The organism is Dokdonia sp. Hel_I_63, assembly GCF_007827285.1.
Lineage (GTDB): Bacteria > Bacteroidota > Bacteroidia > Flavobacteriales > Flavobacteriaceae > Dokdonia.
On record NZ_VISD01000001.1, the window covers coordinates 3,416,543 to 3,460,000 of the forward strand.

Sequence of the window (43,458 nt, forward strand, 5' to 3'; positions counted from 1 at the left end):
TGCACTTGCATCATCTAAGAAATTTACATCACCAGAAACTGGTGCAATACCTAATAATCGGTACTTAAGTTCTCCTTGACGCTTATCGATATACCAGTATCCACGTATGTGGTATGCGTTGATATCATAAGCAGTGATCTCTGTGCGCTCGATGTTATAATCAGAAATTGACTCTCCAGCATTTAATTGATCATATCCAGCATCAGAAGTATCAATTTTTACCATTGCGGCAGAAAGATCTCCTAGTTGGATTTTTTCTGTGAAGTATGAATCTCTGTAAATAGCATCAATCTTTCCATTTTTAATATTCTTTACTAGAACATCAAAAAGTGAACGACGATCTGATCCCATATTGATAGTATCAATAGGGTAGTAGAGCGGGAAATTTACGCGTTCATCAAGATCAATAACCTCCCATGTGTTTTTTGCCCACAACACGTCACGTTTTTCTACGTAACCGTATGGCAATGGATTGTCATTGTCCTTTGCTTTTTGCTCTTCGGTAACTTCAAACATTTCATCTGGCGTTTTTGCATTAAGGATATTTCCTTGTGCAAATGCTGGAACTGCCATCAATAGACCGAGTGCAACAAAAATTAAACGTTTAAGACTCATAATTACTTTTATTTTAGTTTGCTAACTCAATGATGATTGGAGAAACTGTTTTCAATCTATATCCTGAGTTACCTTGTATACTTGCTTTAATATCAAAAATCTGTACTGTAGATCCTCTTTTTGCACGCTTTAATGCAGATTGTGCAGCTCCGTTAAGTTTATTGCCTTGTACAGAAACTGTAGCCGCATCTCCTGCTCTAAATTTGAAGCTATTTACGTTTAGATTAAGATCAAAGTCAAAATCTGGAAGGCTTGCTCCTATTGGTGCTGCTGCAACTGTGTTTCTAGGCTTCTTTAAATTACCGCCATCATCACCTCCTAAAGTTCCCACTGGACGTGGAATATCTTTAATACGGAAAACAGCTTTATCTGAAGCACTACCTCCATCAGGAAGCTTTGCAGTCACATTAATCGTTACTTCACGTCCTTGACCAGGAGTCATTGAATAGCTAGTTCCAGATCTTTTAGAAAGACCTGCTCCAGATGCAGAAACTGCATTATCAGATACCCCAGCAAATGATATCGTCATTGGGTTTGCAACTCCACGATAAACAACATTCATCTTATCTGCCGCGATAGTAGCAGAGTTAGGCTTGTTAATGGTCGTAAAAGATTGCTCAACTGGAACTTCGATTTCCTTACCATCTTGAGGGTAAAATAATGATCCCGTAATTTTGTGATCACCTACACCTCCAGTGTTTACTCCTAAAACAAGTTTACCACCATCGAAAGAAACTTTATCTGCAGGGATTGCACGTCCATCTAATTTTAATTCTACTCTAGAAGGCTTAGTAGAAGAATCTACACGACCTAAAGAAAGAACTCCATCAAATGTTGATCCTGTGTAATAAGCACCTTTTGAAGTTGTCATTACAGTTTCGTAGTTGTTTAAAGAAGCAAGTTCTTTAAGATTACCAGAAAGTAATTTTGACAATAATTCATTCTCAACAACTTTAATGTCATTTTGTAATTGAGACATTTTAGTTAAAGAAGATACTGATGGAAATCCTACGTAGTTATAAGATAAATAATCCTGAGTAATTTTTGCTCCATCTCCTTCTCCGCCTGTGACGATAGGAGCTGTACTAAAATCACTTTGAATTTGCGCCGCAAGCGCTTCATTATCTCCTGCAAGTTTCAACATTCCTTCTCGGTAAGCATCCATCTTTGCAAGAAATTCTTGTCCAGTTGGCGATACTTTACCTCCCTTATAATAACGCTCATCGATAAAGTTAGACTTATCCATAGCTTCATAATCCTTAGGGTCTTTTACTTCAGCCAAAAGTGCTGCTTTTTCAGAAGCTAAGTATGCGAAATATTCATCTCCAAGAGCTTTAGCAGATTTTGCTGTTGCAGCAGCTGCTTTAAACTCTTCGTTTTCATTTGCTTTTTTAGAAATATCTGCTAATGCAAGATCATTCTTTGCTTCAAACGTCGCATTAGAACGATCAAATTTTTCGTTTATTGAACCAAAAGCAGATAATACCTCTTTAGACATATTTAGTGCTAGCATTGCTATAAACACTAAATACATTAGATTAATCATCTTTTGCCTTGGGCTTTGTTTTCCTCCTGCCATTTTTTAAATTTTAGTTGTTAGTTTATTAATTGTGTAAACAACTAAAATTAGTTTTTGTTCATTGCAGAAAGCATTCCACCATATACTCCGTTTAAAGAAGAAAGGTTTGTTGCAAGACTCTCCATTTGATCTTTAAGCTTTCCGGCATTTTGAGTTACTTGCTCGTTGATTTCTGCTTGACGGCTAGAAGACTCTACCTGTACTTTGTAAAGGCTATTTAAAGACTCCATTTGAGCTGCAGCAAGTGCCATCTCTTCAGAATATTTTTTAGTAGATGTCATAGCATCTGCCGTAGGTGCAATTCCTTTTGCTGCCCCCTCAAAGCTACGGATACTTGTCCCTAGGCTTGTCATAAGCTCAGAATCAATTTTTGCTTCTTTAAGCATGTTATCTAATTTTTTAGATAATTGAGCTTCTGCTTCAACAGGAGCTACTGCTTTTTTCTTTGATCCACTTGCACCACCTGCAAGTTCTGGGTACACTAATGCCCAATCAAGCTCATTATCCACAGGTTCAAATGCAGAAATAGCAAATACTACCGCCTCCGTAATTAGACCAACAATAAGCATCTCGTTACCGAAAGGCCAGTGCATTATTTTGAATAAAGCACCAATAATTACTACTGCTGCTCCTAGTCCGTAGACCATATTCATTAATTTCTTTCCAGTTTTTGATTTAGCCATGTTAAATAGGTTTTTTAGTTTAGTTAAGTAAGTTAATTAGATTAAGTAATTGTTATAATTTGGGAATTATTCAATTCGTTATTTCTTCGGCTTTCTAAGGTTGATTTTCTCATCAACACCCATAAAGTCCTGCACGGTTCTAAAACCGATATAACTACGAGCAGAGTCTTGATACTCATAGTCACGTGAGCTTACCTGTAGGAAGTAAGCAACGTCTTTCCATGAACCACCACGTATCACTTTGCGACGATTGTCTTTGTCATTTACGTTAGGGTTAATGGTAGACATATATTCATAAGAAGCTGGATCGTAAGAAGAAGCTACCCACTCTGATACATTTCCTGCCATATTGTACAGGTTGTAATCATTAGGTTCGTAAGCATCTGCTTCTACTGTATACAACGCTTGATCTGCGCCATAATCCCCTCTTAAAGGTTTAAAGTTTGCAAGGAAGCAACCTCTATCATTCTTTGCATATGGACCACCCCAAGGGTAATCACCACTTTCTAGTCCGCCACGAGCGGCATACTCCCACTCTGCTTCACCAGGAAGTCTAAAACGGTTTACAAATTGTCTCTTCTTAGATTTTTGATGAGCGTTCTTGTACATCGTTCTCCACTCACAAAAAGCTTTTGCTTGCATCCATGTAACTCCAACAACTGGATACTCTCCGTATGCATCATGCCAGAAATAGTCATTATGCATAGGTTCATTGTATGAGTACGCAAAATCTTTAATCCACACCGTTGTGTCTGGATAAATATTTACAATTTCTGTTTTGATATGATCTTTACGACGACCGCCGTTTTTCTTTGCTGCTTCTTGAATATCAAGGTACGTATAACGGAAATCTAACTTATCTACATCGATAGTGCGCTGCCCATTATAAGCTTCTTCCATTGGAATATACATTGTATCCATAACCTCAGCATAATACTCATCTGGGTATTCTGCAGTATCCGTAAAAAGCTCTACGTCCTTATTTAACTTCCTTCCTTCAAAGCCAGTCTCACCTAGTCCGAAATAGTTATCATACATGTATTGCTCGTAAGGGGTCATGTTATCAGGATCTGCATCGCTAAATGCAAACTCGCCTATACCACCATTACCAGGAGTCTCTCCAAGCTCATCAGCTAAGATTGCAAGTTTCGTACGTATAGTAGAATCTTGAACCCACTCTACAAACTGTCTATATTCTGAGTTAGTGATTTCTGTTTCGTCCATGTAGAAAGAGCGCACAGTCACCGTTTTAGTAGGAGCGTCATTTACGGCAGCAAAGTCATCATCACTCTTACCCATTATGTAAGCACCTCCAGAAACGAGGGTCATTCCATAAGGTTTTTCAGGGTTCCATCGCTTGCCTTTGGCACCGACGAGTTCCCCTCGATCGCCTTTGCCACAACTAGACAGCAAAGCTACTATCGCAATAAATGCAATATACTTTTTCATAGGATATTAGGTTAAGTATTCTAAAGTTAAGGGCGTAAACCTATTTATTTTATTTGTAATAAACAATTTATTCGCCAAAAATAATCATTTCATCGTTGAAACACATAGTCAAATTTCGTTTTTCTTCCTTGCTTTGAACCAACGTTCAGGGATATTTTGATTACAAGCATCCAGATAATCTTGGTACGTGCAAGGTAATAACGTGTGCCTTTTTAATTTATTATTCAAGCCCATAATAAATGGAATCTCGATCCACCATCTGGCTGTTTTTTCACTTTTGTAAAATGTTAACACTTCATCTTCTATTGGAACTTGATACGTAAGAAAATTTCCTTTCTCAATATCCATGTTTTCGCTTGCGCGAAAATTTACCCCCTCAATAAAGTACCACATCATTTGAGCAACGAGCATCGCTGCTTTTTCCTCATGAGCATCATTCTTATATTCAAAAACTCCAAAAGAAGTTACCTTGTCACTTATACCTGCATATCGAGCAATAGTACATATCTCCTTTCCATCAAACCCATTAGGCATTTTATTATACCTAGTACTTAGCTCACTACTGCGCACAGCATTTAAGTCTATCGCAACAAGATCTGCATCTCTCATTACAGGCTCCACAATACTCATCATAGCCGAAACATTTCCTAATCGGTAACTATCAAAGTATAACTTATCCATCAGATCTATTTCCTCCTGAGGATTAAAATAAGTTTGATACCCTATATTTGAGTAGTTGAAAAGGTTGTATGGTTTTTCAACAATAATCTTCCCTACGTACGATTTATTATGGATAGGCTGGCTCGCATCTCCTAAGTCAAAACGACTATCTACATTCACCACATTTACCATTTGATCCAATTTATCATACGATCTGTAAATAGGATACACCAAATCTTGACTTCCTCCTATATACATAGGTACAATTCCCTTCTTAAAAAGAGCTTCGTTAACAGTTCTGATGGCAAAATAGGTGTCATCTACACTTTCTCCTCCATGAATGTCACCCAAATCGGCAATTGTTGTGTGCCAGTTACCAGGGAAAAGTTCGTAAAAAGTGGTCCTAAGTTCTGTAAATGATAATGATTCTCCGAGGTTATTTTGATCACGCCTGTTTTCGCGCAAGCAAATAATAGCAACTTGCACACCCTCTAGATCTGGCATTCCCAATTCCTCACTGTGTAATCTAATGTTATTACCTAGTGATTGATGATGTTGCAATTGTATATGCGCAAGCGCAATTTCTGGTATAGGGCTTAGCACCTCAAAGGCCATATATTACTTCTTTTTTGCAGTCGTTTTCTTCTTTACAGGCGCCTTTTTCTTTGCTGGAGCTTTCTTTTTGGCCGGAGCTTTCTTTTTTGCTGCTGCTTTTTTCTTAGGTGCTTTTTTCTCTATGTAGGCCTTGATTTCATCTAAGGTTAACGCTGCTGCGTCTATATCCTTACTTAGCTCAATTTTAGTCTTTCCTTTAATAATATTAGAACGACCCCATCTTGCTTTTTCTACACGTATACCTTCTTCTGGGAAGTCTTGAAGTACTTTATCTATTTCCTTCTGCTTCTTCACTTCAATAAGCTCTACGATGTCATCGTCAGAAAGGTTATCAAAGTCGTACTTCTTATTGACATTAATAAACATCCCGTTCCATTTTATAAATGGCCCGAAACGTCCTGTTCCTTTTTGAACTGGAAGGTCTTCATAGGTATAAATAGGAGCATCTGCCTTTTGCTTCTCTTTAATATACACAATAGCTTCATCAAGATCTACATCCATAGGGTCACGGCCTTTAGGCAATGAAACAAAGGTTGCCCCAAACTTCACATAAGGACCAAAACGACCATTATTTACAGATACTTCTTCTTCCTCAAAAGTCCCTAAAACTTTAGGCAACTTAAACAAGTCCATCGCTTGCTCATAAGTCAGGTTTGCCAGCGTTTGATCTGGACCTAAACTTGCAAAACGCGGTTTCTCTTCATCTTCTACAGAACCTATTTGAACCATAGGTCCAAATTTCCCTAAACGAACACTTACCGGTTTACCGCTTTCTGGATCTTTACCTAAAATACGCTCACCTACTTCACGCTCTGCATTTTTCTCTACATCTTTTACATGAGGATGAAAATCTGTGTAAAAGTCTTTCATCATCTTTGTCCACTCCTGCTTACCTTCTGCAATATCATCAAAGTCTGCTTCGACTTTTGCTGTAAAGTTGTAATCAAGAATATTTTCAAAATGCTGTACCAAGAAATCATTTACTACCATTCCCACATCTGTAGGAACTAGCTTTCCTTTGTCTGAACCTACCATCTCTGTTAAGGTTCTATCTTTTATCTCGTTGTTTTCAAGACTTAACACATCATAAGATCGCTCTTTACCATCTACAGTACCCTTCTCAACATACTTACGATTTTGTATCGTAGTAATAGTAGGCGCATATGTAGACGGACGACCGATACCAAGCTCCTCTAATTTCTTTACTAAAGATGCTTCCGTATATCTATACGGTGGTCTTGTAAAACGTTCTGTTGCGGTAATGTAAGAATTGAATAATGTTTCTCCTGTTTTAAGATCTGGAAGTAATCCAGTCTCTTCTTCATCCTCATCATCATGACCTTCAAGGTATACCTTTAAGAATCCTTCAAATTTCAAGATCTCTCCGTTTGCAGTAAAGTTATCTGTTCCTGCGCTTGAAGCTATCTGCACATTAGTACGCTCTAGTTGCGCCTCACTCATTTGTGATGCAATAGCTCGTTTCCATATTAATTCATACAGACGCATTTGATCGCGATCCATATTAACTGAATGCTTAGAAAAATCTGTTGGACGTATCGCTTCGTGAGCTTCTTGTGCTCCTTTTGACTTCCCTTTATAGTTACGTTCTTTATGAAATTCTTTACCGTAAGCAGCTAGTATTTCTGCTTGCGCACCAGCTTTTGCATCTTTAGATAGGTTTACACTATCTGTTCTCATATAGGTAATGTGCCCAGCCTCATAGAGACGCTGCGCCATATTCATCGTTTTACTAACAGAGAAGTATAACTTTCTACTTGCTTCTTGTTGTAGTGTAGAAGTTGTAAATGGTGGTGCTGGTGATTTTTTGGCGGGCTTTTTTGTAAGCGCATCTACTTTAAAAGTAGCCTTCAAGTTTTTCTCAAGAAATTCTTGTGCTTTTTTCTTAGTAGTAATGTTTTTAGGAAGTTTTGCCCTAAAAGATTTTCCATCTTCTGTAGTAAACTCTGCATCTACTCTGTATGATGCTTGTGGCTCAAAGTTTAACACCTCGCGCTCACGCTCTACAATAAGTCTCACAGAAACAGATTGCACTCGCCCTGCCGAAAGCCCTCCTTTTACCTTTCTCCATAACACTGGCGAAAGTTCGTAACCTACGAGTCTATCTAAAACTCTACGCGCTTGTTGCGCATTTACAAGATCATAATCAATCTGGCGCGGATTATCGATTGCTCTTAAGATTGCAGTTTTAGTAATCTCATGAAAAACAATACGCTTAGTACGGTCTGGTGTTAAGCCGAGCTCTTGCTCGAGGTGCCATGCAATGGCCTCACCCTCGCGATCCTCATCACTTGCTAGCCAAACCATATCGGCTTTTGCGGCTAGTGATTTTAGATTTTTTACTACCTTTTTCTTATCGTCAGAGACTTTATATTTAGGAGTAAAATCTCCATCTACATCAACACCTAACTCTTTAGAGGGAAGGTCTGCTATGTGTCCAAAACTACTCTCAACTTTATAGTCAGAGCCTAGAAATTTTTCTATTGTTTTAGCCTTTGCAGGTGACTCCACAATGACGAGATTCTTTGCCATACATCTTATTTTTCAGGGTACAAAAGTAGATGTTTTATTTATATCGTAATCCGCAAGGGCATTATTTCTGTGATATTTCACTTTTTGAAGCATCGCAAATCACTGTTTTATGGAGTTATTACGCTTTCGCGAAAGCGTAACAAAGAAAAGTAGAAAATAAAGGAAACCCTTTAAATACTAATCTAATAATTACCTAGTTTGGCTACTGCAGTTTAACTTTTATATTATGCTCATTTATTTTATCAATCAATTTTCAACCAAAAAAATATCAACCTATTTCTTCCTAATAGTTATAATTCTACTCTCATCACAGAAAAACTTAACAGCCCAAATTAGTAATGGAGAATTGGCTGCATACAATATTGGTTTAGGCGGTATAGGTGCAGGGATAGGCGCTATGATCAATAAAAAGCCAAATGAAAAAACTGGAAACGTATTTTTGAAAGGTCTTTGGCGTGGAAGCCTAGGCGGAGGACTCATTTTTGGAAGTAAAAAAATCATCAATGAAATAGAAATTAATAAACGCCTAGAATATAGCTGGCCAGCAAAGTTTGTCAACGCTGCTGGAGTTTCTATCATAGAAGATGCCGCTGCAAATAGACCCTTTGGATCTCAATGGAATTTACACATTGGATTTAATAGAGTAGAATTTCACACAAGAGATAAATTTAGAGTTCGCTACAAAGTTCTCCCAGCATCACTTGGATTCACTATTGCTGCTGTTTATAACACAACTCCAGAATGGGGAATGATGCTAAAATCTGGAGAAATCTTTTTTTCAACCAAGTCTAGAGATGGTGTTCCAAATCGCGGAGCGGTCGCTTTAGGAAACATAATAATACTGAGTAAAGACTTGGACCTCAAATATATAGTGATTGCCCACGAAATCATTCATACTTATCAGTACAATGATTATAATTTTACCTCCACCTACTTCAATAAATCATTGAAAGAATGGAGCGATAACTCTAAAACTTATAATAAAATTAACAAGTGGGTACATTGGGACACACAAGCCCCTATTCTCAGAGGTTTATATCTAATTGAAGAAATAAATGCTAATTCAAAATTTAATAATTTCTTTGAATATGAGGCGCAATACTTTGCAAATAAATCAAGGCTTTAGTAAAAATAAAAAAACTACACACCTATCTGAGCAATCATATCTTCATCTTCCGTAAAACCAACCACATCTTTATATATTAGGTAAGCCGGCAAATAGACAACTGAAACGGTTGCATAAACACCAATAAAACAAGCCATAACCCCAACAACAATAGCTAGAAAACCAATAACAAGACAAGTTCCGAAGGTAATTCCCCACTTTTTATTCCCTAGTGCAAAAGCTGCTTTGTAGATGTCGTTTACGGACCAATCAGGATTAAAAGCAAATATCACAATGGCAAATTGTAACGGCACCAACACATAAAACAATGGAATTATAAAAAACAGGGCGGCCAGCACAGCAATCCCCACCTGCATCATTGAAAGCACTAGCACCTTCTTGAGAAACTTTTTCTTGATAAACATCCCGAAGCCCACTCCGCTTTCACCACTTCGGTTGCGGTCTTTCATACGTATGATTCTGTAAAAAGCTGCTTGAAGTGCAAAGTTGACTACAGACATAACCACTAGAATCACTAAGTACATCACCATCATAAAAATTAAAGCAATGACACCTACCTCATCATCATTATAGGAGACATCACCATATTCTATAAAAGCACCACCTAAGCTCATAGGCAACATTACGGCCATAGACACTCCCCAAGAAACAGCAATCGTCAATACTTGCATAAGCAAACCTTGAAGCCATACCTTTTGAAACAAATCAATCGCTCGGCCAAATAATCCTCCAAAATCAATATGCGGTGCTTGTCTAATTTTGACAAGCATATCTGATAATATCATTTTTTATCTTTTATTGAGGTCGTAAAAATATAAGATTAATCGACAGCCAGATTAAAATCTTCTAGCAAATTGCAAGGCAACGTACTGGCTTCGACCTTCTCGCTTAGTCTCTCTTGTTCTAAAATTGTAAACGATACTATAAAGATTATTTTCTCCACGGTACGTAATTCCAGATTTAAAAGACAAGATGGTTGTGACTATAGGTAATGTAAAGGGAGAATCATCTCCAAAGGGATGACCTTCTATAAGTGCGTTGAGGAATACATACTCTGCTCCCACTCCTGCAAAGCCATAGAACTCATGCTTTTCCCCCAATCTCCCAAAAGCCGAAGAGCTAGCTACCACATTTCGATTCCCTATATAAAGAAGCGCTTCTTGTCTTGCAAAAACTCTTCGTGTACCTAGCGCAACCGTAGACTGAAGTGCAACATTTTTAAATAAATTAGAATTTTCTAACCGATAGTCTTTAACAAAAGTTCCAAAGCCGTTAAAATGCACACTATTACCTATCTCACCCTCCCAAACGGGTATAAATTCATTGATAAGTTCATGATAAGCAACTTGTATATCGCCTGCCTTAGACTGCTCTCCCGCAAGTCCTAGCTCTGCGTCAATTTTAAAAAGCACATCCTCTTGCGCTTTTGAAACGGAGCCTTTTACAAAAAGGTACCCTGCATAAGGACGTTCAAAAAAATCGAAATTAGTTTCAAAGAGTTCTCTAGGCGTGTAAGTTTCCTGACCTAACATAAGATCTAACTGCAGCGGATACCCTTGCTTTTTAAAAATAAAGTCTCCTTGTAATTGCCTACTATAACTTAAGAATGTACCCGCTGTATAATAACGATCTATCGCAAAAACAAAGTCGTTATCATGCTGTATAGCGATTTGCTGTAAGAATCGTGGTGTTTTAGTCTCCTCAACAGATTGAGAATAACCAGTCTGAATGACTAGTAACAGCAATAAGATAAATAGTTTATGTAGCAATCTTCGGGTTTTAAAAAAGCAAATAACGAGAATTTTATGTAATTCTTGGCGTCTGCCACTTTGTCACAACTCTACATTAGACGTATCTTTGCATAATCCTTGACAAAGATTTTGGACGAATAAGCAGATGGAAAAAATAATAGAAGAACACAAACAAGGGGAAGCGCTTACACTAGAGCGCAAACTTGAGAATACAAAAAAGCTTTTTATAGAAAGTTACGGTTGCCAGATGAACTTTGCAGATAGTGAGGTGGTGGCTTCCATTCTTGCAAATGAAGGGTATAATACTACTCAAATTCTTGAAGAAGCAGATCTTGTGCTAGTAAACACTTGTTCTATACGTGAGAAGGCAGAGGTAACTGTACGTAAACGTTTAGAAAAATATCAAGCCGTAAAGCGCAAGCAAAATCCTAATATGAAAGTAGGAGTACTAGGCTGTATGGCAGAGCGTCTTAAAAGCAAATTTCTTGAAGAAGAAAAAATAGTTGATCTCGTAGTAGGTCCAGATGCTTATAAAGATATTCCTAACTTACTTAGCGAGGTAGAAGAAGGTAGAAATGCAGTAAACGTAATCTTATCTAAAGAAGAAACTTACGGAGATATCTCACCAGTACGTTTATTAACTAATGGTGTTACTGCTTTTGTATCAATCACTCGTGGTTGTGATAATATGTGTACGTTTTGTGTCGTTCCTTTTACAAGAGGTCGCGAGCGTAGCCGTGATCCTCAGTCTATACTAGAAGAAGTACAAGATCTTGCTGAAAAAGGTTTTAAAGAAATTACACTACTTGGTCAAAACGTGGATTCATACTTATGGTATGGCGGCGGCCTCAAGAAAGATTTTGACAAGGCTAGTGAAATGGCAAAAGCTACTGCGGTAAATTTTGCGCAGCTCATGGACACCGTTGCAAAGGCACAACCTAAAATGCGCATACGTTTCTCTACCTCAAACCCTCAAGATATGACGCTTGACGTGATAGAGGTGATGGCAAAACATAAGAATGTATGTAATTACATTCACCTGCCTGTGCAGTCAGGAAGCGATAGGATTTTACAATTAATGAATCGCCAGCATACGGTTGCGGAGTATAAAACGCTCATTGATAATATTAAAAATCTAATCCCTCATATTGGGATTAGTCAAGATATGATTACTGGTTTCCCTACAGAAACCGAAGAAGATCATCAAGGAACACTTGACCTTATCAACTATGTAAAATATGATTTTGGTTTTATGTTCTACTATTCTGAGCGTCCAGGTACTATGGCAGAACGCAAGATGGAAGATGACATCCCGCTAGCGATAAAAAAGAGACGTTTACAAGATGTGATTGACCTACAAAGAGCAATCTCTAGAGACAATTTACTTCGCTACCAAGATCAAACGGTAGAGATTCTTATAGAAAAGGAATCAAAAAAGAATAAAGATGAGTGGAGCGGTCGTAATGATCAGAATGTCGTTGCCGTTTTCCCTAAAGGAGATTACAAAGTAGGCGATTTCGTTAATGTAAAAATTAATGAATGTACTACAGGGACACTTATAGGTGAGGCAACAGGCTATGCAGCGTACTGGCAATAGAAACACAAAGTACTGTGCTTACAATAGTTTTTTGAGAATAACGCTTTCGCGAAAGCGTAACATATTTTATACTAATCAAATAGATACCCACTGTAATGGGCGTTTACTATGGAAGGAATACAAACCACAAAACAACGATTTGGTATTATAGGAGATAATCCTGCACTAAATCGCGCTATCGAAAAAGCTATACAAGTGGCTCCTACAGATATTTCTGTACTAGTGACAGGAGAATCTGGAGTAGGTAAAGAGAGTGTCCCACGCATTATACACTCACTTTCTCATAGAAAACACAATAAATATATTGCTGTAAACTGTGGAGCAATCCCAGAGGGAACGATAGACAGTGAGCTTTTTGGACACGAGAAAGGTGCATTTACAGGTGCAACTTCTACAAGAAGTGGATACTTTGAAGAGGCAGATGGTGGGACGATATTTCTAGATGAAGTGGGAGAGTTACCATTACCAACGCAGGTACGTCTATTAAGAGTGTTAGAAAACGGAGAGTTTTTAAAAGTAGGTTCGTCAAAAACACAGAAAACAGATGTTCGTATTGTTGCAGCTACTAATGTATCGATGTTTGAGGCTATCCAAGAAGGAAAGTTTCGAGAGGATTTATTTTATAGACTGAGTACCGTAGATATCCCGCTTCCTCCGCTGAGAGAGCGTAAAGGAGACATTCATTTATTGTTTAGGAAATTTGCATCAGACTTTGCTATGAAGTATAAGATGCCAACGATACGACTGTCTGAAGAAGCAGTACAACTTCTAGTTTCATATCGCTGGAATGGAAACATACGCCAGCTACGTAACGTAGCCGAGCAAGTATCTGTATTAGAAACTAACCGCGAAGTATCGGCTGCAACTATAAGCAACTATCTTCCCGACACAGGATCTAGACTTCCCGCCATTGTAAAGTCACAAGAGAAGTCTGACTTCTCAAACGAGCGTGAGATTCTTTACAAAGTTCTTTTTGACATGAAAGCCGACTTGAATGACCTCAAGAAGCTGACGCTAGAGTTAATGAAAAATGGCAATACCTCAGATGTACGTGAGGAGAATGAGAGCCTCATTAAAAAGATTTATGATGATGACGATGACTCTTATGAGACCGTAGAAGAAGTAATGGACGTACTACAGATACCTCATAAATCACAAGCACAAGCTCCTACTCCACCTCAACCAGAACCTACTGCAGACCCATATCATTTTGCAGAAGAAATTGAGGAAGAAGAAACATTATCGCTACACGACAAAGAGCTTGAACTTATAAAGAAATCACTAGAGCGTCATAAAGGCAAACGGAAAGTAGCCGCTCAAGAACTAGGTATAAGCGAGCGCACGTTATACAGAAAAATCAAACAGTTTGATTTGTAAGTCATAATCGTAAGAGTATTTTTAGCTCAAATAAATTTCATCAATCATCAATCAAAAAACTTTATTAAATGAACAAAACACTATTATTCTTATTTCTTTCATGTATTGGCATAAATAGCGTTGCACAAACAGAATACGTAAAGGGATATTTTATTGAAAATAACAACAATAAAATTGAATGCTTAATTAAGGACAATGACTGGAATAATAATCCAGAAAATTTTCAATATAAATTATCTAAAGACTCCAAGTCTTTAACGGGTGATATCAGTACAGTAAAGGAGTTCATGATTTTAAACTCTTCTAAGTATGTTAGGGCTACAGTAAAAATTGATATGTCAAGTGCTAGTGCTGATTTTTTAGATAAAAGTAGAGCTCCTATTTTTGAAACAAAAACATTATTCCTGAATATTTTAGTTGAAGGAAACACTAGCTTATACTCTTACAAAAATGGAACTATAACCAGATATTTTTATAGTAAATCTGGGGCTGAAATCAAGCAACTTGTGTATAAGAAATTCTTGACTACAACTGGCAAGATCAGCACAAATACGCAATATAAACAGCAATTAAAAACAGAGATATCGTGTCCTGAAAACGCTACAAGCAGCCCAGAGAATGTTAGTTACAACAAGAGTAGTTTAATTGGCTACTTTATTGAACACAACGAATGCAATAATTATAGTTTTAAAAATTATAATACAGAGACAAAAGGCAAGGTCATTAACCTTTCTATAAGACCTAGAATAAACAACTCTTCCTTCTCAATTAGTAATCCAGGCGCCACAGTTAAAAAAGCTGACTTAGGTAGTAAGACAAACTTTGGTATTGGATTAGAACTTGAATTAATCTTACCAACTAATAATAATAAATGGGCTTTCGTTATTGAACCTTCATACCAAAGTTTTAAGTCTGAAATAACTCAGGAAGCTGGATCTCTATTTGGCGATGCTATTACTACATCAATTGACTATTCATCTATAGAAATACCATTAGGTCTAAGACATTATTTCTTTCTAAATGACAAATCTAAACTTTTTGTAAACGCATCATTTATTGTAGATATATCTTCAGAGACGGCTGTAGAATTTGACCCTGCAAATAATTCTTCAATCGCTCCGTTAGAAGTACGGGCAGGAAGTAATATTGCTTTTGGAGTAGGCTACAAACTCAATAACAAGTATAGTGCTGAAATTAGATATCAAACAGACAGAAATTTACTTAGCGATTTTATTGAGTGGGATTCGAATTACCAAACTACTTCATTTATTATAGGATACACGATTTTCTAATTTCACAAGCAATTCAATATATTTTATAGATCAAGTCACATGAAATCATTTAACAACTTCATCATTTTAATTACAACAGTCTTTTTAATCCAAGGCTGTAGCGTGTATTCATTAAGTGGCGTGTCTATAGATAAAGAAGAGACGTTTGAAGTTCGCTTTTTTCAAAACGAGGCTGCAATTGTTGAGCCCGGAATAGATAGAGAGTTTACAGAACAGCTGAGAGATATTATCCAGAACCAATCACCACTAGTACTTACAAACAGCAATGCAGATGTAGTGTACGAAGGTGAGATAATAGAATATTACATTGCTCCGCAAGCTTCTACTTCAGAAAATCTAGCAGCACAAAACCGACTTACCATTACAGTAAATGTTCGTTTTTTTAATAATACTCGGGAAGATGGTGAGTATGATTTTGAACGTAGGTTTTCATTTTTCTCAGATGTTCCTGGTGAAACACAATTAGTAGGTAGCGCTCTAGATAGTGCTCTGGATGAAATTTATGAGCGTATTACTCAAGATGTATTTAACGCATCACTAGCTCGCTGGTAATGACTACAGAACAATACACATATTTACTAGAACATCCTGACCAGATTAATACTGAGCAGACAAGCCATTTGCGCACTATTATTGACGCATTTCCTTTCTTTCAAAGTGCTCATGCGCTGTATCTAAAAGGGTTAAAAAACCAAGAGAGCTTTGCTTATAACAAAGCATTAAAGCGCACAGCTAGCCACACAGCAGATAGAGCCGTACTATTTGACTATATCACGTCAGAGCATTTCTTACAGACAGCGGTAAGTACTCAAATAAAAGATCAAGAAAAACAACTACGGTCTCTAGAAGTCACAGATGCACAAGATGTATCTATTCTAGTCGAGCAAGAAGAACAAGCAAAAGCATCGCAAATTCTTGATCCAGATTTATTTGTAGAAAAGAAAGACTCTATTATGACTAGAGCAAAGGCAGAGCATACGCTTCAAGTAGGCAAGCCACTACCTTTTACAAAATCTGAAGCGCATTCTTTTTCTGAGTGGTTACAGCTTTCTTCTTTTCAACCCATAGATCGCTCATCTACATCTGATGACAAAGAGGTTCCTGCTCCTACTTCTACAAAAGAAGTAGTAATTAAAAAGGAAACTACAACCGCATCAAAATCTGATAATGAGGAAACTACAACTAAAGTTTCGCGAAAGCGAAAACAACAAATTATAGATTCCTTTATAGAAACAAATCCGAAAATTGGAAATATAAAGTCAATACCGGCAGATAAAAAGAAAACAAAAAAAGAATTTCTATTTTCTTCTGACGCCTTGATGACAGAGACTTTAGCACGAGTTTATGTCGAGCAAAAAAACTTTCCAAAAGCAAAACAAGCATACCGAATTTTAAGTTTGAAATATCCAGAAAAAAGTGGTTTCTTTGCAGACCAAATTCGAGCAGTAGAACAACTTGAAGAACAAAAAGATTAAAATATTATGAGTACTACGTTTTATATATTTTTAGGATTGATCATTATAGTAGCTTTCCTTCTTATTGTCGTTATTATGGTTCAAAACCCTAAAGGAGGCGGATTATCTTCTTCTTTTGGCGGTGGTGGTACACAGCAAATGGGTGGCGTTCAGAAAACAACAGATTTTCTTGACAAAGCAACATGGGCACTAGCGACTATCTTATTAGTACTTATTCTTGCTAGTAACCTAAGTATTTTTGACGGTACTATAAGAAGCGAGTCTCAAGTTTTTGATGCAGATGCTGTAGAACAAACTACTCCTGCTCCAGAGCCAGTAAGTCTTCCAGAAAATGGAGGAGATCAATAGACTCTCACAACATAACATATTAAAGAGCCAGCTATTTTAGCTGGCTCTTTTTTGTTATGCAAATTTGTCAGTGCATGGTGAGTGGCATAATTTCTGTCTTTTACGCTCGCGTAACCAGTTAAGGGTTACAATAACAATTCAACTCAATAATTAAATCTATAACAATGGCAATTAAAATCAAACCATTAGCAGACCGCGTTGTAATCGAGCCTGTTGCGGCAGAAACTCAAACAGCATCTGGTTTATATATCCCAGATAGCGCACAAGAAAAACAACAAAAAGGCAAAGTAGTAGCTGTAGGATCTGGAACTAAAGATCACGAAATGACAGTAGTCGTAGGTGATACAGTTATTTATGGAAAATACTCAGGTAGCGAACTCAAATTTGACGGAGTAGATTATATGATCATGAAAGAGGATGATATCCTTGCGATAGTATAAATAGATATTCGCTTTCGCGAAAGCGTACCAAGAGTAATTAAAATATTTTAAACATAGCGCTTAAAGCTTATTGCATAACGCATAAAGCTTTTTGTAAAACAAAACAAAATGGCAAAAGACATAACATTTAATATAGAAGCACGCGACGGTTTAAAACGCGGCGTAGATAAACTAGCAAACGCAGTAAAAGTTACTTTAGGACCTAAAGGTCGTAACGTGATTATTTCAAAATCATTTGGCGCACCACAGGTGACTAAAGATGGTGTAACAGTTGCAAAAGAAATTGAACTGGAAGACGCTCTAGAAAACATGGGAGCTCAAATGGTAAAAGAAGTAGCTTCTAAGACTAACGATCTTGCTGGAGATGGAACAACTACCGCTACAGTTCTTGCTCAGGCAATCGTTACTGAAGGACTTAAAAACGTTGCTGCAGGAGCAAACCCAATGGATCTTAAGCGCGGTATCGATAAAGCTGTAGAAGCTATCGTTGCAGATCTTGAGAAGCAAACTACTAAAGTGGGTAACTCTTCTGATAAAATCAAACAAGTAGCATCTATTTCTGCAAACAATGACGACGTAATAGGTGATCTTATTGCTCAAGCATTTGGAAAAGTAGGAAAAGAAGGTGTTATTACTGTAGAAGAAGCAAAAGGAACAGAAACTTATGTCGACGTTGTAGAAGGTATGCAGTTTGACCGTGGATTCCTTTCTCCTTACTTTGTTACTAATAGTGAGAAAATGAGTGCAGAACTTGAGCAGCCATATATCTTACTTTTTGACAAGAAGATTTCAAACATGAAAGATTTGCTACCTGTACTTGAGCCTGTAGCTCAAACAGGAAAGCCACTTCTTATCATTGCAGAGGATGTAGACGGAGAAGCACTAGCAACATTAGTAGTAAACAAATTACGTGGAGCTCTTAAAATTGCTGCTGTAAAAGCACCAGGTTTTGGAGATCGTCGTAAAGCTATGTTAGAAGACATCGCAATTCTTACTGGAGGAACTGTAATCTCAGAAGAGAGAGGTTTCACTTTAGAAAATGCTACACTTGATATGCTAGGTACGGCAGAAACTGTTTCTATAGATAAGGACAATACTACGATTGTAAACGGAGCTGGAGATTCAAAAGTTATTAAAGCTCGTGTAGGTCAAATCAAATCTCAGATTGAGACTACTACATCAGATTACGATAAGGAAAAACTTCAAGAACGTCTAGCTAAACTTGCTGGAGGTGTTGCTGTACTATATGTAGGTGCTGCTTCTGAAGTTGAGATGAAAGAAAAGAAAGACCGTGTAGATGATGCTTTACATGCAACTCGCGCAGCTGTAGAAGAAGGTATCGTAGCTGGAGGTGGTGTTGCACTTGTGCGCGCTAAGAAAGCTCTTGAAAAAATCAAAACAGAAAATGCAGATGAAGCAACTGGAGTACAGATTGTAAATCGCGCTATAGAGGCACCTATCCGCACTATCGTTTCTAACGCTGGTGGTGAAGGAGCTGTTGTTATTTCTAAAGTTATGGAAGGCAAAAAAGACTTCGGTTTTAATGCTAAAAATGGCGAATACACAGACATGCTTAAAGCTGGTATTATCGATCCTAAAAAAGTAACACGTGTAGCGCTTGAGAATGCTGCTTCTGTTTCAGGAATGATTCTTACTACTGAGTGTGCACTTACAGATATTAAAGAAGATGCACCTGCAATGCCTCCTATGGGAGGTGGCGGAATGCCAGGTATGATGTAAGTCGCGGTGCGACAGACTCTAATTGAGCTACCTATGGGTATGTTCAGTAAAAACCTCTGCTTTTCGGCAGAGGTTTTTTTATGGTTGTTGTTACGCTTTTGCGAAAGCGTACTACTTCTTTTTAAAATATTGCCAGACAGAAACTGCAATCATAACTACTAGAATTGGTAGAATAAAAATCAAATCGTACCGAACCTCAACTCCATAGTCGAGATGCTCATCTGTCAGATATACTTGAATATTATATTCCCAAATTATATAGAAAACTACTAACACAATGGTGCAAATCTGGGCAGTGGTAAACTTTAACTTCATACAAATCTTATAAGCATAATAATTGCCATTATGATCATAATAGCATTCTCAATAAAAGTTGCTTCTGTCATAGGTAGCTTTAAAGCTGTGCCTAAACATGCGCATTGAATTTCCTTTTTACTCAACAGTGTTTTAGTCACACCCACCGTGGTAACACCAAGAATCACAATGGTAGCTATAAGTGCCATTTCTACTTGAAAACGCATTAAAAACATAAGTCCTAGTACGGTCTCGATAAACGGGTAGATTTTACCATAAGCCGGTATTGTACGAGCCAGCGGATCATACATAGAAAAGCTTGTTGAAAAGCCTTTAAGATCAAGCATTTTAAAGAAGCTAAATACAATATAAAAAAGCCCCATAAAATCTAGCATGCCAGACTGCCAGCTTGCTTCTTTATAATTGAGCAAAACAGATGATACAGTGATGTAAAATAATATCAAAAGCAACGGTTTGAGTTGCTGCAATTTTGACTCTTCAACTACTTGCGCAGCTGACTCACTATTTACAAACACTCCAGAACTACTCTCTTGCTTTTCACTTATTGCTTTCGAAACCTTCTTTGATGACAAGCTATATTTTTCTGGCAAAGCATCTTGCAGTGTCTTTATAGAAATGTGATCAACCATCGTGAGGATAGCCTCTTCATCTTCTAAAGACACAATTACATTTGCAACACCATCAATATCGCCTAGCTTTTTTTCTACACCTGCTCTGCAACCATTACAGGTCATTCCCTTTACCGTATACGCTTGCTTTATCATAGTCATTAGTGATTATGGTCATCATGGTGTTCCTCCTCAAGAGGAGCTTCTACGAGCACTTCTTTTTGCTCATATACACTCAGTGACTTCCCTTTATAATTAGTTACATATAACATATCACCTACTAGCAACATATCTGTAGGTTTTAAAATAGCATCATTAATTTCTTGTTTAAAATTTCCTTCATGATCAAAAACTAAGACTCTATTATTCTCAAAGTCTGTAGAGAACACTTCTTTGTCTGAAATGTAGATACCAGTGGCTGCATTCATCTTTTGATCTTCCCCTACTGTCATCAAGTGATTTCCTTTTTTATCAAATTTTTGAAGTCTATTGTTATAAGCATCGGCTACCCAGAGGGCGTCATCTGTAATTTGCACGTCTGTAGGATAGTAAAAATCTCCATCTGCCTTACCCTCTTTCCCAAACGAAGACCAAGTCACACCATCTTCAGTATATAAAATACGATTGTTATAAAAATCTGCTATAGCTATTGCGTTTCCTCTAGCATCTATACCAGCAGGCGCATCAAGACTATCGGTTATAGCGATAGCCTTTTTTGTAGCTCCTAACACAGACAGCACCTCATCATTACCGTATTGCGGGATATATACTATACCAGCATCTGTTGCGATATGCATAGGTCTATCTAAAGAATCTATAGATTGCTGTATATCTCCATTAAGATTTACTTGAACAACCCTATTATGATCTCCATCGCTTAGCCACAGACCGTTTTGATCTTGTGCAATCCCAATAGGGTTTATACCCTCTAGGTTAATAGTCTTAGTATGTACCCAATTGATTTGAGTTTTTGGCTCCTCTTTGCAACTATACAAAGACAAAGCGGTAAGTAGTATAATGTATAAATTTTTCATAGTAATTGTTTGTTTAAAAAAAGAGAGGCAGCGACATATTTATCACATAACTACCTCTCTCGTCTTTACCTTAGGGGTGAAAGACACTATTGTACTAAGCGCTCATATTTACAACAAGCCGGAAGATTATCATATGCTCCTGCTGTTGCTTTATGAGCTTTTGTGTCGTGACCAGCCTTAGCGATTTCTTTTTGTATAGCATCTGTTGTAGTCTGGCTATTATCAAAACTCACTTCTAACATTTGATTGTTTTGATTCCAAGCGGCATTTGTCACTCCTTCTATACCGTTTGTAACTTTTACAATACGCGCCTCACACATCCCGCACTTCCCTGCTACAAGCATTTTCTGAGTTTTGACAACACTCTCTGCTGTAAGCATCGTGGTATTAGTTTCAGATAATTCTACTTTACCGCTAGCTCTTGTGATTTTTGAGGTAATAGGAGTATATCCAGCTTTTTCTACCTGTTTTACAACAGCATCCATCGTAAGTGCTTTTTCTGCAGGATACTCAAAACTAAAGTCGCCTGTTTCAATATCGATGGCTACTTTCTTTATTCCTTTAAACTCTTTGAACTTTTTCTCTAATCCATATGCACAGAATGGACAACCTAGACCGTCTACCTGTACTTCAAATTGATCCATTTCCTTTTGTGCTTGTACACCCATTGAGGTAAACAAGGCTATTACTAGTATTGATATTATTGTTTTCATAGTATTTAATTTAATCCTCCGTAAGAGATATTATTGTTATTAAAGTATAAATCGTGTCCCTAGATAAATAGAATATTTTCTTTCCATTGCCTCAGGAACATTTTGACTAAGTGGAAACTGTACACCAGTCTCCCATGTCCATTGTTTTCTCGCATATTGAATTCCTTGAGCATATAGCAATTCAAATTGATCACGCTCTAAAAACCACTCGCTAGAATATTCAAAATATAAATTGAGCTGATTAACAGGATACGTAGGTTTAAGCAATGGCAGTCCAAATCCTAATTTATATACCAACTTATCAAGAGATCCATCTGGCATCCAGCTATATCCTGCTTCATTAGAAATACCATATTTGAGCGATTCATAACCTGCTACCACACCATAATACCCTGAGTATTTACCGGTACTTACACCCTCAATATCGAGAGCTTCTCCGGTAGGTAAGGTCTGTAATGTTTTGGCTACCATTCGGAAGGTTTTACCAGTTCCGTCTTTTCTATAAAACTGATACTTACCTACTATGTTGATGTCACCTAATGTGCTTCCGCTTCCGCGAAAATCGTCATAATCATAAGTTACGTAAGGTAGATGCACCGCTACGAGTGTGTTTGATGTAGGTAAATAGTGTAGCATAAGAGGTACGCGAGTTGCTGTCCCGTCTTCTGAAACGCGTATTTCGGTAAGTGTTTTTGCTATAAAACTTCCGCCACCTAGCATGATAGGTTTATCTGCGGTAAGTGGTGGTCCTTGTGAGTACGCTTTCGCGAAAGCGAATGTCACCAATAAGACTATAAAAATTTTTTTCATTGTGATTCTCGTTATACCCAAAGATTGGGTAATTAGTAATAAAAGTGTAGTTACTACTAGAGCAACTAGCTTATATTTCTATGGCATAAAAACCATAGCGGAATCCCAAATGCGCAATGAAATTGCACGCAGAGATACCTGTGTACACAGGTATTAAATTAAATATTGATTGTAAGCAACTTGATAATCTGTAATTATCAAGGGAGGAGGATGACTTATAACCGATGCAGAATGTTTATCTGCTTCTACAAAGAGATATGTATAGCTGTAAGTGAATGCTTTTAAAAATACAAGTTGATCTGTAGTAAATTGATCAAATTGCATTTTGAGCTCATCTTGACCTTCAAAAACGGTTTGCTCATTCTTGCAGCATCCCATTTTTTTGTAAGTGTCTTTGCCATACTTAGCGTCTAAGGATTGCATCATCTCACAAGGAGCAGCTTCACCAAAAATCGCAACATCAATTAAATGATCTCCACAATAGTGCTTATCTACACTAAAAGACATCGTAGATCCTAGCACTAAAAGCGCTAAAAACAAAGATGTTATTTTATGGAAACCGTTTTTCATTAATGCAAAAATAAATAAAAGCCAAATAACAATGATGTTACTTGGCTTTATAATAACAATTACTGTGCCTATATGATCACGTAGTAATTATATAGGAGCACTGATTATAATGAGTATTGTAGTCCAACTGTCACAGTCTCCTTGCGCTTGAGTTGTACTCCATTTACATCTTGTAAGAGAGGTGTAGCTACTTCAACACCTAAACGTACATTCTTTAATGCTCCTTTATAGGCGTAAAGATTAAATCCTAATCCCCCATCTATATAAGTACCACCAGAGTTTCTAGTATCTGCAGTGATTACCATAAGCGGATTCAAATCTGGATTTGCGCCATCTATCTCTGAAACTACACTTCCTTTTACTCGTGCCGAAAAACTAATCCAATCTGCCGTTTTATAAGCAATCCAGTTATCAAGGCTATATACATTACCTAGTCTATAGTCGCGATCATTAGTCCCAGTGCGGATTACTCCATTTACTTGATTTCCCCCAGAAAATCTATCTGTTTGCCACAAATACGTTGCCCCAAGAAGAGCATCTACGGTGCCGCTTCCTATCTGCATAGGATAAGGTAGTATTACTTCATTGCCATTAGATACAGGAGTAACATCCATTTCATCTATACTTCCTGCAGGTAATGACACCCCTACTTTACCGTGTAACTGCTGCCTGTTCTTATTGAATACCGTGTATAAGGCCGATAATTTGAGATCTGTGATTCCGCTAGATGCTGTGCTAAATGTTCCTCCCATGGCTGTAAGGTGTTCCATATCCATAGATGTATATCCAAGCATCGCTGCAAGTGTAACTTTATCTGACACAGCATACATACCTCCTAGCATATGCATGTTCATAGGCATATCTGTAGGTGTAACCATATATTCTCCTCCATTAGGAAGTAACACATTACCAAAACTTACATCATCATTACCTCTCTTAAGATCATTCATTTGCATATTCATATATCTATATGAAAACATGAACTCTCCTTTTTTGTGAGTATGGTCACCCATAACAGATATAGGAGCATGCCCATCTGGACGATTACTTGTCCATGATTGTGATACCTCTTGCTCTTGTGCGTATGTACTAGTAGCAACTACTGCGGCGAGTAGTGCTATATATAATTTTTTCATTTATTGAATTTTAAATATTGTGTATAGTGAAGTGAACGTACTCTTTTGAGTACGCTCATAAACTGCGAGACTAGCGATATTAAAAGACTAGTATCTCTTTATAAATTCAATAAGTTTTGGGTGGTGGATCTATGCGCTCTTGGAAGGTTTTAATACTTCCCAAATGATTTGGAAAATTCTCCTTAGCAAAAGTTATTGAGGTAGATGATATATCTACCTGATCTTCATTTTGATAAAACAATGGGTAAAAAGCCTCTACAATCTGTAGTTGCTGCCCTTGAGAAGGATCTTCTTGGTCTACATCTAGAGTGAGCTGCTTAGAAAGAAAACACTTACCATTACACTGCAAGGCTAGCTTATCTGTATTAACGCAATACGTTTCTACAATGTAATCTATATTAAGTTCATAATATAGCACATACCCCACGTTTATGGCAGGACGTAACGCAAAGAAAAAGAATATGACAAGTGCACAAGTAGATTTCAAAAATAAAGGCTCTCTATAGCTAATAGTAGTTTATTGCTGAATCTCCTTATCTACTACACCACACTTCAACATCTTATCACCGTAGTAAGGATTACGTATTTCTTTAGAATTAGATAACCAGTAAGCACCTTTACCTTCAAAAGCCATTGGGCAGTATTGCTTATATATAGTTCCAGATGTGATCTCGCTAGATAAATATACCTCTACCTTTTTTGAAATATTTTCAAAAGCTACGCGTTGCTCTGCAGCGTCCTTAGACACTGAAATAAGTGCAAGGTCATCATTTAAACCTCTTGTGATATCACTTTCAGTTTGTGATTCAAGTGTGCTCTTAAAGTTAGAAGCAATCTCTGCCGCTTCATAAGGATCTGTATTTACTAAAGCTCCTTTTAAACTCAAATAAGCTGCGTGAATTTGTGATGCTTCCTCTGTTTTAAATGTTACATCCTCAACAGCATCAGTCACATTTAAATCTCCATTTTCTGTCACTACAGCGTTTACACCTATTTGAGTAGGTGCGGTTTGTACGTCTGAAACTATTTGTTGTTTACACGACACAATCGCTAGAGCTGCTATTACTAATAAAGTGTTTTTCATCTTATAACATGTTAGGCTACAAAAATACACATACCCTATTTATCAACCTTACGGTAATAAAAAAAAGCAGGTAATAAAAGGAAAATTAACAGTGGCTGTATTAAGAATCTACGCACGTAAAATAACGGCAGATATTCTGAAGGATTATGATGATGCAATAAGTAGTAAAACGGCAATAATAATATCACCAAAACTATCAAGTAAAATATACTCGTGAATTTTAAAATACTCCTATCTGTAAAAACTGCCCATAAAATTCCTAGAGACAGTAGCATGTTAATGAAATATCTTAAGAGTACATTTAAAAAGAACTTCCCTTGCGCTAGTTCGGGCAATGCCTTATTCTGATAATCACCATGGAAGTAATCAATAAGCGGATCGTAAAATAGTTCGCTTTCGCGAAAGCGTACATACAACAACCCCAACAATAACAATCCACCTATCAGGACGCGGACTAACTTATTCATCCTTCACCGGTTTTCTGTAAGAATTGATCCAGCCTATCCATAATAAGAACACGGTACCATAAATTACCGCCGGAAAGATGGTTCCATGAAGTACATCTGCATATTGTGGATACTCATAAATACCTATGGTAAGTAATGCAATGCGCAAGACATTCATCCCGTAAATAAGTGCTACTCCTCCAAAAATGAATAAGAGCGTGCGCTTCATATCACCGAAGAATGCTAGCATGAATGAAATAAATAATAGCATTACACTTACAGCATTACAGCCTTCTACAACTCTAGCAAGCGTTTTTCCATTCATTGTGAGATTCATAGCAGGCTCCCATTTACTTGGCACCACTTGCATGTCATAACCTAATGATGTGATGACAGATTGACTTTGCCTGGCAACTGTATGTGTAATAATGTCGGGAAAATAGCGACTACTACCTCCGTAGGTTAAAAATAGTTGGTAAAGCACCACAAAAACCAAATAACTTCCTATGAAGATAATGAGAAATCGAAGTACGGACTTATATTTGCGTAGTAGTTTAAGCAAGGGGCGTATTTTAACGTCTAAAATACAAGAAAAATGGCTTTTGAAGATTTAAAAATAGAAGTAAGCCGCATCGCGGATAAAATAGAAGATAGCGCTACAAGCAAAATGACTGCAATATGTGAGTTATTGCGCGAGCGCATAGAATATTATGACTGGGTAGGTTTTTACATGGCAAACCATGAAAAGCGCACATTACACCTAGAAGCATTTGCTGGAGAACCTACAGATCACACGGTAATTCCTTTTGGAAAAGGGATATGTGGTCAGGTAGCAGAATCTAATGCAAACTTTGTAGTGCCAGACGTAAAAGCACAAGACAATTACATTGCTTGTTCTATCACTGTAAAAAGTGAGATTGTTATTCCATTATTTAAGGATGGCAAAAACATAGGGCAGATAGACATAGACTCAAGTCATGTAGATCCTTTTACAAAGGATGACGAAGATTTCCTTGAGTTTGTAAATGTGCAAGTTGCAGCATTGCTATAAGAAGTACCTTCCACTAATTAAAAAGCCTCAATTCTAAATTTAGAATTGAGGCTTTTTTTTATTATATGTGAAGCTATTACATCCCTGTTCTTATTGCTTCTACAGGGTCTAATCGTGAGGCTCCTATTGCTGGGATAATCCCTGCGATGATGCCTATGATAAATGTTGTGAAGAGTCCTAAGAAAATATTATCAAAGGATAATACGAACTCAAAGTCTCCCGCAATCTTAGAGACATCTAGCAGCCAGACAATGAGCTGGACCATGACAAGCCCTATAAATCCACCAAAAATAGATAACAATACAGATTCAAATAAAAACTGAAACAAGATGAAACGGCGCTTTGCTCCTAGCGCCTTCTGTATACCTATGAGGTTTGTGCGCTCTTTGACGCTCACAAACATAATATTTGCAATCCCGAAACCACCTACTAGTAGTGCAAAGCCACCTATCAACCAGCCCACTGTAGTAAGCACTCCTATGATCCCATCAATAGCATCTGTAAAACCACTCAGTCTATTGATGAAGAAATCACTAGTTTCCCCAGCTTTTATAGACCTACCTGCTCTCATTTTCTGTTCGGCGATAGCGTAGAACTCATCTGCGTCTTCACCTTCTGCAGGTACGATGGTCATTGTAGGGAAAGTAGATCTATTATTATCGCCGTAAATACGTCTTACTATATTTACTGGAATTACTATTTTTTCATCTTTAGAATCTCCAAAGGCGTTAATACCTTGTTTCTTGAGAACTCCAATAATTGTAAACTTCCTACTTAAGGTTTTTAATTGTTTTCCTATTGGATCTACACCTTCACCAAAGAGGTTATCACGCAATACAGACCCTATAATTGCAACAGGAACTCCGTTTGTAGACTCTTGCTCATTAAAAAAACGTCCAGCCTCAAATTCTAATTTTTCTATTTCATAGAGTCCTTCTGTTGCATTATCAACTTGAACACTCTCTACTACTTTCCCTTCATAACTTATCTTTTGTGAAGGAATAGACATCGTGTAGTTTATAGCACCTAAGCCAGGTAGGTTACGCTGTAAGTTCTGATAATCCTCGTAAGTAACTAGCGGAAAACGCTCTCTCTTCCAGCGCGGAACTTCTGTGGGTCCAAAAGAGATATGAGCGATAATCATACTCTCCTGGTCTAGAGAAGAAAGACTTCCTTTAATGTCTTTTTCAAGCGAATCTACCGCTGCTAGCACCCCGATAATTGAGAAAATCCCAACCGTTACTCCCATCAAAGAGAGAAACGTACGAAGCTTGTTATTGCGCAATGCATTTACAGCAAATCTAAAACTCTCCCCTAAGGCTCTTAAATATATTAGCATTGATTGATTTTATCTAAAGATACGAGTAAGACGCCACACACTAAAAATTGTTACAAAGTCATATCAATTTGTTAATAGAAACCCCAAACAAAAAGGCTTGAAATACCTATTTTTGAAGCTTTTAAAACCCATCCATTTAGGATCAACCAAAATCTATTAATTTTCTCACAATGAGCACAACAAAAAAAATAGGCGCAGCACTAATTTCAGTATTCCATAAAGACGGCTTAGCCCCTATCGTTCAAAAGCTTCACGAACAAGGAGTAACCCTCTATTCTACTGGTGGAACAGAGAAGTTTATTAAAGATTTAGGAATCCCAGTTGTGCCTGTTGAGGATGTGACTTCGTACCCTTCTATCTTAGGTGGCCGTGTAAAAACGTTACACCCAAAAGTTTTTGGAGGTATTCTTAATCGTCAGGATCACGAAGGTGATGTAAAAGAAATGGAAGAGTTTGAAATTCCGCAGCTTGATCTTGTAATTGTAGATTTATACCCTTTTGAAAAAACTGTTGCTTCTGGCGCGCCAGAACAAGATAATATAGAAAAAATAGACATCGGTGGTATTTCACTTATACGTGCCGCAGCCAAGAATTTTAAAGACACACTATGTGTATCTTCTATGGAAGACTATGCAGAAGTTCTTGACATTATTACGGCTGGTAACGGAAGTACTACAATAGAAGAGAGAAAACGTTTTGCCGCAAAGAGTTTTGCAGTTTCTTCTCATTATGATACTGCGATCTTTAATTACTTCAATACAGACCAAGAAATCCCGGTACTTAGACATAGTAGTAATGACGGGAAAGCACTTAGATATGGAGAAAACCCGCATCAAAAAGGGTTTTTCTTTGGAGATTTTGATGAAGTTTTTGAAAAGCTTCACGGTAAAGAATTATCATACAACAACCTGCTTGATGTAGATGCTGCCGTAAACTTGATTTCAGAATTTCAAGGAGAAGCACCTACGTTTGCTATTCTTAAACATAACAACGCTTGTGGTTTTGCACAGCGTGAGACTATGCATCAAGCATATGTAGATGCACTAGCTGGAGATCCTACTTCTGCCTTTGGAGGAGTGTTAATCGCAAACGGAAACATAGATATTTCGACTGCAAATGAAATTCATAAATTGTTCTGTGAGGTAGTGATAGCGCCGTCTTACGACGCAGATGCACTAGAAATTTTAAAAGGAAAGAAAAACAGGATAGTCCTTACGCTCAAAAATATCGTATTACCTGAGACAACCGTGCGCACTTGCCTTAACGGAACACTCGTTCAAGGTCGCGATAACAAGACAGATGTGAAGGAAAATTTAACAAACGCAACAACCACTGCTCCTACAGATAAGGAGATAGAAGATTTACTGTTTGCTTCAAAAATATGTAAGCACACAAAATCTAATACCATTGTACTTGCAAAGAACAAACAACTTTGTGCAAGTGGTACAGGTCAAACTTCTAGAGTTGATGCCTTAAGACAAGCGATAGAGAAGGCAACCTCTTTTGGTTTTGATCTTAAAGGATCTGTGATGGCTAGTGATGCATTTTTCCCTTTCCCAGACTGTGTTGAGATTGCAGATAATGCAGGTATCACATCGGTAATTCAACCTGGTGGATCTATAAAAGATCAACTTACCATCGATTACTGTAATGAGAACAATATCTCAATGGTAATGACGGGAACAAGACATTTTAAACATTAATATAAGTTTAAGGGAGTACGCTTTCGCGAAAGCGTAATTTTACCCTTTAATATTTGTACATTTATACAAACGCGTAACTGCTAACATTTAATACCTCCACAATAACCCTATGGGATTTTTTGATTTTTTAACCGAAGATATAGCAATTGACCTCGGTACCGCAAACACACTGATTATTCACAACGACAAGGTAGTGGTAGATAGCCCCTCCATAGTTGCTAGGGATAGGACGACCAAAAAAATCATCGCTGTAGGTAAGGAAGCTGCTCAAATGCAGGGAAAAACGCATGAGAACATCAAAACAATTAGACCTCTTAAGGATGGTGTAATTGCAGATTTTGACGCGAGTGAACAAATGATTGCGATGTTCATTAAAGAAATCCCTGCGCTTAAAAAGAAATTCTTTCCACCAGCATTGCGCATGGTGATTTGTATTCCTTCTGGAATTACAGAAGTAGAGATGCGAGCAGTAAAAGAAAGTGCAGAGCGTGTAAATGGAAAAGAAGTTTACTTAATACACGAGCCTATGGCTGCGGCCATAGGTATAGGTGTAGACATCATGCAACCTAAAGGTAACATGATTGTAGATATAGGTGGTGGTACTACAGAAATTGCGGTAATTGCTCTAGGAGGAATTGTTTGTGATAAGTCTGTAAAAATTGCCGGTGATGTATTTACAAATGATATCATCTATTATATGCGCACCCAGCACAACCTCTACGTAGGTGAGCGCAGTGCCGAAAAAATTAAAATACAAATAGGTGCCGCTACAGAGGATCTTGAAGTTCCGCCAGAGGAAATGAGCGTTCAAGGACGTGATCTTCTCACAGGTAAACCTAAACAAGTGCAAATAAGCTATCGCGAGATTGCAAAGGCACTTGATAAATCTATACTTCGTATAGAGGATGCGGTAATGGAAACATTATCTCAAACTCCTCCAGAACTCGCTGCTGATATTTATAACACAGGAATCTACCTTGCTGGTGGAGGATCTATGTTACGAGGTCTTGACAAGCGTCTTTCTCAAAAAACAGATTTACCTGTTTATATTGCCGAAGATCCGCTTAGGGCTGTAGTACGAGGTACTGGAATATGCCTAAAAAATATTGCTAAGTATAAGAGCGTTCTCATTAAATAGAAAACTCTTAAGGTATGCATCAGATTATCAATTTCTTGATCAGGAACAAGCACTTCCTGCTGTTTGCATTTTTACTAATGCTGTCGCTTGTTTTTACGATACAATCACATTCTTATCACCGTAGTAAATTTGTAAACTCTGCAAACTGGTTTACGGGTGGCATTTATGGATCTGTAACTAGTGTTCAAGATTATTTTAAACTCAAAACATACAACAAACAGCTTCTAGAAGAGAATGCCCGCTTACGCGAAATGTTGAAATCACCTAACGAGGACAATCTAGATCTTGAAGTTCTTACTGACATAACATCACCTATACCGTCAGATAGTCTGCGAAAATTCTCATACATTCCTGCAAAGGTTCTCAACAATAACTACGCAAAGACAGATAACTTTATTACTCTTTTAGGTGGATCACAAGATAGTATTCATAAAGACCAAGGAGTAATCACTAGCAAAGGAATCGTAGGTATTATTGATAAAACATCTTCTAGCTATAGTACCGTACTATCTATTCTCAACTCTAACTTTACCACAAGTGCAAAGTTAAGAGCGTCCGAACATTTTGGAACAATGCAATGGGATGGTAAAGACCCAAATATCGTTCAGGTCATTGATATGCAACAGCAGGCACCTGTAAAACTAGGTGACACCATAGAAACTAGTGGAAAATCAGCAATTTTCCCGAAAGGGATTCCTATAGGTACAGTAAATGAGTTTGTATTAGATCCAAGTAAAAACTTCTATACACTTTCTATTAAACTTATTAATGACATGACTAATCTAGGTCATGTCTACGTGGTTGAAAATAGCTACAAGAAAGAAATAATAGCACTAGAAACGCAGCAAGATGAAGAATAGTGTCTCTGTAAATATTGCTAGGTTTGTAGCACTCATGATTGTGCAGATTTACATTTTTAATAATGTAAATCTCTTTGGGTACATCAACCCTTATCCGTACGTTTTATTTCTATTAGTCTTTCCATTTACATCTAATAGAGCGTTATATATTTTTATCGCCTTCTTAACGGGACTTACGATGGATATGTTTGGTAATAGTGGTGGTGTGCATGCGGCAGCCTGCCTCTTCCTTGCATACCTTAGGCCAGTTGCTTTACGATTTTCTTTTGGAGTAAGTTATGAGTACAATGCCATAAAATTATCTAAGGTGAGTTTTTACGAGCGATTCATCTTTATTTCTATAATGGTGCTCATTCACCATTTAGTATTGTTTTTACTAGAGGTATTTAACATAAGTAATATACTCTACACCTTAAACAAAACGTTAGTCACTAGTATCTTTACTATTATACTTTGTTTGACTTTTAATATCCTTTTTAGCAGCCGTAACGAATGAGAAAATTACTACTCCTCTTTATTGTTCTTACTACTGGCGTGCTCTTTATTGCTAGATTATTTTATCTGCAGGTGTATGACACCTCTGCAGCTGTTTTATCTGAGAGTAACGCTATAAAACAACAATTTGAAATCCCACAACGTGGTCGTATTTACGATCGCTATGGAGAACTTTTAGTTTCTAACCAGCCATCATATGACCTAATGGCCATACCTAGAGAAATCAAACCTTTTGACACGCTCAAGCTATGCTCATTATTAAACATTGATAAAGAAAAACTTGTAAAACAACTTAACAAAGCAATACATTATTCTCCTAGGCATCCTTCTGTTATAGTGCCTACTATGTCACAAGAAGAATTTGCATACTTAGGCGAGCAAATGCGCAAGTTTGAAGGCTTCTTTATCCAGAAAAGATCATTACGTGACTATCAGATAGACTTTGGCGCAAACTTTCTTGGATACATTCAAGAAGTACACCAAGGGATTATTGATAAACAGCCTTACTATATAAGCGGAGATTTAATAGGACGACAAGGTGTCGAGCAAAAGTATGAAGAGCTACTAAGAGGTAAAAAGGGAATTAAATATCTTCAAAAAGATCGATTTAATCGTGTTATAGGTCCTTACAAAGAAGGCACACTTGATCAAGAACCTGAAGAAGGAAAGAACATATATCTTACCATAGATTCTGAACTTCAAAAATATGGAGAAGAATTAATGCAAGGTAAGCGCGGTGGCATTGTAGCCATTGAGCCATCTACTGGAGAAATTCTAGCACTTGTGGCTGCTCCCAATTATGACCCTGCTCTAATGGTAGGTCGTGAGCGATCTAAAAATTATTCAAAACTTGATAACGACTCTATTGCAAAGCCTCTTTATGACAGAGCATTGCTAGGAGAATATGCGCCAGGATCACCCTTTAAAGCACTTACGGGACTCATTGCACTTCAAGAAGGAGCGATTAGTCTTGACGATCGTGTGTATTGTAATGGAGGAATGCGATATGGTAGAGGAAGGACCTTTGGGTGTCACCACCATAAAAGTCCAGTACAAATGATCAGTGGTATTGCTTACTCTTGTAATGCCTACTTTGGAACTGCTTACTTAAATACTCTTAATAAATACAATACTCCACAAGAAGGTATTGCTGCATGGCAAGGCCACCTTAAGAGTTTTGGACTAGGAGATTTTATGGGTTATGACTTACCTATAGGAAGACCAGGTTTCATTCCAGGGGCTTCATACTATAACAAAATCCATGATTACCCTAATAGAAGATGGGGAAGTGCAGCAACATTATCTAACTCTATTGGACAAGGGGAAGTTGCACTTACTCCAATGCAAATGGCACACTTTACAGCAACTATTGCAAATAGAGGCTGGTTTTACAGACCGCACATCATAAAAAAAATAGAAGGACAAGACACGATTCCTTCTCAATTTGAACAGAAAAATTATACCACTATAGATGCAAAACACTTTGAACCTGTGATACAAGGGCTCAATGATGTGTACAATTATGGGACTGCAGCAAACTTAAAAGTACCTGGAATAGACATTTCAGGTAAAACAGGTACAGCAGAGAATTATGCTAAAATAGATGGAGTAACAACACAGCTTACAGACCACTCTACTTTTGTAGCCTTTGCTCCTAAAGACAATCCAAAGATTGCTATTGCCATCTTTGTAGAAAATGGGTATTGGGGATCTCGTTACGGTGGCCGTATCGCATCTCTCATGATTGAAAAATACATTAATAGAGAAGTAACGCGTAAGGATTTAGAACAATGGATTCTCACACATACGCTTGAGGAAGAATATGCTAAACCATTAAGTGGCAAGCCTTTTAAAATAAATTATTAATGAGCCGTTTTACAAGGAATGTTGGTAGTTTTGACTGGGTACTTATTCTATTGTACTTAGCCCTCGTAGCTATAGGATGGGTTAATATCTACTCTGCTGCCTTTGATCCAGACACACAAGCTTTTACGAGTATGAATAACTTGTACTTTAAGCAACTTGTATGGATATTCTTAGGCTTTCTTATCATTACCTTTATTCTATTCTTAGACTCAAAATTCTTTGAACGATTCTCTAGTGTCATTTACATAGGCTCGTTGCTGTCATTAATATTATTGTTTGTTTTTGGAAAAACCATATCTGGAGCTACGAGTTGGTACAATCTCGGTTTTATGAGTATACAGCCGAGTGAATTTGCCAAAGCCGCTACCGCACTAGCGCTCGCTAAATATCTGAGCGACATACAAACCAATATTAAAACCATAAAAGATCAAGTACGTGCTCTTGCTATCATAGCAATACCAGCACTTATCATTATACCACAACCAGATCCTGGAAGTGCATTAGTTTATGCTGCATTTTTCTTTCCGCTATATAGAGAGGGACTTGCTGCTAGTTATTTAATTCTAGGAGCATCTACGATTACGTTATTTGTGCTTACACTAGTTTTAGGACCTATTTATGTGTCTCTAATTGTTCTTGTGATTGCCTTGATACTGTTTGCTAGAAATAGAAAAAAACGACCCTCAAAACGTCTTTATATAGGTCTTGTTGCAGCAGCATGTCTTTTTGCATTTTCTGTAAACTACATTTTCGAAAATATCTTCGAGCAACGTCACCGCGACCGTTTTAATATTGTTTTGGGTAAAGAGGTAGATGCAAAAAGTATAGGATATAATACACAGCAAAGTGAGATTGCCATAGGTAATGGTGGCTGGTTTGGAAGAGGGTTTCTAGAAGGAACACAAACTAAAGGTAAGTTTGTACCAGAACAACACACAGATTATATTTTCTCAACAGTTGGTGAAGAGTGGGGTTTCCTTGGGAGTACCCTAGTAATCATCTTATTTGTAGTGCTTATTTTGAGGATCATCCAACTATCAGAAAAACAAAAAAATGACTTCTCGCGCATTTATGGATACAGCCTCGCAGGAATTTTATTCATTCACTTTGTAGTAAACATTGGGATGGTCATAGGTCTCTTACCTACGGTAGGAATTCCTTTGCCGTTTTTCAGTTACGGAGGATCAGGATTATGGGGCTTCACTATTTTACTATTCATCTTTGTAAAACTAGATGGTAATAGAGTAAACGAGTGGTAATCTAAGTACGCTTTCGCGAAAGCGTAAAAACAAACATAAAAAAAGCGAGCATCACTGCTCGCTTTTTTTTACACTAATAACGACTTCTTAGTTGTTATCGTCATCACCATTATAATCGTCTGTTCCTTCGATTTCTTCTTCTATCTCTTGACCAGCTTTGTTAGCTCCATTTTCGATAGCTTCGCCAGTTTCTTCGGCAGCATTTTCGATAGCATCACCAGCTTCTTCCAGTCCGTTTTCGATATCTTCTCCTGCTGCTTCTGCAGAGTTTTCAATTTTATCTTGAGTTGTTTCTCTACAAGAGATTGTTGATAATGTAAATCCTACAAGTGCTAGTACTACAAATACTTTTTTCATAATAATAATTGTTTATTGGTTAGGGTGTAAATGTAATATGGTACAATTACATTTTTTGTTAATAGGTAGTTATAATTAACCTATATAATTACTAAAATAGATATGTTATCTGATACCTTTGCGGTAAAATTCTTCCAGTGATAAAAGGAGTTGTTTACATGCTTATTGCCGCATTTGCGTTTACGTGGATGAACTTACTGGCAAAATATCTCGAAGATTTTCATCCACTACAAGTTGTATTCTTTAGATGCGTGGGCACCTTTATTTTCATTTTTCCTTACATGCTTATCAAGCGAGTTCCTGTTATAGGGAGTAATTTCTCTTGGCTCATAACTAGAGGGATATTGAGTTTTGTTTCTCTCGCGCTTTATTTTGTGGTCATACAGCGCATCCCATTAGGATCTGCAGTTGCTTTACGATATACAGCTCCTTTATTTAGTGCCATTTTTGCGTTGTGGTTTTTAAAGGAAAAAGTAAAACCATGGCAATGGGTTGCATTAATAATTTCAGTTATAGGAGCACTGGTACTAAAAGGAGTAGATTTTAGAATAGATACGATGAGTTTTATACTCATCATTATGTCCTCTGTTCTCGTAGGTGGTGTATTTACCATCGTGCGTTACTTAGGATCGCGAGAACATTTTTTAACTATAATCAACTACTTTATGGTAATCTCCATCGTAGGAAGCCTTTTCTTTATACAACACTGGCGTATGCCTAAAGGTGTTGAGTGGTGGTATGTAAGCGGTATCGGAGTGTTCGGACTTTTTGGACAGGTTTTCTTAACGCGTTCTTTTCAGCTTGCAGATACAGCTACCGTAGCTCCCATTAAATACATGGAACTCGTATATGCTTTAATCTTAGGTTACTTTCTCTTTAATGAACGGTATGACACCGCTCCTCTAGTAGGGATGGGAATTCTGGTCATAGGGATGCTACTTAACGTTTGGGTAAAGAGAAGAGCTTAGAATCGCTGTAGTATAGGTTTTATATAGAATTACGCTTTCGCGAAAGCATAAAAAAAGCGAACTCCATCAAGAGTTCGCTTTTTATAATTAAGACATTTGAGTTTCTAGTTCTTCACCGGCTCTTTACTCTCATTCAAAAGTACCGGAGTACCATAACCTAGCTGCTCTAGTTTATCCATCTGTGTTTTCTTATCACCTACTATCAAGTATATCATTTTATCTGGATTAAGATATTTATCTGATAACTTCTTGATTTCTTCTACTGTCATGTTCTCTACAATAGCCTGGCGTTCCTTTATATAATCTGGAGATATACCCAGATTTGCAATATCATCTAGCATATTGAGCTTTGCTCCCATAGTTTCAAAAGCACGTGCTTGACTTTTTAATAAAAAGCTTTTAGATACGTCAAGATCTTGTTGCGTAAAGTTCTTCCCATAGTTCTTAAGAATATCTTTTACTAGCGCCGAAGATTCATAAGTAACGTTAGACCTTACACCACTTGAAATAGCAAATGCTCCAGGAAGTGTAGACCCAGAAAAACCTGAACGTATGCCATAAGTGTATCCTTTTCCTTCTCTTAGCTCCTGCGTAAGTTGTGAGGCAAAACCGCCGCCACCTAAACGGTAGTTCATCATTTGTACTGGGTAAAAGTCCTTATCGGTTTCTGCCATTGCTGGGTATCCAAAACGAAGTACAGACTGCTTTGCATCTGGAACGTCATAAAAATATACGTTAGACTGCTCCGGAGCCTTAGGAACGGCTACTACGGGTATTGTAAACTCTCTAGCTTTCCAGTTATTATTAAGTCCTGCAAGAACTGTAGTTGCTTTTTCTTTACTTACGGCACCTACCACCTGCATCTTAGCAACATTAGGAACTACATAATTGGTATAATAACTCTTTAAATCCCCAATTGTAATTGCATTTACAGAAGCTGGAGTTCCTAAGCTGTTTTGAGCTAGTAGGCTACGCTCTCCATAAATTAATTTATCAAATTGTATAGCTGCAATACTATTAGGGTTTGCCTGTTGCTGCTCCAGACGACTTAAGGTACTCTGCTTTAATAAGTCAAACTCTGTCTTATCCCAGCGTGGCTGTAAGAGGATTTCTTGAACCAAGGCAATGGTTTTATCATAGTTTTTAGCCAGTGTATTCCCGCCTATGTATATATTCTCTTTGTCTGAGTACGTATAAATATTTGCTCCTAGGCTTTCAATCTCATTTTCAAGTACTGCAGTAGTTTTTGTCGCAGTACCTTTCATAAGTAAATCTGCTAGCAAACTGGAAACGCCTACTCTATTGATATCCTCTAAAAGTAATCCTCCACGTATATTCATCTGAAATTGCACAAGTGGTACTTCGTCATTTTCGATACCATACACTTCAAGTCCAGAAGAAAGTTTGTCTTCCCAAACATTAGGAACAGTAACTTCAGCAGTTTTGCCATATGCTGGCTCCTCACTACGATCAAAAGATGAAGGAGTACGCTCATAATCTGCTGCGATGCTAGCATCAAATGTCTCCTCTGCACCTTCTACTATCTTTTCTTCCACTACTTGTGCAAGATCAGAATCTTCAAGTGCAAGTGCTGTTTGACCTATAGGCACAAAACTAGTAGCGATATAGTTTTTACCTTTTATATACTGCTCGTAAACGCGTTGTACATCTTCCTTAGTCACTGCAAGAATACGATCTACATCTTCTGTGATGTATGCAGGATCACCAGCAAAAATCTCATACTGCGCTAACTGAAACCCCTTTCCTAATACACTTGATAAACCGTTATAAAACTGTGTTTCTTGCCCTGCTTTAATTCTGTCTAAATCTTTTTGTGAGATGCCTTCTAGCTCAAATTTTGTAAAAGCCTCATTAACTCCTACAAGTACATCATCAAGGTCTTTACCAGGATATGCATTGACGCTTAGACTAAATTCTCCGGCGATTTCAGAACCAAAATTGAACATTCTCACACCAGCCGTAAGCTGCTTCTCATCAATTAAAATCTTATTGAACGGCGCATTCTTGCCTTTAGAAAGATAACTAGCCAGCACTTCAAGTGCATAAGAGTCCTTATCATAATTAGGCACCGTAGGCCACGTCATTGATAGTTGTGGTAATCTAGCAAAGTTATCTTCATAATAGAGTCGCTTCGTATTTGCTACTGTAACAGGTTGCTTTTCCATTGCTGGAACTTCTTCTCCTCTTGGAATTTCTCCAAAATATTTTTCCACCCACTCCTTAGTTTGCGCAATATCAAAATCTCCAGCGATAGTAAGCGTTGTATTATTAGGCGTGTACCAGCGATTATAAAAATCTTTTACATCTTGTAGTGTTGCATTTTGTAAATCTTCTAATGAGCCTATTACCTGCCAGTTATAAGGATGGTTTTCTGGATAAAGGTTCTTCCCTACCACATAACGTGCGTGACCATAAGGACGGTTATCCACAGACTGCCTTTTTTCATTCTTTACCACCTGCTTTTCTTTTGCAAGAACTGGATCTGTTACCGTATTTATGAAGTATCCTAGCTTATCTGCCTCTGCCCAAATCATTTTTTCAAGAGCATCTTTTGGCACTGTTTGAAAATAGTTTGTGCGATCACGACTTGTAGATCCGTTTGCTCCAGAACCACCTATACGCGCGCTCATTGCATCTAGCCCTCCTTTTCCAAGGTTTTCAGATTCTAAAAATAATAAGTGCTCAAATAAATGAGCAAAACCTGTACGTCCTTCTATCTCTCTTGCAGATCCTACGTGTGCTGTAAGTGCTACTGCAACTACTGGATCTGAGTCGTCTTGATGTAAGATTACGGTAAGCCCATTATCTAGGGTAAACTTTTCAAATGGAACGTTGAATTGTGGGGTTTCCGCTTTCGCGAAAGCGATATTATCTCCAACTTCTTGCTTACACGAGAATGTGATAGTTACCAGCGCAATAAGGGCTATAAGACGTGTGATTTTCATCTAAAATAAATTAAAATTAAAGAGGATCAAGATAACCAAAACAGAAACCGAAAGGTTGTTAAATAATGTTAACGCAATGAATCTCGAACCACCAATGTTAATAACTAAAATAAGGTTACCTATTACTTGAATAGGAATATTTCCATAATTTTGGATTAATTCTATATTATGCAACGTACAATTATTCATTTTGATCTTGATACTTTCTTCGTTTCTTGTGAGCGTAGGCTAGATAGTCGCCTTATGGGGAAACCCGTTATTGTAGGTGGTACTGGCGATCGCGGCGTGGTAAGCGCTGCTAGCTATGAAGCTCGCACCTTTGGTGTACATAGTGCTATGCCTATTAAAGTAGCCAGACAGCTATGTCCTAATGGTATTTACATACGAGGTAATGGAGGCACGTATTCAAAAATGTCTAAAGAGGTAACGCAGATTCTACAAGAAGAACTTCCAGTACTTGAAAAAACAAGTGTAGATGAGTTCTATGGTGATCTCACTGGGATGGATAAGTTTTTTGGAGCCTATAAATATTCAAAAGAGCTTCGCCAGCGTATTATGCGAGAAACAGGTTTACCTATTTCCTTCGGAATGTCTCCTAATAAAACGGTATCAAAAGTGGCTACTGGAGAAGCAAAACCTAATAATGAGATTAAAATTGACCCTGGTTATGAGAAAGTATTTCTTGCACCATTATCTATCAAAAAAATTCCTTCGGTAGGTCAGAAGACTTTTACTCAGTTTTGTAATCTCGGTGTGCGCACGGTAGATCTTGTACAACAAATGCCTGTAGAAATGATGACTTCTGTTTTTGGAAAAAATGGACGTATCATCTGGGAGCGTTGTAATGGTATTGATGACAGCCCTATTGTGGAGTATCACGAACGTAAATCTATCTCTAGTGAGCGCACTTATGGTCAAGACACAATTGACATGGTGAAGTTACATACTACTATAACTGCCATGGCAGAAAATCTAGCTTTCCAGCTTAGACGAGGCAACAAACTCACTTCTGTCGTAACAATAAAAATAAGATATTCAGATTTTCAAACATACTCAAAACAGTTACGTGTGCCCTACACTGCTGCAGATCATGTGCTCATCCCAACCGTAACAGAACTTTTCAATAAGCTCAATAATCGTAGGATGCTTATTAGGTTAGTAGGTGTACGCTTTGGTGGTCTTACAGAGGGGCATTATCAAATAGACCTTTTTGAGAATACTAATAAGACCGTAAATCTGTATAAAGCAATGGATGAATTGAGAAATAAATATGGTGATCATAGCGTGCGACGAGCAAATACCATAGGTGAAGGATCTAGGACTATAGGTAATCAAGGTAATCCTTTTAATGGAGAGCCTCCTATACTGTTAGCTCATAGACATCAGTAATAAGTGACTCTTTATTTTATCAAAACCCCAAGTCTAAGACAATGTATCTCAATAATCACTCTTATTATAGTTTACGGTATGGAACAATTTCTGAAGAGGAATTACTAGACCTAGCGATACATGAAGGGTGTACTCATTTTGCACTTACAGATATTAATAATACATCTGGCTGTCTAAATTTTGTGCGTCGAGCAAAAGAAAAAAATATAAAACCTATCATAGGAGTTGATTTTAGAAACAATACGAAGCAATGCTACGTTGCACTTGCAATGAATAACCAAGGCTTCCTTGAAATAAACAACTACTTATCAAAACACTTACATAACAAAACTCCATTTCCTGATCAAGCTCCGCATTTTGAAAATGTAATTATTATTTATCCTTTTGAAAATGTAATGGAGCTAGGGAAAGTAACTTTCGCTAGTAATGAATATTTAGGTGTGCGAGCAAAAGATATTTATAAGCTTAAATTTTCTTCTCTTAGTTCATTAACAAAAAAGTTAGTTATTCTTCACACGGTAAGCTTTCGCGATAAGAGAGATTTTAACACGCATCGTTTATTAAGAGCTATAGATACTAATGTATTACTTAGCACGCTCCCACCTACAGATCAGGGAAGTCCTAATGATTTGATGTACTCACGAAAAGAGATTGCTCAGGTTTTTAAAGACTATCCATCACTTATTGAGAATACCAATAACCTCTTACAAGAATGTAAGATCGATTTCAATTTTAGCAAAGATAAACCCTCACAAAACTTAACTACACTATTAAAAAGTCCAGAAGCAGATTACAAAAAACTTCTCGAGCTTTGTGAGAAGGGATTAAAAGAGCGTTATGAAGTTGTAGATAACATCATCAAGGGTCGATTAAAGAAAGAGCTTGATCTAATAAAGCGATTAGATTATGTTGCATTCTTTCTTATAAATTGGAAAATTATAGAATATGCTCGCAGCAAAGACTATTACTATGTTGGGAGAGGTAGTGGTGCAAATAGTATTGTAGCATACTTATTACGTATTACAGATGTAGATCCTATAGAACTCGATTTATATTTTGAACGTTTCATGAATCTCTATAGAGCAACACCTCCAGATTTTGACATTGATTTTTCTACTTGGGACCGTGAGGACGTTACAGACTATATTTTTAAAGAGTTTAAAGGGAATCATCAAGTTGCATTGCTAGGCTCTTATGTCACATTTAAACATAGTGGAGCAGTAAGAGAATTAGGTAAAGTATTTGGATTGCCTAAGTATGAAATTGACAAACTAAGCGATGGTCGCTATGATCCAAATAGTCTAGATGATATAAAAAAACTAGTTTTAAAATATGCGCAGGTATTACATGGTAGACCTAATTATACGAGTATCCATGCTGCTGGCATATTGATTTCTAGTAAACCTATTCATTACTTTTCTGCTACAAATCTACCTCCTAAAGGTTTTCCTACGGTACAATTTGACATGCACATAGCAGAAGATGTAGGGCTTTACAAATTTGACATCCTTGGGCAACGTGGTCTCGGAAAAATAAAAGACGCAGTAGCTATCATAAAACAGAATCATCCCGGGATTACACTTCCAGATATACATAACGCAAAAGAGTTTTTTACAGATGATCGCATAAATGAAATGATCTCACAAGCAGACTGTATAGGCTGTTTTTATGTTGAATCTCCAGCTATGCGCATGCTACTCAAAAAGCTAGGTGTTCGCGATTATTTAACGCTAGTAGCCGCAAGCTCCATTATACGTCCTGGTGTGTCAAAAAGCGGTATGATGCGTGAGTATATTTTACGTCACAAAGACCCTAAAAGAGCAAAACAAAAAGGACATCCAGTTTTACTGCGTATTATGCCAGACACTTATGGTGTTATGGTGTATCAAGAAGATGTTATTAAAGTAGCTCATTATTATGCTGGTTTAGATCTAGGTGAGGCAGATGTATTGAGACGAGGCATGAGTGGTAAGTATAGATCTCGAGAAGAGTTCCTACAGGTAAAAGAAAAGTTTAAGAACAATTGTATTTCTAAAGGAGAGTCCATAGCAGTT

Annotated in this window: 40 protein-coding genes (2 of these 40 only partly in view); 19 read left to right on the forward strand and 21 right to left on the reverse strand. The window is 37.4% G+C overall.

Features of this window, described 5'->3' with window-relative positions; all coding sequences use genetic code 11:
- From gldN to topA, 6 genes are all read right to left on the reverse strand, one after another.
- Positions 1 to 615: the 5' portion of a gliding motility protein GldN gene (gldN, locus tag JM84_RS15060; protein ID WP_013751176.1), read on the reverse strand. It extends 276 nt beyond the left edge of the window; the window shows 615 of its 891 coding nt (coding positions 1–615); the start codon lies at positions 613 to 615; its stop codon lies off the left edge, out of view.
- A 13-nt stretch (positions 616 to 628) separates the two neighbouring features.
- Positions 629 to 2,194 carry a gliding motility protein GldM gene (gene gldM, locus JM84_RS15065; RefSeq protein WP_013751175.1) on the reverse strand — a complete coding sequence of 522 codons (1,566 nt, stop codon included), beginning with the start codon at positions 2,192 to 2,194 and terminating at the stop codon, positions 629 to 631.
- A gap of 47 nt (positions 2,195 to 2,241) precedes the next feature.
- A complete protein-coding gene (gene gldL / locus JM84_RS15070) occupies positions 2,242 to 2,877 on the reverse strand; it encodes a gliding motility protein GldL (protein WP_013751174.1) in 636 nt (211 codons plus the stop codon).
- 78 nt (positions 2,878 to 2,955) lie between these two features.
- Positions 2,956 to 4,326, reverse strand: coding sequence for a gliding motility lipoprotein GldK (gldK, locus tag JM84_RS15075; protein ID WP_013751173.1), 1,371 nt, complete (start codon positions 4,324 to 4,326; stop codon positions 2,956 to 2,958).
- Between the two features lie 108 nt (positions 4,327 to 4,434).
- Positions 4,435 to 5,601: a formimidoylglutamase gene (locus tag JM84_RS15080; protein WP_013751172.1), complete on the reverse strand. Its 1,167-nt coding sequence runs from the start codon at positions 5,599 to 5,601 to the stop codon at positions 4,435 to 4,437.
- A gap of 3 nt (positions 5,602 to 5,604) precedes the next feature.
- Positions 5,605 to 8,151, reverse strand: a complete 2,547-nt coding sequence (topA, locus tag JM84_RS15085; protein WP_144785056.1) for a type I DNA topoisomerase — start codon at positions 8,149 to 8,151, stop codon at positions 5,605 to 5,607.
- 226 nt (positions 8,152 to 8,377) lie between these two features.
- On the opposite strand from topA, the gene JM84_RS15090 reads away from it, so the two are divergent.
- Positions 8,378 to 9,277 carry a hypothetical protein gene (locus JM84_RS15090; protein WP_144785058.1) on the forward strand — a complete coding sequence of 300 codons (900 nt, stop codon included), beginning with the start codon at positions 8,378 to 8,380 and terminating at the stop codon, positions 9,275 to 9,277.
- A 14-nt stretch (positions 9,278 to 9,291) separates the two neighbouring features.
- On the opposite strand, the gene JM84_RS15095 is transcribed toward JM84_RS15090, so the two are convergent.
- Together JM84_RS15095 and JM84_RS15100 are read right to left on the reverse strand one after the other, a co-directional pair.
- Positions 9,292 to 10,062 (reverse strand): hypothetical protein, encoded by a 771-nt coding sequence (locus JM84_RS15095; protein WP_144785060.1) that lies wholly within the window; start codon positions 10,060 to 10,062, stop codon positions 9,292 to 9,294.
- Positions 10,063 to 10,113: 51 nt separating this feature from the next.
- Positions 10,114 to 11,046, reverse strand: coding sequence for a lipid A deacylase LpxR family protein (locus JM84_RS15100; protein WP_186439138.1), 933 nt, complete (start codon positions 11,044 to 11,046; stop codon positions 10,114 to 10,116).
- Positions 11,047 to 11,173: 127 nt separating this feature from the next.
- Between JM84_RS15100 and miaB the strand changes: the two genes are divergently transcribed.
- From miaB to groL, 8 genes are all read left to right on the forward strand, one after another.
- Positions 11,174 to 12,625 (forward strand): tRNA (N6-isopentenyl adenosine(37)-C2)-methylthiotransferase MiaB, encoded by a 1,452-nt coding sequence (gene miaB / locus JM84_RS15105; protein WP_013751166.1) that lies wholly within the window; start codon positions 11,174 to 11,176, stop codon positions 12,623 to 12,625.
- Positions 12,626 to 12,733: 108 nt separating this feature from the next.
- The gene (locus tag JM84_RS15110; protein ID WP_013751165.1) at positions 12,734 to 14,002 is read left to right on the forward strand and encodes a sigma-54 interaction domain-containing protein; all 1,269 of its coding nucleotides are present in this window, start codon (positions 12,734 to 12,736) and stop codon (positions 14,000 to 14,002) included.
- Positions 14,003 to 14,070: 68 nt separating this feature from the next.
- Positions 14,071 to 15,294, forward strand: a complete 1,224-nt coding sequence (locus JM84_RS15115) for an outer membrane beta-barrel protein (protein ID WP_013751164.1) — start codon at positions 14,071 to 14,073, stop codon at positions 15,292 to 15,294.
- Positions 15,295 to 15,333: 39 nt separating this feature from the next.
- Positions 15,334 to 15,846, forward strand: a complete 513-nt coding sequence (locus JM84_RS15120; RefSeq protein ID WP_013751163.1) for an LptE family protein — start codon at positions 15,334 to 15,336, stop codon at positions 15,844 to 15,846.
- A complete protein-coding gene (locus tag JM84_RS15125; protein WP_013751162.1) occupies positions 15,846 to 16,769 on the forward strand; it encodes a hypothetical protein in 924 nt (307 codons plus the stop codon). Before JM84_RS15120 ends, JM84_RS15125 begins: the two co-directional genes overlap by 1 nt.
- Before the next feature lie 6 nt (positions 16,770 to 16,775).
- Complete coding sequence (gene secG / locus JM84_RS15130) at positions 16,776 to 17,117, forward strand: preprotein translocase subunit SecG (RefSeq protein ID WP_013751161.1); 342 nt, start codon at positions 16,776 to 16,778, stop codon at positions 17,115 to 17,117.
- 164 nt (positions 17,118 to 17,281) lie between these two features.
- Positions 17,282 to 17,557 (forward strand): co-chaperone GroES, encoded by a 276-nt coding sequence (gene groES, locus JM84_RS15135; protein ID WP_013751160.1) that lies wholly within the window; start codon positions 17,282 to 17,284, stop codon positions 17,555 to 17,557.
- Positions 17,558 to 17,665: 108 nt separating this feature from the next.
- Positions 17,666 to 19,297 carry a chaperonin GroEL gene (gene groL, locus JM84_RS15140; protein ID WP_144785063.1) on the forward strand — a complete coding sequence of 544 codons (1,632 nt, stop codon included), beginning with the start codon at positions 17,666 to 17,668 and terminating at the stop codon, positions 19,295 to 19,297.
- A gap of 311 nt (positions 19,298 to 19,608) precedes the next feature.
- Here groL and JM84_RS15145 read toward each other — a convergent pair whose 3' ends face one another.
- From JM84_RS15145 to xrtF, 10 genes are all read right to left on the reverse strand, one after another.
- Positions 19,609 to 20,376, reverse strand: coding sequence for a heavy-metal-associated domain-containing protein (locus JM84_RS15145; RefSeq protein WP_222428944.1), 768 nt, complete (start codon positions 20,374 to 20,376; stop codon positions 19,609 to 19,611).
- Positions 20,377 to 20,381: 5 nt separating this feature from the next.
- Positions 20,382 to 21,254 (reverse strand): NHL repeat-containing protein, encoded by an 873-nt coding sequence (locus JM84_RS15150; RefSeq protein ID WP_144785065.1) that lies wholly within the window; start codon positions 21,252 to 21,254, stop codon positions 20,382 to 20,384.
- A gap of 86 nt (positions 21,255 to 21,340) precedes the next feature.
- Complete coding sequence (locus JM84_RS15155; protein WP_261375777.1) at positions 21,341 to 21,967, reverse strand: heavy-metal-associated domain-containing protein; 627 nt, start codon at positions 21,965 to 21,967, stop codon at positions 21,341 to 21,343.
- 39 nt (positions 21,968 to 22,006) lie between these two features.
- Positions 22,007 to 22,777, reverse strand: a complete 771-nt coding sequence (locus JM84_RS15160; protein ID WP_144785066.1) for a hypothetical protein — start codon at positions 22,775 to 22,777, stop codon at positions 22,007 to 22,009.
- Positions 22,778 to 22,930: 153 nt separating this feature from the next.
- Positions 22,931 to 23,347, reverse strand: coding sequence for an HYC_CC_PP family protein (locus JM84_RS15165; RefSeq protein ID WP_144785068.1), 417 nt, complete (start codon positions 23,345 to 23,347; stop codon positions 22,931 to 22,933).
- 104 nt (positions 23,348 to 23,451) lie between these two features.
- Complete coding sequence (locus JM84_RS15170) at positions 23,452 to 24,483, reverse strand: transporter (protein ID WP_144785070.1); 1,032 nt, start codon at positions 24,481 to 24,483, stop codon at positions 23,452 to 23,454.
- A 106-nt stretch (positions 24,484 to 24,589) separates the two neighbouring features.
- Positions 24,590 to 24,970, reverse strand: a complete 381-nt coding sequence (locus tag JM84_RS15175; protein ID WP_144785072.1) for a hypothetical protein — start codon at positions 24,968 to 24,970, stop codon at positions 24,590 to 24,592.
- A 30-nt stretch (positions 24,971 to 25,000) separates the two neighbouring features.
- Positions 25,001 to 25,567, reverse strand: a complete 567-nt coding sequence (locus JM84_RS15180) for a DUF3347 domain-containing protein (RefSeq protein WP_144785074.1) — start codon at positions 25,565 to 25,567, stop codon at positions 25,001 to 25,003.
- Positions 25,568 to 25,602: 35 nt separating this feature from the next.
- Entirely contained in the window at positions 25,603 to 26,034 is a 432-nt protein-coding gene (locus tag JM84_RS15185) for an exosortase F system-associated membrane protein (RefSeq protein ID WP_013751149.1), read from the reverse strand.
- On the reverse strand, positions 26,027 to 26,575 hold the full coding sequence (xrtF, locus tag JM84_RS15190) for an exosortase family protein XrtF (RefSeq protein WP_144785076.1): 549 nt from the start codon (positions 26,573 to 26,575) through the stop codon (positions 26,027 to 26,029). The genes JM84_RS15185 and xrtF overlap by 8 nt, the downstream gene beginning before the upstream one ends.
- A 33-nt stretch (positions 26,576 to 26,608) precedes the next feature.
- Between xrtF and JM84_RS15195 the strand changes: the two genes are divergently transcribed.
- Positions 26,609 to 27,064 (forward strand): GAF domain-containing protein, encoded by a 456-nt coding sequence (locus tag JM84_RS15195; RefSeq protein WP_144785078.1) that lies wholly within the window; start codon positions 26,609 to 26,611, stop codon positions 27,062 to 27,064.
- Positions 27,065 to 27,140: 76 nt separating this feature from the next.
- Here the strand turns inward: JM84_RS15195 and JM84_RS15200 are convergent, their stop codons facing one another.
- Entirely contained in the window at positions 27,141 to 28,403 is a 1,263-nt protein-coding gene (locus tag JM84_RS15200; protein ID WP_144785080.1) for an ABC transporter permease, read from the reverse strand.
- Positions 28,404 to 28,573: 170 nt separating this feature from the next.
- On the opposite strand from JM84_RS15200, the gene purH reads away from it, so the two are divergent.
- The 6 genes from purH (at position 28,574) to rodA (ending at position 35,724) form a co-directional block, all read left to right on the forward strand.
- On the forward strand, positions 28,574 to 30,106 hold the full coding sequence (purH, locus tag JM84_RS15205; protein ID WP_144785082.1) for a bifunctional phosphoribosylaminoimidazolecarboxamide formyltransferase/IMP cyclohydrolase: 1,533 nt from the start codon (positions 28,574 to 28,576) through the stop codon (positions 30,104 to 30,106).
- 109 nt (positions 30,107 to 30,215) lie between these two features.
- Positions 30,216 to 31,244 (forward strand): rod shape-determining protein, encoded by a 1,029-nt coding sequence (locus tag JM84_RS15210; protein ID WP_013751144.1) that lies wholly within the window; start codon positions 30,216 to 30,218, stop codon positions 31,242 to 31,244.
- A 14-nt stretch (positions 31,245 to 31,258) separates the two neighbouring features.
- A complete protein-coding gene (gene mreC, locus JM84_RS15215; protein ID WP_144785084.1) occupies positions 31,259 to 32,104 on the forward strand; it encodes a rod shape-determining protein MreC in 846 nt (281 codons plus the stop codon).
- Positions 32,094 to 32,600, forward strand: coding sequence for a rod shape-determining protein MreD (locus JM84_RS15220; RefSeq protein WP_144785086.1), 507 nt, complete (start codon positions 32,094 to 32,096; stop codon positions 32,598 to 32,600). The genes mreC and JM84_RS15220 overlap by 11 nt, the downstream gene beginning before the upstream one ends.
- Positions 32,597 to 34,465 (forward strand): penicillin-binding protein 2, encoded by a 1,869-nt coding sequence (gene mrdA, locus JM84_RS15225; RefSeq protein ID WP_144785088.1) that lies wholly within the window; start codon positions 32,597 to 32,599, stop codon positions 34,463 to 34,465. Before JM84_RS15220 ends, mrdA begins: the two co-directional genes overlap by 4 nt.
- Positions 34,465 to 35,724, forward strand: a complete 1,260-nt coding sequence (gene rodA, locus JM84_RS15230) for a rod shape-determining protein RodA (protein ID WP_144785090.1) — start codon at positions 34,465 to 34,467, stop codon at positions 35,722 to 35,724. The genes mrdA and rodA overlap by 1 nt, the downstream gene beginning before the upstream one ends.
- An 87-nt stretch (positions 35,725 to 35,811) precedes the next feature.
- Here rodA and JM84_RS15235 read toward each other — a convergent pair whose 3' ends face one another.
- Positions 35,812 to 36,081, reverse strand: a complete 270-nt coding sequence (locus JM84_RS15235) for a hypothetical protein (RefSeq protein WP_144785092.1) — start codon at positions 36,079 to 36,081, stop codon at positions 35,812 to 35,814.
- A gap of 137 nt (positions 36,082 to 36,218) precedes the next feature.
- Between JM84_RS15235 and JM84_RS15240 the strand changes: the two genes are divergently transcribed.
- Positions 36,219 to 37,049, forward strand: a complete 831-nt coding sequence (locus tag JM84_RS15240) for a DMT family transporter (RefSeq protein ID WP_144785094.1) — start codon at positions 36,219 to 36,221, stop codon at positions 37,047 to 37,049.
- A gap of 104 nt (positions 37,050 to 37,153) precedes the next feature.
- On the opposite strand, the gene JM84_RS15245 is transcribed toward JM84_RS15240, so the two are convergent.
- Positions 37,154 to 40,015, reverse strand: coding sequence for a M16 family metallopeptidase (locus JM84_RS15245; protein WP_144785096.1), 2,862 nt, complete (start codon positions 40,013 to 40,015; stop codon positions 37,154 to 37,156).
- A 168-nt stretch (positions 40,016 to 40,183) separates the two neighbouring features.
- On the opposite strand from JM84_RS15245, the gene dinB reads away from it, so the two are divergent.
- On the forward strand, positions 40,184 to 41,404 hold the full coding sequence (gene dinB, locus JM84_RS15250) for a DNA polymerase IV (RefSeq protein ID WP_144785098.1): 1,221 nt from the start codon (positions 40,184 to 40,186) through the stop codon (positions 41,402 to 41,404).
- 41 nt (positions 41,405 to 41,445) lie between these two features.
- A protein-coding gene (locus JM84_RS15255) for a DNA polymerase III subunit alpha (RefSeq protein WP_144785100.1) crosses the window boundary here: on the forward strand, positions 41,446 to 43,458 show its 5' portion. It continues 1,020 nt past the right edge of the window; 2,013 of the gene's 3,033 nt are visible here — the first part of the coding sequence; the start codon lies at positions 41,446 to 41,448; the stop codon falls past the right edge of the window.

What these genes read in the sequence shown, in the direction of transcription:
- JM84_RS15245 (WP_144785096.1), bottom strand. Translation starts at nt 40,015, where the DNA reads ATGAAAATCACACGTCTTATAGCCCTTATTGCGCTGGTAACTATCACA.
- JM84_RS15180 (WP_144785074.1), bottom strand. Translation starts at nt 25,567, where the DNA reads ATGAAAAACACTTTATTAGTAATAGCAGCTCTAGCGATTGTGTCGTGT.
- JM84_RS15200 (WP_144785080.1), bottom strand. Translation starts at nt 28,403, where the DNA reads ATGCTAATATATTTAAGAGCCTTAGGGGAGAGTTTTAGATTTGCTGTA.
- JM84_RS15155 (WP_261375777.1), bottom strand. Translation starts at nt 21,967, where the DNA reads ATGAAAACAATAATATCAATACTAGTAATAGCCTTGTTTACCTCAATG.
- JM84_RS15220 (WP_144785086.1), top strand. Translation starts at nt 32,094, where the DNA reads ATGAAGAATAGTGTCTCTGTAAATATTGCTAGGTTTGTAGCACTCATG.
- rodA (WP_144785090.1), top strand. Translation starts at nt 34,465, where the DNA reads ATGAGCCGTTTTACAAGGAATGTTGGTAGTTTTGACTGGGTACTTATT.
- JM84_RS15090 (WP_144785058.1), top strand. Translation starts at nt 8,378, where the DNA reads ATGCTCATTTATTTTATCAATCAATTTTCAACCAAAAAAATATCAACC.
- JM84_RS15195 (WP_144785078.1), top strand. Translation starts at nt 26,609, where the DNA reads ATGGCTTTTGAAGATTTAAAAATAGAAGTAAGCCGCATCGCGGATAAA.
- mrdA (WP_144785088.1), top strand. Translation starts at nt 32,597, where the DNA reads ATGAGAAAATTACTACTCCTCTTTATTGTTCTTACTACTGGCGTGCTC.
- JM84_RS15080 (WP_013751172.1), bottom strand. Translation starts at nt 5,601, where the DNA reads ATGGCCTTTGAGGTGCTAAGCCCTATACCAGAAATTGCGCTTGCGCAT.
- JM84_RS15145 (WP_222428944.1), bottom strand. Translation starts at nt 20,376, where the DNA reads ATGATAAAGCAAGCGTATACGGTAAAGGGAATGACCTGTAATGGTTGC.
- topA (WP_144785056.1), bottom strand. Translation starts at nt 8,151, where the DNA reads ATGGCAAAGAATCTCGTCATTGTGGAGTCACCTGCAAAGGCTAAAACA.
- JM84_RS15235 (WP_144785092.1), bottom strand. Translation starts at nt 36,081, where the DNA reads ATGAAAAAAGTATTTGTAGTACTAGCACTTGTAGGATTTACATTATCA.
- gldM (WP_013751175.1), bottom strand. Translation starts at nt 2,194, where the DNA reads ATGGCAGGAGGAAAACAAAGCCCAAGGCAAAAGATGATTAATCTAATG.
- gldK (WP_013751173.1), bottom strand. Translation starts at nt 4,326, where the DNA reads ATGAAAAAGTATATTGCATTTATTGCGATAGTAGCTTTGCTGTCTAGT.
- JM84_RS15120 (WP_013751163.1), top strand. Translation starts at nt 15,334, where the DNA reads ATGAAATCATTTAACAACTTCATCATTTTAATTACAACAGTCTTTTTA.
- miaB (WP_013751166.1), top strand. Translation starts at nt 11,174, where the DNA reads ATGGAAAAAATAATAGAAGAACACAAACAAGGGGAAGCGCTTACACTA.
- JM84_RS15125 (WP_013751162.1), top strand. Translation starts at nt 15,846, where the DNA reads ATGACTACAGAACAATACACATATTTACTAGAACATCCTGACCAGATT.
- purH (WP_144785082.1), top strand. Translation starts at nt 28,574, where the DNA reads ATGAGCACAACAAAAAAAATAGGCGCAGCACTAATTTCAGTATTCCAT.
- JM84_RS15170 (WP_144785070.1), bottom strand. Translation starts at nt 24,483, where the DNA reads ATGAAAAAATTATATATAGCACTACTCGCCGCAGTAGTTGCTACTAGT.
- dinB (WP_144785098.1), top strand. Translation starts at nt 40,184, where the DNA reads ATGCAACGTACAATTATTCATTTTGATCTTGATACTTTCTTCGTTTCT.
- JM84_RS15160 (WP_144785066.1), bottom strand. Translation starts at nt 22,777, where the DNA reads ATGAAAAAAATTTTTATAGTCTTATTGGTGACATTCGCTTTCGCGAAA.
- JM84_RS15095 (WP_144785060.1), bottom strand. Translation starts at nt 10,062, where the DNA reads ATGATATTATCAGATATGCTTGTCAAAATTAGACAAGCACCGCATATT.
- groES (WP_013751160.1), top strand. Translation starts at nt 17,282, where the DNA reads ATGGCAATTAAAATCAAACCATTAGCAGACCGCGTTGTAATCGAGCCT.
- JM84_RS15165 (WP_144785068.1), bottom strand. Translation starts at nt 23,347, where the DNA reads ATGAAAAACGGTTTCCATAAAATAACATCTTTGTTTTTAGCGCTTTTA.
- JM84_RS15110 (WP_013751165.1), top strand. Translation starts at nt 12,734, where the DNA reads ATGGAAGGAATACAAACCACAAAACAACGATTTGGTATTATAGGAGAT.
- mreC (WP_144785084.1), top strand. Translation starts at nt 31,259, where the DNA reads ATGCATCAGATTATCAATTTCTTGATCAGGAACAAGCACTTCCTGCTG.
- JM84_RS15210 (WP_013751144.1), top strand. Translation starts at nt 30,216, where the DNA reads ATGGGATTTTTTGATTTTTTAACCGAAGATATAGCAATTGACCTCGGT.
- JM84_RS15115 (WP_013751164.1), top strand. Translation starts at nt 14,071, where the DNA reads ATGAACAAAACACTATTATTCTTATTTCTTTCATGTATTGGCATAAAT.
- groL (WP_144785063.1), top strand. Translation starts at nt 17,666, where the DNA reads ATGGCAAAAGACATAACATTTAATATAGAAGCACGCGACGGTTTAAAA.
- JM84_RS15185 (WP_013751149.1), bottom strand. Translation starts at nt 26,034, where the DNA reads ATGAATAAGTTAGTCCGCGTCCTGATAGGTGGATTGTTATTGTTGGGG.
- secG (WP_013751161.1), top strand. Translation starts at nt 16,776, where the DNA reads ATGAGTACTACGTTTTATATATTTTTAGGATTGATCATTATAGTAGCT.
- JM84_RS15150 (WP_144785065.1), bottom strand. Translation starts at nt 21,254, where the DNA reads ATGAAAAATTTATACATTATACTACTTACCGCTTTGTCTTTGTATAGT.
- gldL (WP_013751174.1), bottom strand. Translation starts at nt 2,877, where the DNA reads ATGGCTAAATCAAAAACTGGAAAGAAATTAATGAATATGGTCTACGGA.